The following is a 57,671-nucleotide window of genomic DNA, read 5'->3' as shown; positions in this document are numbered from 1 at the left end:
CTCCTTCACTCCCGCATCCATTTTTCTCGCGATAAAGTACGAGACGACAGCCGAAACCAGAAAGCCCGCGCCCATGCAAATGGAAAGCATCCCGAGAATGTCCACAAACCAGAGCCGATTGCGCAGGGCGGCCCCCAGCAATCCCACACCGGCAAACGCCAGCACCATCCCGATCTGCACGGTTTTCAAGATCGCCTGCCGCGGACTGGTGACGGCATCAGTAAAGCTCATCACATATTTCTGCCCCGCCGGCGACTGCATGAACTCGGCAAAGTCATGCGCCGACGCAAACTTTTCCAGCAACGCCTTCTGCATGGACGTTTGCTGCCTGCGTCGCAAGCCCGTGGTGACAATGTAGGCGATCCAAACCCACATGGCAATGAACGTCAGCAATAGGGCCCATTCTTTCAATTGGCTGCTCACGAATGCATCCATAATGTTCGACCTCCAGCACTAGAACGAATGGGGCGAACCTGAGGTTAACAGGAATGTTCTGAATAAAATGGATGGATTGCGGCCAAAAAACTGGCCTGCCGAGACCGCCTTACCCCTGGCGATGGCCCCGCGACGTACTCTCCCCGCGCTTCTTCTTGGGCTTGGCCGGAGGCTCTTCGCCCGGCGCATAGGCTTTGCGCACCATCGGCGGGTTGAACTTGTACAGCTGCTGGCGGGCTTTGCCGTCATCGTCTTTCAGGCGCAGGGTAAAGGTCCGCAGCGTGCCTTCTTTGCCGCCAAAATCCTGGCGCCCCATCTCCACCGGGAGCGAACCGGACAAGTTCTTTTCGCGGTACGCCGTCTCGTAGCGATGTTTGCGTGTGTTCCAGGTGTACACCCGGACCTGGGTGAAGTCCGCCGCCAGTCCGTCCTTATTCTCGGTCAGCAGCGCCAGGTACTCGGGGACCTTCTTGTCGCCGTCCTGGACTTCATCCAGCGGGAACGCGCCGATCACGCGGCTGCCTTCCGCGTACTGCGCAATCTCAATTGGGATGTCCAGGTACAGCGTGCGTCCCAGCACCCAACCCACGCGTTTTTGCGTGTCGCGGACCAGCCACCAATCTTCCATCACCACGTCAGGCGTGCTGCTGTCCTTTTCGTCATCGCTGTCCGCATCGGCGTCCTTGTCTTTGTCTTTCTGCTGTTTCTCCATCTGTGCCGCGGTGGCGTTGCGCGCGGCCGCGCGCCGTTCCAGCAACTCCACTTTCTGCTTCTCGTTCAGCAAATAAAGGTAGCCGGCTTTCCTCCCCGGCAGCACGTGGACTTTCACCTGCAACTCCACCGTCGCCGTGCCCTGCGGCAGCGACGTCTTGTACTGCTCGGCCAGCCGCTGGAACTGGTCGAAAGTCTGCTGGTCGGCCAGAAGGCGCTCTTGCACCCAGCCTTCTTCTCCGCGCGGCGTGCGCACGCGAACAAAGCGCCGGTTCTGCATCCGCTCCAGCACTAGCAACCGCTCACCGTTGTGCGCCAGTCCGGTCTTGTTGTAGATGGTGGAAACGTGGTCGCGCAGTGACGCCTCCGGCACGGCGACGTAGAGATACTCCGTCTTGCCCGACGTGCCGCCCCCGCATCCCGGCAAACTGAGCACGCTCGCCAGCGCGGCAACCGCGCAGACAGCCATGCGCGCGCGCCTGGCGACTCGCCTTATACTCTGGAATTTCATTGGAATCCTGAACACAAATATAGCAGCCCTTGCGCCCCGGAAACAGATGACGCGGAATTGTCCGGCTGGACATGCGCGTCCCATAATCAGGACAGGTGGACGCCGAGCCTGTTGGGCGATGACCGCATCTTCCCGCGCTCCTTAGGACTCAGCAACGTTCGTTCAATCCTGGCAATTTTGGCATTTTCGGCGATTCTGGCAATCTTCTGCTAGTTCGGCTTTTCTTTCTTCTTCCCGCTCCTGATCCGCTCATCAATCAGCTTGCGTCCGCGGAAGCCTTCTTCCACGCCGTGCCAGTATTCGATCTCGTCTTCGCCGTACTTCCAGCACAGCAGGACGATCTCGCCCTCCACCACGCAGGGAAAATCCAGCAGGCCGATATCAATGTCCTTGACCTGCACGCCGATGGAATCAATCTCCGCCAGAGCGTCTTTGGTCTCTTGCAGGGCTTTGTCGCGCACCGCAACCCGCCGCGCCCGCTTCACGATGTCCACGTGGAACCCGCCGCTCTCTATGATGCGGCGATGCAGTTCCAGCGACTCGCGCTCCACCTGCTCAATAGTCCGCTTGCCCTCCATGGCCGTCTTGAGCAACGACTTGAGCACGGGCACCAGCGTCTGGGCTTCTTCCAGCGTGAATGTTTTGGGTTTGTCCATTTATTTCTCTTTGCGCCCTTTGCGTCCTTTGCGGTGAACGGTCTTTACTTCACTTCCAGCATCCTATCCAGCGCTACCCGCGCCCAGTGCTTCACGTCGTCGGCCACTTGTATGCGGTTCACCACCTGGCCGTCCACCAGGTTCTCCAGCGACCAGCACAGATGCTGCGGTGAAATTCGGAACATTGTCGTGCACAGGCAACCGGAATCATCCAAGGTGATGACCATCTTGTTGTCCTTGGCAAACTCTTTGCTCGCGCGGTTGACCAGATGGATCTCCGTGCCCACGGCAAACTTGCTGCCCGCCGGGGACTCTTTGATCATCTTGATCAGCCCCTCGGTGGAGCCCACGCCGTCAGCCTTTTGGCAAACTTCCCAGCGGCACTCCGGATGCACGATGACCTTGATGTCGGGATGCTTTGCGCGGACCTTGTCCACGTGTTCGGGCAAAAAGCGCTGGTGGACGGAGCAATGGCCCTTCCACAGAATTACTTTCGCCGCGCGCAGTTGCTGCGGCGTAAGCCCGCCCAGGACTTTGAACGGGTCCCACACCACGCAATCTTCCAGGGGGATTCCCATGGCGTAGGCGGTGTTGCGGCCCAGATGCTGGTCAGGCAGGAAGAAGATCTTCTCGTTGCGGGCAAACGCCCACTGGAACGCCGCACCGGCATTCGACGACGTGCACACCAGCCCGCCGCGCTCGCCGCAAAATGCCTTGATCGCCGCCGTGGAGTTCATGTACGTAAGCGGCGTAATGCCGTGGCCCAGTTCGTCGGTGAGGCCCTGTTTGACCAGCTGTTTCCAGGCGGCTTCTACCTGGCCAATCTCCGCCATGTCGGCCATGGAACACCCGGCATTCATGTCCGGCAGAATCACCTGCTGGCCGCCGTGGCCGAGCACGTCCGCGCTTTCCGCCATAAAGTGCACGCCGCAGAAGACAACGTATTCTGCCTGGGTGCGCGCAGCCTCCTGGGAGAGCTTGTAGGAGTCGCCGCGAAAATCGGCAAAGCGGATCACTTCATCGCGCTGGTAGTGGTGACCGAGAACAACCACGCGCTCGCCCAGCGCGGCCTTGGCCGCAGCGATGCGCGCGTCCATGCTTTGGTCGGGGAGTACGAGATAGTTGTCGAGGGAACAGATTTCCGCCCGCTCGGACAATGGAGCAACAAAGGTCGTCATTTTCTTTTCCGCCTTCAGTCCCAGGAGCTTGACGCCCCGGAACGGGGATGTTGAAAGCATCCGCAGGCTCCAGCAGATCCACTGCGCCGTTTTGCACTCAGGCGCCCGATCTGCGGGGTTGTTGAAGCCCGCAGTCTTACTATTACTTTGATGCCCTTGGGCCGGGTCAGGACACTAAATAAACCGAGCCTCCCAGCCGCTCAAAAGCACAGGCTTATTCTCCCATTGGGACGCGCTTTCAGGCAAACTTCGGCAAGCAAGTGATTGGGCAAAAAGCGTCGGAAATTGCATCCTTCATTCGTAGCGCAGCGCCACCAGGGGATCCACTTTGGTGGCGCGTCTCGCGGACAAGAAGGCTGCTACTGCGGTGACCATCAGCAATCCCAGGCACACTGCCACTACAGGTCGAAGATCGAAAGCTCCCAACTGGAACAGCAAGCTGCGGATGGAACTGGACACTGTCCTGGTTCCGGCAGCGCCGCCAAGCAGTCTATCGACCGCCACCAGCATGCTCCTTCTCAGGAAGAGCGACAGAACGTCGATCCGTTGCGCGCCCAGGGGCGATTCGCTTGTAGCTTCCAAAAACTGGAGAAACGCATGCAACTGCACATTGAAAGGTGCAAATTTTGCCGGAAGGAAGAGTAAGACGGCTGAAATCACCAATTTTCCAACAAAAATTGCTGCAACAATGATGCAATCCCTGGGCGAATCGTCTAAGATGAGTGCCCTTCGTCTGGAGCAGTTCGTCGCTCCGCTTTGATTTTGTGACGGGGCTTGTCCTGGCCGGCAAGCTTGTGGAAAATCCGCGCCACTTGCCAGGAGACCCTTATGCTGAAGATCAGCAAGGCGGACTACGATTTGATCCGCTGGGAAGCCGAACGCAGCTATCCCAACGAATGTTGCGGCATCCTACTGGGCAACTTTCTGGAAGGCCATCGCCTGGTGACCATGACCGTCACCTGCGAAAACGCGCGGTCGGACTCGCCCGCGAACCGCTACAGCATCAAGCCGCAGCAAGTTATTAACGCCCAAAAGCTGGCCAAGAGCCGCGGCGAAGACATCATCGGCTTTTATCACTCGCATCCTGACCATCCGCCCCACCCCTCGCCCACCGACCTGGAGGAAGCTTACTGGTTCAATTGCTCTTACGTGATCACCAGCGTGGAGCGCGGGAGCTCTCGCGCCACACAGTCTTTCGAGTTGCTGGGCCAGGAGGAGCGTAAGGAGCTGCAGCCGGAAGAAATTGAGATTGTCGCCAACCAGCAGCCGCTCAAAATAGCTCTGTAACGTTATAATGTTGTCATGCTTTGGTTTTGTCGAATGTGCCGCCTGCCTCGCTAGCCCCGCGCGTCTGCGCTTTCCCTGAGGACCATTTCCAAGCTAAGCTCCTTGAGCAATGAAAGGAAATCTGTATGGCCACCACTTTGGCGCCTGAATCCCTTCCCGCATTGAACAACCAGGAGGTCCTGCGTTACTCCCGGCACCTGATCATGCCGGAAGTGGGCATGGAGGGCCAGCAAAAGCTCAAGGCTGCGCGCGTGCTCTGCATCGGCACCGGAGGGCTGGGCTCGCCGCTGGCTCTGTATCTTTCCGCCGCCGGCGTGGGCACGCTGGGGCTGGTGGACTTCGACGTCGTGGATTTCACCAACCTGCAGCGCCAGGTGATCCACTTCACCAGTGACGTGGGGCGTCCCAAGCTGGAGTCAGCGCGGGAAAAGATTGCGGCCATCAATCCTTTCGTCAACGTGCAGACGTTTAACGCCAAGCTCACCAGCGACAACGCGCTGGAGATCTTCGCCGGCTTTGACATCATTGTGGACGGCACGGACAACTTCCCCACGCGCTTCCTGGTCAATGACGCTTGCGTCTTCACCGGCAAGCCCAACGTGTACGGCTCCATTTTCCGCTTTGAGGGCCAGGCCAGCGTGTTCGCCGCCAAAGACGGGCCCTGCTACCGCTGCCTTTATCCCGAGCCGCCTCCGCCCGGGCTGGTCCCTTCCTGCGCGGAAGGCGGAGTGCTCGGCATTTTGCCCGGACTGGTCGGCTTGATCCAGGCCACGGAAGTCATCAAACTCATTCTGGGCAGCGGGCAGCCGCTGATCGGACGCCTGCTGCTGGTGGACGCCCTCGGCATGAAGTTCCGCGAACTCAAGCTGCGCAAAAATCCTGACTGTGTGGTTTGCGGCGACCACCCCACCGTCACTAAACTTATTGATTACGAAGAATTCTGCGGATTGCGCGGACAGGAGACACCTGTGAACCAGACCGGCATACCTGAAATCAGTGTGGAAGAACTGAAGCAGCGGCTTGACGCCAAGGACGACATCTTCATCCTGGACGTGCGCGAGGCCCACGAATACCAGATCTGCAACCTCAACGGCCACCTCATCCCGCTCAACGATCTGTCCAAGCGCGTCAGCGAACTAGATCCGGCCAAGGAGATGGTGGTCCATTGCCGTTCCGGCGTCCGCAGCGCGCGCGCCGTGGCTTTTTTGCGCCAGGCCGGTTTCACCAAAGCGAAGAACCTGGCGGGTGGAATCCTGGCCTGGGCGGACAGGGTAGACCCGAAGGTGCCGAAGTACTGAAGAAGCAATTAGCAAACGGAAGTATGTATTTTACGCAATCGCGGGACGCGGCGGGATATCGCGGCTCCCAACCGCGCTCAAATGTTGGTGACGTGATGAACGGAATCCAAATTGCCAATCTTGAATGGGTGGCCTTTGTCGCAGCAGACAGCTTCTATTGAACCTAGGACAAAATTCGGTGCGTCATCTATCTGAGATTGTCCACAGTTCGTATATACGTTCCGCTTTGGTGCAGAACAGTTTTGATAAGCACATTGAAACGTTACGCACCATAGAACATCGATTTGGAGGCTTTGGGCGGGAATAGGGATTTCTTCATAGAGGATGTCCTGTATCGAATAAGATGCCAGCCGCCCACAGTTACGGCAGACGATTGTTATCGGCCATGCGTCGGTTGCCTTTTGTTGTGGGCTTTGATGTGGAAGCTCAATCGGCTGCGAGCAGCCAAAACACCGCAATCTCCGTCGTTGCTCAGTCATGTATTCATCCTTTTGGCCAACCTTCGGGCGGCTTCTTTTTCGTCAGGGATTGCTTTACCGCATCTCGCCAGTCGCCCTCAATTTTGAGCGTGTCTGGCTTGGGGCCGGGAGTGGCCCGTTGTTTCTTGGGCTTTTTGCGCTTGGCTGTTTTGGGCATGGGAGACTATGCCTTTGCTGGTTCAGCATACATGAGGCGTTTGCCTTCTGCTGACTGAATTGCAAGAACGGTGCGCTCTCCATCGTTCAACTTTCGATTGTTCCAAAGGAAATCGTACTGCCAAAGATAACGATGCAGATATTCGCGGCTGACATTATGGTAAATGCCCACAATTCCGCGTTTCACAAGAGCATGGCTGCTTTCTGCCGTGTTCGTGTGAACGTCTCCCCGCGCATATTCCTTGGTGGAATGACACACAGTGCTGTGCTTCGCGTACTCTGGGCCGACGCGGGTATAAGCCGTAAATTCGTCCGTCATCAAGTGGGCGCGCCTGTCAACTTCCTCACGAATTGCGTTTCCTATCGTTGCCATCGTCACGTCTGCGATGACGCGACGGCGAAGCTGTCCATCCCGTTCCACGGCCACGAAAACCGGAGTCTTGCTGGTGCCGCGTCCGCGTCTGCTGGTTCCTTTGTGACGGGGCCGACGGGGGCCGATATAAGTTTCGTCGCATTCGACAATGCCGGTCAGTTTAGGCGCGTTGGCGTCTGGGGCCATCGCGAAGCGGATTCGATTCATAAGGAACAGGGCAGACTTGTAACTGATCTGGCATTGCCGTTTGATTTCCAGAGCAGAGACACCCTTTTTGGATGTGGCGGCTCTCCAAAACGCATAGCACCAGTGGCGAAGGGGAATTCGGGATTCCTCATAAACTGTCCCGATGCGGACTGTGTACTGCTCTTTGCAGTCATGGCAACGCCACAAGAAACGATTGTTGCGTTCGTTTGTCTTGGCATCCACCATCTTGTACACGTTCACACTCCCACAGCGAATGCAGCACGGCGAATTTCCCCAACGTTGCTGCTCAAGAAATTCCACGGCTGCAAGCTCGTTGCTGCAAGCTGCTGGTATCTCTTTGATTATCGGGGAGCTTGTGAGGCTGTGCTTTTTGTCTTTCATGGGACTAATTTTATACTTAGCGCAAGCCTTGTGTCAAGTAAAAAATTACCCTTGACATTCGTACACGAATGCCCTACGCTTAGAATTGTGGTGCGGGTGGAGGGCCTCGAACCCTCATGGCGATTTCTCGCCAGTAGCTTCCAAGGCTACTGCGTTTACCAATTTCGCCACACCCGCACTATTAATGGCCTCAGGGCCATAGTCCACTACTTGATAGTCCACGTGCCGTCAGGCAGCTTGCGTACATCTTTTCCTTTCCTGCGCGAGAGCACACTGTTTACACTGCTCCATCCATTCCGGTCAGATTTAAACGTCCATCCGTGTTGCTTCGCACGTTCCACGATTTCTGCCGGACTTAAGGGACATCCCGCTTTCCGAAGAATTTCTAGAGTTAAGTCCCGCAGCCGATTATATTTCGACTCAGGTGCGCTCAACCTCCGCAACCGAGCCTCAATGAGCGTAAGTGCTTCCCACTCGCGCTGTATCGCTTCCAGGTTATTTTGTGCAGCTTCCAGGTCGCGCTTGATCGCTGCCTTTAGTCGCGGGATGTCGGCCTGCGTTATTTCGGCTTCTTTTGCCATGCTGCCGACAATTGTACCTGAATTGAGGATTTGCAAGCAACATCGTTTGCATGACGCAAACGATCTGGTATTTTCACCCTTGCGTTAAGTACATACTTCCGTTAGCAAATGGCAATTAGCAGTCTTCTGAAATCCCGAGGCCGCCGAAGGGAATCGGCCGAGGGATCCCTATGAACTCAATATCGTTTCAGGAACACAAAGGCAGGCCCTCGGGAGCACTGGAATCGATAGGTATCCCTCGCTTCGCTCGGGATTTCAGAAAAGACCAACCGCTGCTTTTCATTTTTCCTGCTGAAACAAATAACTCCCTCCGGCATTCGTGCTCACCGATTCCGCCACCTGCAAGAACGCCCGCGCGGCGTGCGAGAGTTGTCCGCCTTTGCGATAGATGATCCGCAGTTTGCGCTCCAGCTTCAGTTCCTTCACCGGAACAGCGATCAGGTCACCGCGCGCCAGCTCCGGTTCCACCGCGATTCGCGGCACCAAGGCCACGCCGTTGCCCGCGGCCACAAAGCGCTTGATGGCTTCGAGCGTTGGCATTTCCACGTCCATGTTGAGCGGGGTTTTGTGGCGCGCGAACGCCTCCAGCACCTTCAACCGGTAGGGCGACACCACGGCGTGCGCCACGAACGACTCCGCTCCCAACTGCCGTATGCTCACGCTCCTGGCCTTGGCCAACGGATGTTTGGGCGGCACCACGAAGACCAGTTCGTCGCGGAACACCACCACCGATTGCAGGTTGCCGTCGTCGGGACGAAACGAAAGCACGCCCAGTTCCACCGTGTGGTCGGCCACTTGCGCGGCGATGGAGCTTGCCAGTGACCGCTGCACCGCAACTTTGATCATGGGACAAAACCGCCGGTATTCCTCCAGCACGCGCAGCAGGTATAGTGACGTAAATTCGTTGGCGGCGATGGTCAGCATGCCGCGCTGAAACTGGCGCAGCTCTTCCAGTGACGCCCGCGCTTCGCGCCGCAGGTTGAGCATTTTCTGCGCGTACTCCTGCAGCACGCGGCCAGCGTCGGTGACCGTGCCGCCCCCCAAAGACCGGTCAAACAGCGCTTCGCCGATCTCCTCTTCCAACTTGCGCACCACCTGGCTCACTGCGGGCTGGGTGCGGTGGACCACTTTGGCCGCGCCGGAGAAGCTGCCCGTCTGCGCTACCGCAAGAAACGTTTCCAGTTGAAAGAAATCCATGATTGTGTTCCCTGATATTGGCGCCGGCCAGCTTTCGTGTCCCCAAGGCGCGGCTTATAACATAAGCATTTCTTATGCTAAGTGCAACAAATATAAATTTGACTTATTGTAGACCGGGGCTTGACCATGGCTAGTTCCAACCAGGGGAGGGCTTTGCTATGCAGCGGTCTCGTATCTCGATCTTTGACACCACGTTGCGCGATGGTGAGCAGGCGCCGGGTTGCAGCATGGGCATCCGGGAAAAGCTGCGCATGGCGTGCCAGCTGGAAGGGCTGGGCGTGGACGTGATTGAAGCCGGCTTTCCCATCGCCTCTGACGACGATTTTCACGCGGTCCGCATGATCTCCTCGCAGCTTCGCCAGCCGATCATCGCCGGGCTGGCCCGCGCCGCGGAGCCGGACATCCGCCGCGCCTGGGCCGCGCTGGAGCACGCCCGCCGCCCGCGCATTCACGTATTCCTGGCCAGCTCTGATCTGCATTTGCAATGCAAGTTGCGGATCACCCGCGAGCAGGCGCTCGATCAGGTTTACAAAGCAGTGGCTTACGCGCGGTCGCTGTGCGATGACGTGGAGTTCTCTCCTGAAGACGCTTCGCGCTCCGACGTGGACTTCCTCTGCCGCTTCGTGCAGGCCGCGGTGGACGCCGGCGCCACCGTAATCAACATTCCGGACACGGTAGGTTACACGCTGCCGCAGGAATTCGGACGCCTCATTGAAACCATCCGCGAAACCGTACACGGAATCCAGAGAGTAACTATCTCCGCGCATTGCCACAATGACCTCGGCCTCGCTGTCGCGAACACGCTGGCCGCCATCCAGGCCGGCGCCCGCCAGGTGGAATGCACCATCAACGGGATCGGCGAGCGCGCGGGCAACGCGTCGCTGGAAGAAATTGTCATGGCGTTGAACGTCCGCCAGGAGCAGTTGCCGTATGAGACCGGCATCAACACGCGCGAGATCTACTCCACCAGCCGGCTGTTGGCCGAACTGATCGGCTTTGAGCCGCAGCCCAACAAGGCCATCGTCGGGCGCAATGCCTTCGCCCATGAAGCCGGCATTCACCAGCACGGCGTGATCAGCAATCCGCTGTGTTATGAGATCATGACGCCGGAGTCCGTGGGCGTTCCCGGCAACAACCTGGTCCTGGGCAAGCACTCCGGGCGGCACGCGCTGGGCAAGCGCCTGGCTGAGTTGGGCCACCCCGTGGCGCAGCATGATCTGGATTCGGTGTACATGCGCTTCATGAAGCTGGCGGAGAGCAAAAAGAACATCTATGACCAGGACTTGATTTCCTTGCTGCCGGCGGCGCCACGGCCGGCCTCAGTTCTTCAACCAGCGGCCAACTAATCTTCCGAGAATCAGGTATTACAGGGCCATGCGTATCAAGATCAAGATCACAATGCTTCCGGGCGACGGTGTTGGCCCGGAAGTTTGCCGTGAAGCAGTGCGCGCGCTGAAGACGCTGACTCACTATTACGATTGCGACTTTCAGTTCGACGAAAAGCCCGTCGGCGGCGCGGCCATTCGCGCCCACCAGACGCCCTTGCCCGACGCCACTCTGCAATCCTGCCTGCTGAGCGACGCTGTCTTCCTGGGCGCCGTGGGCACGCCGGAGTTTGATCATCTTTCCAGCGAGCAGCGTCCTGAAGCCGGGCTGCTGCGCCTGCGCACTGCGCTGGGCGGATTCGCCAACCTGCGTCCCGCGGTTTCTTATCCGGCCATTGCCGACTGCTCGCCGCTACGCGCCTCGCGGGTGAAGGGCGCGGACGTGCTCATTGTCCGCGAACTGCTGGGCGGAATTTATTTTGCCCATCCCCGCGGCTTTGCGGCTGACGGCAACTCGGCGCACAACACCATGCGCTATTCCGTGGAAGAAATTGAGCGCGTGGCCCGCGTGGCGTTTGAGCAGTCGCGCACGCGGCGCAAGAAAGTTACGTCCGTGGACAAAGCCAACGTGCTGGAAACTTCGCAGCTGTGGCGGCGCACCGTCATCGGCGTGGCCCGCGACTATCCTGACGTCCAGCTGGACCACATGTACGTGGACGCCTGCGCCATGCACCTGATCACCACGCCGACTCGTTTTGACGTGATTTTGACTGAAAATCTTTTTGGCGACATTCTTTCCGACGAAGCCGCGGCCATCACCGGTTCGCTGGGCATGCTGGGGTCGGCGACCATCGGCGGCGAAGTCAACTTATACGAGCCGGTGCACGGCTCGGCGCCGGACATCGCCGGAAAAGGCATCGCCAACCCGCTGGGCGCGATTGCTTCCGCAGCCATGTTGCTGCGCCACTCCGCCGGCATGGCCCAGGAAGCCGCCGACCTGGAAGAAGCCATTGGCCACGTGCTGCAAGCGGGACATCGCACCGCCGATCTGGTTGTGCCGCAACAAGCCCCACCGCAGGAATCCGCGCCAGGACTATCGGAACAGCGCCAGCAGCATTTGGTCAGCACCAGTGAGATGGGCAAACTGGTGGAGCGCGCCTTTGCCGCCCGGCTGGACCGGCGCTTCGCCTATCATGCGGTTTGATCGAGGACTTTGATGCCGGCTCGCACGCTGTTCGAAAAAATCTGGGACCGCCACACCGTCTGCGCCGGGCCGGAAGGCTCCACCATCCTTTATATAGACTTGCATCTGGTCCATGAAGTCACCTCGCCGCAAGCGTTTGAAGGCCTGCGCGTCGCTGGACGCAAGCTGCGCCGCCCCGACCTCACCTTTGCCACCGTGGACCACAACATCCCCACTACCGGCAACCGCATGGTGATTGAAGATCCGCTGGCGCGCACGCAGGTGGAAGCGCTGCGGCAGAACTGCCGCGAGTTCGGCGTGCCGCTGTTTGATCTGGAAGCGCCGGAGCAAGGCATTGTCCACGTGATCGGTCCGGAACTGGGACTGACCCAGCCGGGGATGACCATTGTCTGCGGTGACAGCCACACCAGCACGCACGGCGCATTCGGCGCACTGGCCTTCGGCATCGGCACGTCGGAAGTCGAGCACGTGATGGCCACGCAATGCCTGGTGCAGAAGAAACCGAAGACCATGCTGGTGAATTTCGCGGGCAGGGTTGGACCCGGGGTCACGTCAAAAGACTTGATCCTGGCGCTCATCGCGCAAATTGGCACCGACGGCGGCGCCGGCCACGTGATCGAATACGCGGGCGAAGCCGTCCGCGGGCTGTCCATGGAAGCCCGCATGACCATCTGCAACATGAGCATTGAAGCCGGAGCGCGCGCCGGGATGATCGCGCCCGACCAGACCACGTTTGACTATCTCCGCGGACGCCGCTTCGCCCCCAAAGATTTCCAGCAAGCTCAAGCCGATTGGGCAACGCTGAAGACTGATCCCGGAGCAACGTTTGACGCCACCGTGGAAATCAACGCCGCGCGCATTGCACCGTTCGTCACCTGGGGGACCAATCCCGGCATGGCCGCGCCGGTCACCGGTGAAGTCCCCGACCCGGACCGCGCCGCCAACGATTCCGAGCGCAACGGCATGCTGCGCGCTCTCGAATACATGGACCTGCGTCCGGGAACGCGCATTCAAGAAATCCCCGTGGACCGCGTATTCATCGGCTCGTGCACCAACGCGCGTCTGGAAGACATTCGCGCCGCGGCCAGAGTCATCAAGGGCTACAAAGTTTTTCAAGGGATCCAGGCCATGGTGGTGCCCGGCTCGCAGCAAGTCAAACGCGCCGCGGAGTTGGAGGGTTTGCACACGATCTTTCGCGACGCGGGCTTTGAGTGGCGCGAAGCAGGGTGCTCCATGTGCCTGGGTATGAATGCTGACCGCTTGCAGCCGGGGGAGCGTTGCGCTTCCACCAGCAACCGCAATTTTGAAGGACGCCAGGGCGCCGGTGGTCGCACCCACTTGGTCAGTCCCGCGATGGCCGCCGCGGCCGCTGTTGCGGGACATTTTGTGGACATCAGGAACTGGCGATACAAGGCGTAGAGGCTGCCCTGAGCAAAATCAAAACGCAAGGTCCCTCCGGCCTACTCACGCGCTGAAGAAATCGCGCGTTCGATAAACGGCCGTCGGGATGACGAGTGTTTGGCGTGGGTGGCTGTTGGGTCCCCTGAACGCTCTCTATTAGGATTGGAGCGAAAACGGAAATGCAAAGCTTCACCATAAATACCGGGCTGGCCGCGCCGCTGGAACGCGAGAACGTGGACACCGACCAGATCATCCCCAAGCAGTTTCTCAAACGCACGGGGCGCACCGGCTACGGAGAATGCCTTTTCTATGACTGGCGCTTTGATGCCGCAGGCAAACCCAACCCGGCGTTCCCGCTCAACGCCCTGCAGTACGCGGGCGCGAGCATTCTTCTTGCCGGGAAGAACTTTGGCTGCGGATCGTCGCGCGAGCACGCGGTGTGGGCGCTGCGCGACTACGGCTTCCGCGCGGTGATCGCACCGTCGTTTGCTGACATCTTCGCCAACAACTGCGCCAAAAACGGCGTGCTGGCCGTGGCCCTGAAGCCTGATGAGATCGCATCGCTCATGGTCCGCGCGTCCGCCGACCGGCTCATGGTGAAAGTTGATCTGGAACGATGCGAAGTATCCACGACTGACGGCTTTCTCGCCAAATTTACCGTGGAACCCTTCCGCCGCATGTGCCTGCTGGAAGGCATGGATGAAATCGGCATGACGCTGAAGCATGAAGCCGAAATCTCGGCGTATGAACGGCGCCGCTCACAAACCTAGGGACCTAACCACAAAGGACACAAAGGTTCACGAAGGTGGTTGCGTCAAATTAAGGCCACCTTCGTGTTCCTTCGTGTCCTTTGTGGTTTAAAGGTTTTGTTACTGCGGAATCACCGGCGTGACCACTCCGGTGCTGGTGTTGCCCAGCATTCCCAGGGCCTGGATCGCCGGGCCCGGACTCACAGTCATCCTCACGTTGGCAGCGCCAGCGGGTACCGAGCCGCCGAACCAGTCCGCAATCACGTCGCGGGTAATCCTCTTTCCCGCGGTTGCTGCGCCGGACAGGCCGGGCAAGATGAACGAGAACGTTGCCGGCGGCGCCAGCGAGGCGTTGCTCGAGTTCAGCAGCTCAATCTTGATGGTGGCATCGGTGGCCGCCGTGTTCTGCAGTGACATCCCGGTAAACTGCGTTCCCGTGTTCACCAGCGGTATGGTGGCCGTGGTGTACGTCACGCGGGAGTACATAGGATGGACCTGGGTGACCAGCGTGTTCGAGCTGGTTCCGGCCACGTCGTCCGAACGCAAATAGGTGTAGTAATCAATCTGGCTGGTTGGCGTGAAGCTGGTGTCGCGCACGCGCACGCGCTCGCCGTCCAACTGCAGCGCCGGGCCGCCGCCGGGGCAGGACGTCGCAGCCGGCGGGATGGTGCCGTTGCAGATCTTCACGTCAATTTCCGATGAACTGATCAGAGTTGTGTCAGCGGGGAAGATGGTGGTGTCTTCAATCGCCACGCGGGTGTTGGCGGTAAAGTTGGCGCCAAAAATCTTGACCACCGTGCGGTCAGGCAACAGACCGCCTGAAGGAACCAGGTCACTCACGTAGGGCCGCCCGGCCTGATCAATGGTCAGCGAGCCGTTGGCCGGCTGAAGAATGGTGGTGTAGGCCGCATTGCTGGCGTCAAAGAAGGAAGAGTTCGCAACGTCAAAGCTGGTGACAAAGGTGCTCCCCGGCGTGGCGGTATTCAGCACCGGCATGGAGATGGTCAGCAGCGGATAGGCGATGTTAGTGCCCAAAGTGGAATTCAGGTTTGCTCCCACCAGTTGAACGGAGATGCCGGAGCTGTTGATCACCGCGATGCCCGCGGCCACTCCGCTGGGATCATTGATGGCCGTGCCGCGCACCGGCCCTACCGGTCCGGTAGGCACCTGCGGACGCGTGCTGCCATGCCCGATGGGCTTGGGTTCAGTGGTGCCCAACTGGTATTGATAAATGCCGCCCGGAGAAACCGTGGTGTCCAGGACTTTTAGTTCAATGGTGCCGGCGGGCAATGGCGTGGGGGTTGGCGTGGGCGGAGTTGGAGTAGGGGTTGGCGTGGGCGTATTTCCACCGCCGGTGGCGCCACCTCCACCGCATCCAGCCATGGCAAAAGCAGCTAGTAAGATGACAATGACAACAATGAACGCGAACCTCTTCCGCGCAAGCTGGCGTTGGCCTGCTCGACTAACCATGGGAAACTCCTATCGCCCGCTACTAAATCTATTTGTAAATTTTTGGGTGGCCGCCCTAGGGGGACTGTGCTTTCCTTGAAAAGATATAGATGTTCCTACTCTAACAAGTGGTTCGGCAATGTCCCAAAAATATACAAAAACTCGCTTGCCCAGGCTTTCCGAGTGCAATCCTGGAGCGGCCGTCCGTGGACGGCTTACGCGCATAAAGCTCTTCCCTTCATCTACTTGCAACCGGCAAATCGCAGCTTGCCATTGCTCAATGACAATGGCCGGTACCTGCCAGGGAGCGCGCATACCTCCTGCCCGCTTCTGTTAACCTTTCATAGCGATGGTCAGAGTGATGGACGAGCGCCCCAACCTGCTATCCCTGCCCGGATACCAGCCCGGCAAAAAGGCCCTGCTGGTGTTTTTTGAGACCGACTGCCCCACCTGCCAGCTCGCGCTGCCTTACCTGAATTCCCTGGCGTCCGGCCCGGTACAGGTGCTTGGCCTCTCTCAAGATGATGAGACACGCACGCGGGCCTTCACGGAACAACTAAATATCAGCTACCCGGTGACCGTGGACCGCGGCCTGAAACTAACGCGGGCCTATGATCCTCAGTCCGTGCCGACCATGTTTCTGCTGGACGAAAACGGCAACGTGCAGAGCACTCTGGTGGGCCTGGACAAAGCGGGTCTGAATGCCCTGGCGGCGTCCCTGGGCCAAAAATCCATTGCCCCCATGGATGACGGCGTGCCCGCCTGGAAGCCGGGATGCGGTTCGCGGCACCTTGAACCAGGCGGGGAACCAGGTGGCGGCGAACCAGCGGCGGACGAACCGGCGGAGCCAGTGGGCGGAACGCCGGAAGTCACCGGCGCAACTGCGGCCCCGCTCTTGCGTCGGATCGGCGAGCCAGCCAGCCGAATCAGCTTGGCCGACACCGACGATCCCTACGAATACTGCTTTCAGAAATTCGGCGACGCGCTGCCCGTGGTCCCGCCGACGGAAGCCAAAGTCGCTGCCCTGGTGCAGGCGTCCGGGCTGGCGGCGGAGAGCGTGGTCGCCCGCGTGCCTCCCGTGTACGGCGAAGCCACGGTCGAAAAAATTGCCGCCAACGCGGTGATGGCCGGATGCCGTCCGGAGCTGATGCGCGTCCTGCTGCCCCTGGTCCGCGCCGTGTGCGACGAAAACTTCAACGCCCACGGCGTGCAGGCCACTACGCATTTTGCCGCGCCGCTCATCGTCATCAACGGCCCGGTGCGGCAGGAACTGGGTTTCTGGTCCAGGCAAAACGTCTTCAGCAACGTGGCCCGCGCCAACAGCACGCTGGGCCGCGCTCTGCAACTGATTCTGCTGAATATCGGCGGCGCGCGCCCGGACGGGATTGACATGTCCGCGCTGGGCAACCCGGGAAAGTTTTCATCGTGCATCGCGGAAAATGAAGAAGAAAATCCCTGGGAACCCTTCCACGTGGACCGCGGCTTCGAGCGTACCCAGAGCGCGTTGAGCCTGTTCGCCGCTGAGCCTCCCCGCGGCGTGAGCGAGCACACGGCGCAAAAAGGCAGCGTGGTGCTGTTCGCGATCTGCCAGGCGCTGGCCACGGTGTGGAGCTACCGCGCCTGCATGAACCATGAAGCTGTGGTGGTACTGTGTCCGGAACATGCAAAGACTCTGTTCCGCGACGGCTTCACCAAGAATCAAGTCCGCCAATTTCTTTTTGAGAACACCGGAATTCCCAAACGCTACTACGCCACGCCGGACCACGGCGAAGGCACGCAGTTGGTTGCGCACTATCGTGAGATCATGGTGCAGGGCGAACCGTGCTACCAGAAGTTTCGCGCTCCGGAGTCCATTCACATTGTGGTGTCCGGCGGGACGGCGGGAAAATTTTCCGCCGTGCTGGGCAGTTGGACCACCGGACCCACGGGAAGCCAGTTGGTCACGTATCCGATTCCACCCAAGTAGAGGTTGATGCTAATGCCCATAACCATTGTTCATCCGGGAAATGAAAACGTGGCCACCGCGGCCGCGCCGCCGCCGCGCCTGGCTTCGCTCAAAGGCAAAAAGATCGGACTGCTGGACATCAGCAAGCCGGGCGGAAGCCTGTTCCTTGACCGCCTGGAAGAACTGCTGCGCTCGCGTTACGAAGCTGCGGAAATCGTACGCCTGAAAAAGCCCACCTACACCAAGAACGCTCCGGCGCAGATCATCGAACAACTGCGCGCCATGGACGCGGTGGTGGAAGGCCTGGCCGATTGAGGGTCGTGCACCACGTGCAGTTTGCACGATACCGTAAGGCTGGAAAATCTGGGAGTGCCCGCGGTGGCCGTGGCCACCACGGAGTTCATGTCGCCGGCGCGGATTCAGGCCGGCGCGCTGGGACGTCCGGGGTTAGACGCGGTTTACGTCCAGCATCCCATCCAGGACCAGACGCCGCAGCAAATCGCCGCGCGCGCGGACGCGGTGATTGGCGAGATCGTGAAGCGGCTTACCGTCGCACCTAAGTGACCATTGACTGAAGCCAGTTATGGCCGATGTTCCGCGCTTGCCCCTGCGCGCCCAACTGGGCTATTTTGTGAGCGCTACGCGAAAGGAAACCAACACAGATGACTTCATCGGCAACCAAGACCCAGACCCAGACTGCCGCCACGGCTGCAAAAAAGAAGATCGCTGTGCTGGGCTGCGGCAAGATGGGCACCATCCTGCTCCAGGGATTTCTGCAGCACGGCCTGATCACCAAGGGCGAAGCCGTGGCCACGGTGCAGCATGAAGAGCATCGCCGGGAACTCTCGCGCGAACTGGGCGGCGTTTCCGTGACCACGGACAACCGTGCAGCCGCGCAGGGCGCGCCCACCATCGTGCTGGCGGTGAAGCCCCAGGCCTTGGCGCAGTTGCTGGAAGAGATCATGCCGGTGCTGGGCCCGGACACGCTCCTCATCTCCATTGCCGCGTCCACCACCACGGGCTTCATTGAGCAGAAGGTGGGAAAAGACGCGCACGTGATCCGCGCCATGCCCAACACGCCGGCCATGGTGGGAGCGGCCATGACGGCCCTGTGCGCAGGGAAGTCCGTCCGCAAAGACCACCTGGAAAACGCCAAGCGCCTGTTTGAAAGCGTGGGCCGCGCGGTGATCGTGGACGAAAAACATTTTGACGCCATCACGGCGCTCTCCGCCAGCGGCCCGGCATTCACGTTTGTGATTCTGGAGTCGCTCGCGGAAGCCGGCGTGAGCGTGGGCCTGCCACGCGAGCTGGCGACCATGCTGGCTGCGCAGACGCTGTTTGGTTCCGCCAAACTGGCGCTGGAAACCGGGCACCATCCGGCGCTGCTCAAGGACGCAGTCACCACTCCCGCCGGATGCACCATTGAAGGCTTGATCGAACTGGAAAAAGGCGGACTGCGCGTCACGCTGATGAACGCCGTGATCAAAACGACGATCAGAGCGAGGGAGTTGATGACCAGCTAGGCGGATCGGGTGATCCGGCGATCTGGTGATCGGGTGATCGGAAAAGCGAGAGCCTGCCGCGGATTCACGCGGATAGACGCTGATCAGCGCACGAGACTTCTTGCAATTATCAATTTTGGCAATCCCGGCGATTTTGGCAATTCCCCTTGCCTCCTCCCGCTCTCCTTATATATAGTAGTGACCTGATGTTCCAACCTGTCGCCAACATGGCCATGTGCTGTCACACCATGGCTATGCGTGTGTCCACACCAAGGCAGAAAGGTTCATAAAGCAAAGCTTCATTCAGCAATTTTTGAACCCGCTGCCTCAGGGCAAGCGGGTTTTGTGCTTTTTAGGGCCCGCAGACAAGAGCCCTGGGCGGCAAGATTGAGAGAAGAGCAACTATGAGCACCCAACGTCACGAACCGCAAACAGGCGGACAACGCTACGAACTGCGATGTCGCGAATGCCACACCCTGTGGGGCAACCAGCCGATTTCCTTCTGCCAGAAATGTTTCGCCCCGCTGGAGGTGGTCTACGACCTGGCGGCGATCAAGAAAGAGATCAGCCGCGACGTGATTGCCCGGCGCGCCACCACCCTGTGGCGCTACAAAGAACTGCTGCCGCTGCCGGAGCAGTACGACGCGTCGCTTCCCGTCGGCTTTACGCCTCTGGTCAAGGCTGCCAACCTGGGCGACGCGTTCCCCAGCGCAGCATCTTCCGGCACAAGCCTGCGCAGCAAGTCTCTCTACCTCAAGAATGACGCGTCCTGCTTCCCTACTCTCAGCTTCAAGGACCGCGTAGTCGCCGTGGCGCTCACCCAGGCCCGCCATTTCGGATTCGAGATCGTGAGTTGCTCTTCCACCGGCAACCTGGCCAACGCTGTTGCCGCGCAAGCCGCCCGCGGCGGGTTCAAGGCCTGCGTGTTTATTCCCGCCGACCTGGAGCCGGCAAAAATCCTGGGAACGGAAGTTTACGGCGCGCAGATCGTGCGCATTGCCGGGAACTACGATCACGTGAACCGCCTGTGCTCGCAGATTGCCGACAAGCACCGCTGGGGCTTCGTCAACGTGAACCTGCGTCCGTACTACGCGGAAGGATCGAAGACCGTGGGCTATGAAATCGCCGAGCAACTGGGCTGGCGGCTGCCGGACAACGTGGTCGTGCCCATGGCCGGCGGGTCGTTGATCACCAAAATCCATAAGGCTTTCAAGGAACTCATTGAACTTGGCCTGGTAGAGCCGAAGAACGTGAAGTTTTTTGGCGCGCAAGCCACGGGATGCAGCCCCATCAGCACCGCGGTGAAAGCTGGCAGCCATGAGATCACGCCGCAGAAGCCGGCGACCATCGCGCGCTCGCTGGCCATCGGCAACCCGGCGGACGGATTCTACGCGGCGCGCACCATCGCCGGCAGCGGCGGCTGGGCGGAAGACGCGAGCGACGCGGAGATTGTGGACGGCATCGCGCTGCTTGCCGAAAGCGAAGGCATATTCACCGAGACAGCAGGCGGAGTCACCGTGGCATCGGCGCGCAAGCTCTACGCGCAAGGGCGCATCAAGCCGGAGGAAACCACCGTCCTATGCATCACCGGCAACGGCCTCAAGACCACCGATGCTCTGGCCGGGCGCTACGAAGCCTCCGAGCCGATCGCACCCAAGCTGGCGGCGTTTGAAGAATACCTGGAGCAGAAGCTGGCGGGCGTCAACGTCCCGTCACGCGGAACTCGTGTTGGGGACCCCGACGTGGCGGCCGCGGGAGGTGGGCGATGAGCGTGACCGTTTCCATCCCATCGGCCTTTCGTCGCCACACCGAGGGACTCGACCACTTTGCGGCCAACGCCGCCAACCTCAGCGAATTGCTCGATGCCCTGGGCCAGCGCTTCCCGGAGCTTAAGCCTCACCTGCGGGACGAACAGGGCCAAGTCCGGCGCTTCCTGAACATTTACGTGAACGATGAAGACATCCGCTTCCTGGCCAAAGACTACAAGTTCGCCGATGGCGACGAAGTGACCCTGGTGCCATCCATCGCCGGCGGCTGATTTTAGAGGCACCTTAGTTCCCGATTCTAAGGCGACAGGCGCGCCGGACGTCCGGAACAGCCGGTTTTCGCGGGATTCGCAGCAGAATCTTGCAGCAAACTTATCAAATCTTTATTTACAAACAGTTGTAACATGTAGGATACTTTGCGCATATTGTGGAAGGCTGGGAGTTGTTTGTCCCCGCCTGCCTGGCTTCCGTTCATCTCAGGTAATGGATTCCGTGTGTTTCATCGGATGCGCAAGCTTGCCGCGACGCAAGTTTGCGGATGGGCATTCATGGATGCTGCCCAATCTCCTCAAAGCACGCGTAAAATCCTGGGCCCCGTTAGCGTGTAATCACGCCAAAAGACAAGTCCACCCCCAGAGCCGCTGGTGCGCAAGATTTTTCCGCGTGCGCGCTGATGGCGGTCGCGGTATGTCTTGTCAATGCAAACTTTAGTTTGGAGAGCAAATTACGCAATCGGTATATCCTAAATACGTCAAATTCCGGATGCAGCCCAGGAGGCCCGCATGCAATTGAAGCAGAGAATTTTTGGTGGTTGGCAGATTTGTCTTAGCGTCCTTCTACTTTTGGTTGCGGTCTCGTCCCCATCGTGGGGCGATGACAAGCACAAACCTTCGGCGCCTGCACCCAGGGCCCCCAGCAGACCAGCGGCGCAATCGCATCCCAGCACGTCCCGCCCCAGCAATGCGGGCAGGCCAGCCAACACCGGCCGGCCGAGTGGCAACGTTGGCAGACCAAGCGGCGGTTCCGTTGGCAGACCGAGTGGCGGCAGCGTCAACTCAGGACGACCGGGAACTGGCAACGCGAATATCGGTAAAGGCAAGAACACCGCGAACAACGGCCGCGGCAATACCGTCAACAATCGCGTTGGCAACACCAACAATCGCGTGGGCAACACCAATAATCGCGTTGGCAACACCAATAATCGCGTCGGCAACACCAATAATCGCGTCGGCAACACCAATAATCGCGTCGGCAACACCAACAATCGCGTTGGCAATAACAATCGTGTTGGCAACAACAATCGCGTGGGCAACAACAATCGCGTGGGCGCCAATGTTCGGCACGAGCCAGTCCGCAATTTCCACGAAGTCAGCGGCCGGCGCGTGGGCACGGACCGTGGTGGACGCGTACGCGAAATCCACGGACGCAATGGGATGGTGGTCCGTCGCGATGTGCGTGGCGGCAGGCGCTTTGAGGCCAACCACAATGGTCGCCGCGTAGTCGGCTACGGGCGAGGCCGGGGCTACTCTGAGCGCGCCTATCTGCGGCGCGGCGGACGCGTTTATGTCCAACGCACCTACGTCTATGGCGGACGGCGTTATGCCTACGCCTACCGCTCGTACTACTGGCACGGTCACCCCTACTACGGCTACGCTCCGGCGTTCTACTATCGTCCCGCATTTTATGGATGGGCCTACAACCCCTGGTACTCACCGGTGTACTACGGCTGGGGATGGGGCGGAAGCCCGTGGTACGGATATTACGGCTATTACTTCACTCCCTATCCGGTTTACGCCAGCGCGTCACTCTGGCTGACCGACTTTCTGCTGGCCGAGAATCTGAAGGCAGCGTATGAAGCGCGCGCTGAAGCAGCTGCTGGTGCACAAGCGGCCGCGGGTTCGGACGATGGTGGCGGCGGTGGCGGTGGCGGCCAGGTCGCCCTTACTCCGGAAGTCAAGCAGATGATCGCCGACGAGGTGAAACGCCAGCTTGACGCGGAGCGCGCAGCGGCACAGCAACCGCAAGCCGCAGCGTCGGCCCAAGCACAGTCGGCGCCTCAGGGAGGCGGAGGGAACGATCAGCCGCAGGAAGTCCCGGCCGCGCTTGATCCCAACCAGAAAGTGTTCATCGTGTCCACCAACCTTGACCTGGTGACCGATAGCGGCGACGAATGCGCGGTTACCGCCGGCGACGTCCTGCTGCGCACCGGGACTGACCCCGACGGCGACAATAAAGTCGGCGTAAGTGTAGTCAGCAGCAAAAAAGGCGATTGCCCCACAAGCACGAATTCGGCGGTGGAAGTGGGCGAACTGCAGGAAATGCACAATCAGTTCCGGCAGAAGCTGGATACCGGTCTGAAAACGCTGGCCGACAATTCCGGCAAGAACGGTCTGCCCAAGGCGCCGGACACCGGGACCATCGGAGGCGAGGTGCCGGCTCCCGCAGCGGACGCGGCAGCTGAAGCCGATTTGGAAAACGTGCAAAAGGACGCCGACTCGGAAGAGCAGGAAGTAATCAAAGGCAAGCCTGGACCGGGGTAATTGAAAACGCCGGGCAATAACGGGCCCATAGAGAACAAAACAACACCGATGACCAAGAACTTTTTTCGCTGCATTAAAGCCATCGCCCTGACGCTGGTTGGGGCGATGGCCATCACTCCGCTTCACGCCCAGGACGCGGCGGCCTCGCCTTCGCTGCTGGAACAACTGCAAGCGCAATATCCGGCCGGCAAATTCACCTCCCGGGGCGGCTGCACGGTGACCAACCCTGAGACGGGGATGACGCTGCAGAAGGCCGGCATCGGCGCGCTGCCCCAGCCTTCGTCGTCCACGCTGTGCGCGGCCCACTACAGAAACGGCGCCATCACCAGGACCGGCTTCAAATGCAGTTACTACCTCGCCGCCACCAAACAGGCCCAGGTCACGCTGGAAAAAGGTGACAAGGTGTATCCCACCAAGATTGAAGTAAACAAGGACGAGGTCAAGGTGGGGTTTGCCTATTGCGCCGGAGATCCCGGCCAGGCAGCTATTTACGTGGGACAAGTGGTGATTGAGTTCCCCAAGGACACGCTGAAAAGCACCGGCGTGCCCCAGGTGGAAGACAAGATTGCCGAAGTCTTCGCGCCGGACACCGCCAGCCAGCAGCCGGAGCAACAACAAGGGCAGGACGGCAACGCGACCGGGGGACAGCCAGGCAACAATCCGCCGCAAGGCGAAGATCAGCAGCCGCCTGACAATCAGACGCCGGCTTCCACCTGCAACGTTGAAGTCGGACAAACCGTGGAGCAGGTGGTAGCGGCTTGTGGACCGCCAGCGACCCAGTCTAGAGGGGCCACCAAGCTGCTTTATTTTTACAACCAGCCGAAACTCAAGATCACCATCGTGAACGGCAAGGTTGCGGACATCGAATAGAGTGGCCTCGCAGTTGGCCGGGCGGCTGGCTGCGCGGGTGGCTGTGAATCAGGAACTGGCGGAGGGTTGTGCGGTCCGGGCCGCGAACCCGCAGCAGTACGGCGGCGAAACGAACCCGCTGATTTGGGGACCCCAAAATAACTCGACGGCAACTCTTGTGATCTATAGGTGCCCGATGAACCAAAGGGCCGGCGTCCGCTGCGTACAAATCGCTGCTTTGGCTCTGTTCGCGTCGGGGAGGTGGCAGTTCCGAATGAACCAACGAAAATGAATCAAGACTGGCGACCGCAACCATTGCGGCGCGCGAAACAAAACTTCCGACGGCAACCTTAAGCCCGCAAAAGGAGTAGCCTGATGATGAGCAAGAATCTCTTCCGCTGCATTTGCACACTCACCCTGATCTTCGCCCTGGCCATCACCGTTTCCAAGCTTCAAGCGCAGACGGTGAAGGACCAACTGGAGGCAGTGTATAAGTATGCCCGGGGCACAGACGGCTGCCATGTCGGCAACCCAGACAGCGCTCTGGTGGCGCAAAGCAATGTGGGCGGCATGCGCATTCTTCCCGTCAGCTCGACCGGCACCACGATTGCCAAGTGCACCAACCACTACACGGACGGCAAGCTCAAGACGCCCAGCACCGCGTGCAATGGCGAAAAAATCGCCAAAGCGGGCGGGTGGTTGTCACACGTCCCCAAAGTTGGAGGAGTGATCGGGGCGGGCAGCTCGAAAGTCGGCGATCAAGCCGCGCAACAACCGATGGATGTGGTGACCACCGGAGACACCGTCTACCCCGTCAAGCTGGAAGTGGACGAGGGCAAGGGCGAGGTCAAGTTCTCCATCATCACCTGCAAGCAGGCCGGCGACCAGCAGAATCCGTACAAAGGCGAAATTGTCTTCCACTTCAAGGACCTCAAGCCGGAGAACGTGTCCCAGGTGGAAGATACCATCGCCACGGTGTTCAAACAGGGTGGCGGGGACCAACAAGGCGACGGCGGAAACAACCAAGGGCAACAAGGTAACGACAACCAGGGCAACGGCGGCGGCGGACAGGGCAACGGCGGCGGGCAGGCCCAGCAAGGTGGCGGCCAGGACCAGCAACCGGATGATCCGGCGTCGGCCTGCAACCCTGAGGTTGGGCAGACCGTTGACCAAGTAGAAGCCGCTTGCGGAAAGCCGACATCCCAGGCAAAGGGCGCAAACTTGAAGCTGATTTACAACTACAGCCAGCCAAAACTGAAAATCATTTTCATAAAAGGCAAGGTAGCCGATATCGAATAAGGGCAGCGGTCGCGGCTACGACTGCAATGGAACCAGGGTGCGATGGATCGCGGGGTCCCGGCGCTTGTTGAAAATCGTTGATGCAACGCCGAAGAGATCAGCAGCCTCTTGGCCCGTTTCATCGGAAACGCGTCGTGCCACTTCGCCCACAATCAACACTGCCGGCGCCGCCACGCCGGTTGCAAAAGGCAGGTCCAACAAAACCATGAAGCATTTTTGCTCGCCCGCGCGACCTGCGCTGGAGAGCAGCAGGCACGGGGTGTTGGCGTCCACGCCGGCCTCCATTAGCTCGCGGGCGGTCTTGTTGTAATCCGGGCCCGGCATGTACACGGCGAAGGTGGTCCGTGCAGGATCGAACCCGCCGGCACGCAGCTTTTCACCGCGGATGTTGTGCGCCGTGGTCACCACCAGCGACGACGCGGCGTTGCGGTCCGTCAGCGTGATGCCCGCAGCTGCGGCCGCAGCGGACGCCGCCGTTACGCCGGGAACAATCTCGACAGACACGCCGGCGCGGCGCAGCGCGTCCAGTTCTTCGCCCAGGCGTCCGAAGACCGCGGGGTCCCCGGACTTGAGGCGGACCACGGCCTTTCCCCGGCGCGCGTGCCAGATCATCAGAGCGTTGATCTGGTCTTGCGTCGTGCTCGCGCCCCGGCGGCCACAGCGCTTGCCCACGTTGATGATGCGCGCGGAATCCCCCGCCAAGCCGAGCACCTCGGGGGTGACCAGGTCGTCATGCAGCACAACGTCAGCGGCGCGCAGGGCAGCGACGGCCCGCCCGGTGAGCAGGTCAGCCGGGCCGGGCCCGGCGCCGACGAAATGTACTTTGCCGGTCATTTATTCTTCGCGCGGTTTCCCGCGCGCGCTTTCTCCGCGCAGTTCCCTGCGCGGTCTTCTCCGCGCGCTTCGCTGCGCGCAATTTCTCCGCGCGTTTTCTCCACGCGCGTTTTCTCCGCGCGCCTGCTTGAGCGCTAGGCGCTCTTGCGACCGGTGGTGCGCTCTTCTTCCAGCCAATCTTCCACGGCATTGACCAGGCGGTGCACCAGTTGGTCCACGCCGCCGATCATGTGCAGCCCTTCATGCTGGTGCTCTTTCAGGGCTTCTCTGATCTTGGCTTCCAGGTTCTTCTGATGTTGGGTCATTTTATTCACCTCCGAAATTCAGGTCCTGCTGCAAAGCGGACTTCGGTTTGCACAACGCTATAAGATGCAGCAATTGCTTGCGGCGTTCCCCCGGCGGCAGCACGCTGCGCAGGGTGGAACGCATGCGTCCCAGCCACTCCGTCCAGGGCCCGAACTCCGGGCCGTATTGCTGCTCCAGCTTTTTTCGCACTTGCTGGGCCAGCGCTGGGCTGTGTCCGCCGGTGGATATGGCAATCTGAAACGGGCCGCGGCTCACCACTGAGGGCGAGTAAAAATCGCAGTAAGCGGGATCGTCCACGGCGTTGCCCAGCGCGCCGGCTTGCTGCGCGTCTTCGTAGACTGCCCGGTTCACGGCTTCCACTTCCGTGGCGGCGATCACCAGAAAATAGTCCGCAGCCATGCCTCGATGGTATTCCTGCATTACGAGTTTGAGCAGTCCCTGTCGGGCCCAGCGCTGTATGCGCGAAGAAACGCGCGGCGAAACCACGGTGACGTCCGTCGCCGAGCGCAGCACGCCTTCCAGCTTTTCTTCAGCGATGGCGCCGCCGCCCACGATCAGTACTTTGCGCCCTTCGAGTTTGAGAAAAATCGGATAGAGAGCCATGGTCTGCCTTACCCTTCCGCCCCGTGGGGCACGCGACCGGGCGCAGGATCGCGCGGCACCGGGGCCAACGCCTGTCCGGCAAGAAACGTGCGCAGCTGCTCTTCAGAATGGCGCGCGAAAAACTGCCGCAGGTTTTCGCCCGCACGGCGGCGCTCCAGATATTCGCGCAGCAGACGTTCAATCGCGTCGGGAACCTCGGCAGCCGGGCAGCGATAGCCCACCGGACGCCCGAACCCCGCGTACTCGCCCACCGCCCCGCCCAGGCAGAAATAGTAGGCGTCGGCCATGCGGCCGTTGACTTTGAGTTTCTTGCCCTCCAAACCAATGTCAGCGATGCGATGCTGCCCGCAACTGTTGGGGCAGCCGGTCACGTTGAGCTTTAACGGCTGGTCGAAGACCGGCAGGCGGTCTTCCATCTCTTCCACCAGCCAGCGGGTGAAAGACTTGGTTTCCGTAATGGCCAGTTTGCAAAACTCAGTGCCGGTGCACGCCACCGCGCCGCGCCAGAAGGGCGACGCCGTCACATGTAAGCCGGCGGACTCCAGTCCCACCACCACCGCCGCCGTCTGCGCTTTGGGGATGTTCACGATCACCAGGTTCTGGGTGATGGTGGTGCGCAGATCGCCGGTGCCGTATTTCTCGGCGAGAGCGGCTGCCGCGCGCATTTGTTCCGGCGAAATCCGGCCGCGCAGCACAGCCGCGCCCACGTAGAACAACCCCGGCTGCTTCTGCGGATGAACGCCCGCGTGGTCGCGGAAAATGTCCGCGGGAATTTCCTCCGGCACGGCAGGAGCAAGATTGAACCCCAGACGCCGCTCCACTTCCGCCAGGAAGCTTTCCGCCGTCCAGCCATGATTCAGGAACAAGAACTTGAGGCGCGCGCGTTCGCGATTCTCGCGCAGCGGCGCGGCGTCGCGGAAAAGCCCGCTTACCGCCTGGGCGACGGGAACCACCTGGTCCCAGGCGACGAAGGCGTTCAACCGCACGGCCAGGTGCGGGTCCGTGGAAAGTCCGCCGGCAACGCGCACCGAGAATCCCACTTCGCGCTGGCCGTTCACTTCACGCACGGCGGGCGTGAACGCCAGATCGTTGATCTCGGGATAGGCGCACCAGTCGCGGCAGCCGCTGATGCTGATTTTGTATTTGCGCGGCAGGTTGTAGTAATCCGCGTTGCCGACGAGCAGTTTCTCGGCTTGCGCCACCAGCGGCGAAGCGTCGCACAGTTCGTGCGCGTCCAGTCCGGCCAGCGGGCAGCCGGTAATGTTGCGCGTGACGTCGCCGCAAGTCGCCAAGGAAGTGATGCCGGCTTCAAAGAGCCCCTGCAGGACGTCCGGCAGGTCCTGGATGGTGATCCAGTGGAGCTGTATGTTCTGGCGGACGGTGATGTCAGCGGAACCGCGCGCGTACTTTTCTGACAGGCCTGCAATCGCGCGAAGTTGGCGCGCGCTTATGATTCCGCTGCCCAGCCGGATACGCAGCATGAAATATGGCAGAGCCTTGCCTTCGCCGCCCGCGCCGCCGAGCACGCCGGCGCCGTCGCCCTGCGTGTACACGCCCCACCAGCGGAAGTAAGTCTTGATCCAGCTTTCAGGGATGTCCGTGTACCCGCCGCGAGCGAAGCTGCGGATTTCCTCCAGGCACTCCCAGGGATTCTTCTCCTGCTTGAGACGCTCGGCGCGCTGCGCCTTGCTTTCTTTTGCGCTCTCGTTCACCGCTGCGATCTGTGTACCCATGGCTCCCACTTTCCAGCCCTGCTAGCGTTGCGATCTAAGCCTTGCAACTTCACCGCAAAAAGCAAAAGGCCCATCGCTTTTTCTGGCGATAGGCCCTTCCTAAACTTGAATGATTGCTTTTTAGGTAGCGGCTTCATTGGCCAGAGAAATGGATGTCGCCTGACAGCGGCAACACATACACATCTCCTGGCAAAGAATTCGCATAGGTAGAAATTATAGATGAATGGGGAGACTGTCAAGACTCATCTTTCTCATCTCCTGGATCTTGAGGGACAGGCTCCTACCGGACCGCGCGGGCGTTCGCGATGCCCAGTTGTCTGGCTTGCGCATTGTCCTTGGCCCGGATCATGGCCATGATCGGTTCGAGGAAGCGGCTGTACTTTCCCAGCGTCACCTCATCATGCTTGGCCAGAGCGGTACGCACGGCTTTTTCGGTTGCGGGACTCACAACTTCCAGCCGCCCGACGAAGAGGCGCACGGTCTGCGCCGGCGCGGGATGGATGGACAAAGGGAGAATGGAGTCCACGAACCCCGGCGGCACAATGTAGAACACGCGGCTGCCTTCTTCAAACCAGGAATTGCGCCAGGTTTCCAGCATGGCGTGGGCCTCGTCGCGGTAGAGGCCGCGGGCCACCAGGATTTCTTCCAGGTCGCCGTAGAGCGACTCCACGGTTGAGGTCAGCTCCGGCGGGGCCACCGCGACCTCATTGTGCAAGCTGCCGCTGATACGGTAGCCCACTTTTTCTCCGCGACGCTCAAAGAGAATCACGCCGGGGATCTCCGCTTTGGTCAGGTTCTTGACCAGCAATTTGCCGTCGGCGGCGAATGTGGCGGCCACGGGTACAGAAAAAACCGAGACACCGCGATAGAACAGAAACTTTTCATGCTGGTCACCGGCCGGAGTCTGCACGCGCAGCGGTGTTGCGCCGGTCTCGCGCGCCGCGTAGTAGTGATTGCCATTGTCGCGGGTTTCGCGCGGGAACACCACGTTGTTCCCCGGCTGCAGCCTCACGGAATCCCAGGAGATACTCCCGTCGCCACGCTTCTGAAGAAGGGACGCATCATAGATGGCTGCTTCCTGCTTGACCTGGCTGGCGTGCGGGTACCACTCCGTGATCAGGCCCTTGGCAAACGCCACCTGCACGGACACGGTCAAATCGCGGGGCGTGTAGAAATAGAGGACCGGCGTTTCCATGCGCACCGTTCCCCAAAGTCCCTGCTTGAATCCGGTATTGCGAAAGTGTTCGACGAACCCGGGGAGGTCAGTGGACCCGGTAAGCGGCAGCCACTCCACCGCCTGCCCGTCTGTGCCCGCGATGGAAGTAAAGGTACCCCATTCATGCACGGTAAGACTGGGGTCAGGCGCCGCACTTTGCGCGCGCAACGGCGGCTGGTGTGAACCAGCGAACGTCAGCAGACCCAACACAACAAGAAGAATGGACGACATGCGCAAAGAAACGGGTAGAGAGGATTTCATTGTCTTCACACTTCCCTTTCGAAGGCTGCACTTCTTGGGGCACAAGACGGTCTGCGAGAGAGAAGTGTTAACCAAATGAGATGGTCGCGGAGGTTCAAAAATTGCGTGGCATCGAGGCCGTCATGCCGGCCGCCGTCTAACGAGCGAGCGGATGTTATTAAAGATGCTTAATTTGAACAGGCAAACCGGCTAGCTAACCGAGCATGCAGTCGTCCCTGGCAGGCTCCACGCCAGGCGCGGAGCCGCCATCCAAGATCATGAAAAGAAAAGGGATTGCGCCATGGTGCTGCGGATTCGCCGGGTCGCCGACGTCAAGCTTTCCCTTGACTCCCACCGCCCAGCAACGCTATAGTCGTGCCTGATGTACCGCACCCAGAACATCGCGATGGCTATGCCCACGTGCACAACAGGCACAAGCACAGGGACAACTACATGCATGCGATATTCTGGCGAGCCGGTGAAATAAGAACTGAAGCAATCATAAGTTCCTGACCCACTCGCCCCCAGAGCGAGTGGGTTTTTCGCTTTATTGGGGAGGCAAAAAATCATCGCCGGGGATGAATGGCGTAAGTCCTTTAGATTTGGGGATGAAGTGGGGAGCAGGGGGCCGCGCGGAGCGCGCCCATCGCCGAGATCGCCGTGATCGCACGTGATCGCCGTGATCGGGAAGCACGCGGAAGGAAAAAGCAATTCGCGAGCCCGGAAAGAAGGATCGGAAATCAGTAAGACGAGAAAAATGACCTTAAGAAACCAACTCGGTCCTGAAGGTGGTTACGGCTGGCGCGCTGTGGTACCGGCGACGTCAGCCAACCTGGGGTGCGCCTTCGATTGCGGCGGGCTGGCGCTGAAGCTGTACCTAAACGCCCTGTTTGCGCCCGGCCAGGGCGACCAGCTCACCTTGAAATATCGCGGGCAAACTCCTGACCGCTTCCCCGTTGACGACTCCAATTTGATTCTGCATGCGCTGCGCTTTGCCGCGGCCGAGCTGGACGCGCCGCCTCCCGCCGGACACGTACTGGTGGAGAGCGAGATTCCCATCAGCGTGGGTCTGGGCAGCAGCGCCGCCGCGGTGATTGCCGGCCTGTTGCTGGGCGCGCGTTACTCCGGCAAGGACGCCGCCGCGGAAGACATCTTGCGCTGGGCGAACGAGATTGAAGGACACATTGACAACGCGGCCGCAGCTTACCATGGCGGCCTGGTGCTGGCTTTGTCAAACAACGTGGAGAAAGCGGTCGCGTTGAAGACTGATTTTCCTGAAAGCATACGCCTGGTGGTGGTGACGCCATCGGCAACCGTGCCGACGCACGAGGCGCGCCAGGCGCTGCCGCAGGCGTACGTCCGCGAAGATGTGCTGCATACGTTGCAGCGCACTGCTCTGCTGGCCGCGACCTGCTTCTCCGGAAATTTTGATCTCTTCCCGGAACTCTTTCATGACAAGCTGCACCAGCCCTACCGGCAGAAGCTGGTCCCTGGAATTGAGCGATGCTTGCAATTCCGGTATGAAGGACTGCTGGGCGTGGCCATCAGCGGCTCCGGTTCATCAGTGATTGGTTTTGTGACTCGCAACGAAAATGAAATCGCGGAAGGGTTGCAGGAACTTTTTGCGGAAGAAGGAATGCAGACCGAGGCGCGCTCGACCTCCGCCGACAACCACGGCGCCTGGGTCACGCGCGAGCCGGTGCCGGTGGGCAAGACCGCTGGCATTGCGCGAGAGAAGTCAGGGAGCAGGGAATGAGCAGCAAGCGTTTGATCGTGATGAAGTTTGGCGGCACGTCCGTGGGCAACGCGGCGCGCGTCCGCCAGTGCGCGCAGATCGTGAGCAAGGCGGCGCAGCAGGACCGCATCGTCGTGGTGGTTTCCGCCATGTCCGGCGTCACCGACCTGATCTTTAAGACCATTGACGCCGCCCGCCAGGGCGACACTGCGGCCACGGATGCCAACTTGAAGAAATTTGAAGCCGTGCACCGCGAACTGATCGCGGACCTGTTCAACGGCTCCGCGCCGGCCGCCGCTGAGTTTCTCGCCCAGGTGGTTGAGCAGTTGCAAAACTCCAGCCGCGCTCTGCTGGCTTTGCGCACGGACATCTCCGCACAGACGGCAGACTCGCTGGTAGCGCTGGGCGAGCGCATCACCGCGTGGGCCCTAGCCAACTATTTGCAGCAGACCGGGAGCCCGGCGGAGTTTGTTGCGGCGGAGCGCGTGATCGCCACCGATAGCAACTTTGGCAACGCAGCGCCGGACATGGAAGCCACGCGTAGCAATTGCAAGTCCGCACTGCTGCCGATCCTTGATCGCGGAGCGTCACCGGTGGTTGCCGGATACAGCGGCGCCAACCGCGAGGGCCGCACGACTACGCTGGGACGCGGCGGCTCAGACTATTCCGCCACCATCATCGGCGCGGCCGCGGGCGCCGACGAAGTCTGGATTTGGACGGACGTTGACGGCGTGCTCACCGCCGATCCGCGCATCTGCCCGGACGCCTCTACATTGCCCGAGATCAGCTTTGCCGAGGCCATTGAACTGGCCTACTACGGCGCCAAGGTCATTCATCCCAAAGCGGCGTACCCCGCCGCCGACGCGGGCATTCCAGTGTGGATCAAAAACTCTTTTCGCCCGGAGGCGCCGGGCACCAAGATCACCAACACGGTTTCGCCGGTGACTTCACCGGTGAAGTCGGTGACCTGCGTCAAGAACGCAACGCTGATCACCCTGGTCACGCGGCGCGACGTGCATCCGGTGGAGCTGTGGGGACGCCTCTTCCTGCGGGTTGGCCAGGAACAGATTGAAGTGCTTTTTGCCACGCAGTCGTCGCCCGAACACGCGCTGGGGCTGGTGCTGCGTCCGGAAGACGGCGCGCGCGTGCTCAAGCTGATCAAAACCATCTTCCGCATCGAGCTGGAGCAAGGCGTGCTGCTTCCGGTGGAGGTCAACACTGACGCGGCGGTCGTCGCCGTGCTGGGCGAATCCATGAAAGGCACGTGCGGAATTTTGGGGCGCGTCTTCTCCGCTGTGGCCAAGCGCGAGGTCAGCGTGATCGCCGTGGCCCAGGGCGCCAGCGAACTCAGCATTTGTTTTGCCGTGGGAGCTCCGGCCGCCGCGGACGTGGTCCGCGCGGTGCACGAGGAGTTCTGCTCCAAAGTGGACTTCGCCGTGCCGGTCTGCCTGCGGCCCAACGCGGCAGTCTTGGGAAAACAATGATTTCAGGAGCCCGATGAATATTTCTGCTGCCAACCCGGCCGCTGTGAATTCGCAAGCTGCAACGCACGCTCTGCGCTGTGTGCATTGCGGCGTGGTGCAAACCAGCGCTGACCGAATGTTCCGCTGCCGCCAATGCTCAGAACTGCTGGAAGTGATCTATCCCGAATGGGAAGGCGCGTCACGCGAGTTTGGATTGCGGCTGCGCGAGATCTGGCGTGAGCGCCGCGCCTCCCCGCTTCCTGAAGACCGCAGCGGCGTCTGGCGCTTCCGCGAGCTGCTGCCGCAGGTGGACGGCAGGCACATTGTCACCATGTGTGAAGGCAACACGCCGCTGCTGCGGCTGACAAAATGCGCGAGCGACCTGCACCTTCCCAACCTGATGGTGAAGCATCAAGGCATGAATCCCACGGGCTCATTCAAGGACACGGGAATTTCAGCGGCGATCAGCATGGCGCGGGCGGAAGGCTTCTCCGTGGTGTGCTGCGCATCCACGGGAAACACGTCGGCGTCGGTTGCGGCCTACGCGGCGCGGGCAGGGATGAAGAGCATCGTGCTGCTGCCCGCGGGCCAGGTTACTTCCGGCAAGCTGGCGCAGGCCCTTGAATACGGCGCGCATGTGCTGCAACTGCACACAGATTTTGACGGCTGCCTCAAGGTGCTGCATGACGTGGTTGCGAACTTCCCCGCGTATCTTTTGAATTCGATGAACCCGTACCGGCTGGAAGGACAAAAGACCGTGGCCTTTGAAATGATGGAGCAACTGGATTGGCGGGTCCCCGATCACGTGATCGTCCCCGGCGGCAACCTGGCCAACAGCTCAGCCCTGGGCAAAGGCTTCCTGGAGCTGCACCAGTTGGGCTTGGTCAGCACGTTGCCGAAGATTTCCATCATCCAGGCCGCAGGCGCGAACCCGCTGGTGCGTTCGATGCGCGAAAACGGCGGCACGGCGCTGGTCCGCGTGAACGCCGAGACGCGCGCCACGGCGATCCGCATCGGCAACCCGGCGTCCTGGCGCAAAGCCGTTGCCGTGCTCAAGACCACCGGCGGCGCGTGCGAAGACGTGACGGAAAAGGAAATCGCGCAAGCCAAAGCCGACTTGGGCGCGGAAGGCGTGGGCTGCGAGCCGGCGTCGGCCGCGACGCTGGCCGGGTTGAAGAAGCTGCTGAAGTCAGGATTTGTGAAGCCAAATGAAACGGTCGTGCTGGTGCTGACCGGACACATGCTGAAAGACGTGGAGTACATGCTGAGCGACCGGGTGAAGAGCATTTACGGCCCCATGGACGCGACGTCGGCTGCGGTGATCAGGACATTGGAGCAGATCTATGCGGGGAACTGAAACGTCAACAGCGGAAGCCAAGCCGGCCAACGCAGCCTTGCCGCGCGGAGAGCAAGTGCGCGTGGGCATTGTCGGCTACGGCACGGTGGGCAAGGCGACAGCGGAAATCCTGGCCAGCCACGCCGAGGAGATTCGTCGCCGCACCAACGGCGTTTCCGTGGTGGTGACCCGCATCAGCCGCAAAACGCCGCGCGGCGCCGAGACCGGCGCGAACGGCGTGGCCATCGTCGCCGACTGGCGGCAGGTGGTCACCGCTGACGATGTTGATATCGTCGTCGAAGCCGTGGGCGGAACCACCACGGCCTATGACGTTGTGCGGGCGGCGTTGGAGAACGGCAAAGCCGTGGTCACCGCGAACAAAGCGCTGATCGCGCTGCATGGCGAAGAATTGTTTGCGCTGGCGCGGCGGAAGAATTTGCCCATCGGCATTGAAGCCAGCGTGGCCGGCGGCGTTCCGGTCATCCGCGCCGTCTCAGAAGCGCTGGCAGCGGACCGCATCACGGCGATCTACGGCATCGTCAACGGCACGTGTAATTACATCCTGACGCAGATGGAGCTGCGCGGCATGGATTTTGCCGCGGCCCTGGAACAAGCGCAAGCCGCAGGCTACGCGGAAGCCGAAGCCGGCCTGGACATTGATGGCTGGGACGCGCGCGATAAGATCGCGATTCTGGCGCGCATCGCCTTTGGCCACAGCATCAATCTCGCGGAGATTCCGGTGACCGGCATCCGGCAGATCACCGCGACGGACTTGCACTACGCGCACCGGTTGAATTCGACCATCCGCCTGGTGGCGTCCGCGGAGCTTACAAAAGACGGGCTGCACATCGCCGTGCAGCCGTGGCTGGAACCGCGCGACTCCATGCTGGCCAAAGTTGACGGCGCCAACAACGCCATCTTCATTGCGGGCGAACGCGTGGGAACGCAAATGCTCTACGGGCGCGGCGCAGGCGGCGATGCCACCGGGACCGCCGTGCTGTCTGACGTGCTGCAAATCGCCCAGCAGATCGCAAAGGGCCAGACCGCGCCCAGCGCGCTGCTGGGATTCAACGACGCCAAGCCGCTGCGTCCGTCAGCGCGGTTGCATCCCATGCGCTGGTTTCTGCGGCTGGCGGTGAATGACGCTCCGGGCATTCTGGCGCGCGTAGCCCAGGCCATCGCCGACCAAGGAATTAATATTGACTCCGTCATCCAGGAACCGCACATGCGCAAAGACCGGCTGTCGTTCGTCATCACGCTGGAACCGACGGACGAAACCACGGTGAACCGCGCGGTGGCGGCCATCAACCGTTTTGAGTTTATGCGCGAGCCGGTGCTCTTGCTGCCGATGATCTCCTCCATTGAAGAACACGTGTGATCAAGGCAACGGCTCAGGCTCGGCGACGCCGTCAGAACGAGGATCAGAGCCAGCAGAGTTCATCCCGGTCTTTGCGTTGTGCATGACCGCCTGGCCGCGTCCCATCAACGAAGTGTATTCCTTGCGGACGATCAAGTTATGGCCCTTGGCGCGAAGGGCGTCGAGCACCTCGGGTTTCACGCGGGACTCGATCACGATGTCGCAAGTCACGTTGTTGCCGGCCACCGTGAAGCGCGGAGCTTCCAGCGCGCCCTGCAGGTTCATGCCGTAGTCCACCAAGTTGGAAACAAATTGCGCGTGGGCCAGCGGCTGGTTGGCGCCGCCCATGATGCCAAAGCCGATGCGCTCGTCGCCGCGCTGCATGAACGCGGGAATAATGGTGTGGAACGGCCGCTTGCGCGGCTGGAGAACGTTGGGATGATTGGGGTCCAGCACAAACAACGCCCCGCGGTTCTGCAGAGCAAACCCCATTCCCTTTACCACCACGCCGGAACCAAACGCCGAATAGTTGCTCTGGATCAGCGAAGCGATGTTGCCTTCTTTGTCCACGGCAGCAAGATAGATGGTGTCGCTGGTGGCGGGACTTCCCGTCCCTGGATTGCAGTCGGCGTTGTCCGGGTTGATCTGCGACGCCCGCTGCGCCGCGTATTCCTTGGACAGCAAGCCTTTGACGGGGACTTTGGCGAAACGCGGATCAGCGTTGTAGCGATAGAGGTCCGCGTAGGCCAGCTTCATGGCTTCAATCTTCTTGTGGAGCTCCGCTGTGCTTTGCGGCCCGGCGCTGTCGGGCGCGAACGTGCCCATGATGTTCAGCATCTCCAGCGCGGCCATGCCCTGGCCGTTGGGAGGAAGTTCGTAGACGGTCCAGCCACGGTAATCAATGGAAATAGGTTCCACCCACTCGGCGGAAAACTCGCTCAGGTCTTCCAGGCGCATGGTCCCGCCAAACGCAGTAGACGTAATGACGATGGCGTTAGCAATCTCGCCTTTGTAAAATGCGTCGCGACCCTGCTGGGCGATCAAGCGCAGCGCTTTCCCCAGATCAGGATTGGAAAACCTGGCGCCGAGCTGCGGAGCTTTCCCGCCGGAAAGAAACACGCGCCGCGCTTCTTCCGTCTTCTGCATCTTGGCTTCGCCGTCAACCCAATAGTCGTGGATGATCTCCGGCACGGCGTAGCCATGATCGGCGTAATAGATAGCCGCAGTGAAAAGGTCTTTCCAGGGCAAGCGTCCAAAACGCTTGTGGGCCTGGCTCCAACCTTCCACAGTGCCCGGAACGGTCACGCTGTGGATTCCTTCGCGCGGCATGGCCTTGAAACCTTCGCGCGCCAGGTACTGCGGCGTGAGCTTGGCCGGCGCCCAGCCGCTGGCGTTCAGCCCGTAGAGTTTTCCCGCTTTTGCGTCCCAGTAAATCAGGAACAGGTCGCCGCCGATTCCGTTCATCATCGGTTCGGTGACGCCCAGCAGCGCATTGGCGGCGATGGCGGCGTCCATGGCCGAACCGCCTTTCGCCAGCACCTGCGCACCGGCCTGCGAGGCAAGATAATGGCTGGTGGCGACGATGCCCCGGTCCGTCATCACAACGGAGCGTCCGTAAGCGCGGTCCTGGCAGTAAACGTCCACAGTCATTCCTAAGGCAAGGCAGAGCAGAAGGATTGTGCGAAGCATCTGCACCTCGGTTCGATATCAACCAGCGCAGATTATAGTTCGCCGCATCCGGTTATCGCGAAGAATCCGCTTTCTTCTTCCAGTTGAACCGCCGTCCGACGATGGCTTTGACGATGAGATGATCGGTGGAACGGGTCACGCCCCAGCCCACCCCGAAGTTGAGTTCCCAGTCGGGGGAGACATTGAGGTCCACCGACGGGAAAAACTGCTGTTGCTGTTCCGCCAGCGGATCAACACTGCTGACCGGGCCCATGGCGCCGTAATATTCCAGGCCGCCGCTCACGCGCTTGGAGAAATCGTAAGAGACCTTGGCGTTGGGTGAGAATTCAAAGCCTTTGCCGGAATTGTCGCCGTGCAAAGACTTGTCAAAGGTGGGATTGAACGAGAAGTACCACCGTCCCAGCTTCTTGTCCACGATGGGACGCATCTCCCACGTCCACGTGTCTTGCGAGAACTTCCGCCGCTGATAGCCGATCTCATTGGACAGGCTCAGCCCTACCGGCCACTTCCATTTCTCGGGGATGCGGAAGCGCGGACGAACGTGATCGCCCACCCAGTCCCAGCCGTCGCCGGAGCGAGCGCTGGTAAAGATGTAGAACCCGGTTTCAAACCAGTCATTGAACCCCTGGGTGATTTCAATAGTTTCATGAATGGCGTGGTTGGTGGGCGCAACACCGTTTGCGGCCGTCTTGCTGCCTTGCGCGGCAAAGTTGGTGTGAAACTCAACCATGGTGGAACGGGGCTCAACCGTGTCGGCGCCATAGACTTGTATTTCGTAGTTGTCCTGGCCTTGAGCGGCCGTGCAGATGAGCGCTGCAGTGAACAGCAGAAAGAGACACCGGACCATGCGGGTATTCAATCACACCTGGGCAGAATCGCAAACCCGGCAGGAATGCAGCCCCGGGAAATAAAGAGGGCCGCTGCTTTCAGCGGCCCCCTTTATACCTTTGATCTTGCTGTTGCTTTACGCTGCTTTCATCGCACGCTTGCGTTCCGCCCAGCGCTTTTTCATCATTTCCGAAATGCGCCGTTTTGCTGCTGCACTCAAGCGGCGACGGCCGCGCCTGCCCCGGCCCGCGGGTCCCGCTCCGCGACGGCCACTCAGGGATCCCTTTAGGGCAGTAATTGCTTGCTCCAAACGGTCCCGTTCTGCTTCTAACTCTGACAGTATCTGTTGCGTATCCATATAGCTCCTTCCGCGTGCAATGCTATCAGCGGAATGCGCAGCCTGGCAAGATGAATTGAAGTTGCTGGTGATTTTCTTTAATTACCCTCGCGGTTAAACTAGCCCACTACCAAATATCTATCCGGGGACATGGTCCACGCTCATGTATCCTGCAACATAGATAGTATTACGTTGGGAAGATGCTTTTTTTATTCTTATTAACCAATAGGGTTGTTTGAACTAAAGAAGTGTTCCATCCTGTCTTTTCGGGCTGGCGCATGAAGCTCGGCTATGCACCTTAACCGCATATTTCATGCATAGATCCTGTGCTCCTGCCAACGCCTAATGTTAGAAACATTAGGACGTTTCAGCTCTTGTAAGTGCAGGACGTGGATGCTTTTCCACAAGGCAATCGCCGATTCAGCGGGCAGGAATGCTCTTGCACGGAAGGCTACAGAGGTTAAAGCTTCGCCCCATCCTAACTAGGGTGCCTGTGTTCAATTGAGAACAGGCGCGAAGCGGAACAATATCGCACAGCGATGGTCATTTCCTGGTGCAGAGATCTAATCTAGCTGCTTAGCCGTGCCTTGAGGTTCGCGCAGTAGACAAACCTAGATTGGCCGCAAGGCGCGCAAACTATGCCTAGTAGTGGAATATCCTATTGGAGTTTGGCTTTTTATTCGCCTGGCGATAGAAGCGGTTTCAAAGCTACTCATCGCGCCTGATTCAACCTTGTTAACTGGGGAAGTGGTAAAGGACGTCATGCTTGGACGGAATGGGCACCCCGTTTCGGGTGGCTGGACGGAATCTCCAGCCGCGCACGGCGGCAATGACTCGTTCATCAATTCCGTAGCCAATTCCCTTCAGCAGTCTCTCTTCCACCACGTTGCCCTGGGCATCAATAGTGATCTCCACCACCACGTCTCCCTGCACTCCGCTGGGAATTTCACTGCGCTGGATTTTGGGATCGGGAAATGTCTGCACCAGGGCAGGAATCACTTCGTCGCCAAAGGCCGGGCCATCCAGTTCCGAGCCTTGTTTGGAGCCGGCTTCGTCCGCGTTGGCCGCTCGTTGTTCTTCCAGAAGATTGGTTCGTTTCTTGGCGCGCAACTTGGCCAATTGCTGTTGCCGGGTCATCACCGGCAGAGACAGCAGCGGCGGCTGCGACTGCGAAACAATTTGCGTGTCCGCCGGCAGGTACAGCGCGATAGAGACCGGCGTGGACGTGCCACCCTCTCCGCGGGCGATGACGTTAGGCTTGACGAAGACCGGCGCAACCGGCCAGCAGAGGACCAACAGGGCTGCGATGTGCGCGGCTGCTGAGCCCAGCACGGAGAGACTCCAGCGTTTGCGCAAGGGCTGGTCCATGGCCACCAGTTGCGTTTCTTCGGGCTTCACGCTGACAACAGTCCACACGGCAAAAATCTGCTTTCTTACGGTTAGACGCTGGTCCTTATATTAAGGTCATCCGGCGGCAGCGGAAACAAGAAAAGTGCCTTCCTGGTTACGCCTGTTACCAACGTTTTTCGCGCCAACTTTGCTTCCCTTCTCCGCATCCACCAAGGATAGCCATTTAAGACAGCCTTTCGATGATGGTAGCGTTGGCCATGCCGCCGCCTTCACACATCGTCTGGAGTCCGTAACGCCCGCCGCTGCGGACCAACTCGTGGACCAGCGTGGACATCAGCCGCGCGCCGCTCGCGCCCAGGGGATGCCCCAGGGCGATGGCGCCGCCGTTCGCGTTCACTCGCGATAAGTCAGCCTGAGTTTCCTTTTGCCAGGCCAGCACCACGCTGGCGAACGCTTCATTGATTTCAATTCGGTCCATGGCTTCCAGCTTCAAGCCTGACTTCTCCAATATGCGGCGCGTAGCGGGAATCGGGGCGCTAAGCATCAGTACCGGATCTTCGCCCGCCAGAGCAAAGGCCACAAAGCGGGCCAGCGGCTTCAAGCCCATGCGTTCCGCCATAGCGCGTTCCATGACCAGCACGGCGGCCGCGCCATCGGTGATCTGGGAAGAGTTGGCCGCGGTGATCACGCCGTCAGGTTTGAAGACGGTCTTGAGGGTCGCCATCTTTTCCAGCGTGGCCTCAGCGCGGATGCCTTCGTCGCGAGTAACGTTCTTGGGGCCACTTTCAGTCTGGACGGGCGTGGGGAGAATCTCGCGACAGAAAAACCCTTCGTCGCTGGCGCGGGCTGCTCGCCGATGGCTCTCCAGGCTGTAGCGGTCCAGACTCTCGCGGTCGAGCTTCCAGCGCTCAGCCATCATCTCCGCGCTGATGCCCTGGTTGAATGGCGCGTTGTTGTAGCGCCGCCGCATAACATCGCCAAACGGTTTGCCCGGGCCCGACGCCGCGGACGATCCCATGGGCACGCGGGTCATACTCTCCACGCCACAGGCGATGGCCACGTCATAGCTGCCGGCGATGACTCCTTGCGCCGCGAAGTGGACGGCTTGCTGGCTGGAGCCGCATTGGCGGTCCACCGTGGTGGCGGGTACCGATTCGGGAAAACCGGCGGCCAGGACCGCGTTGCGCGCGATGTTCGCCGCCTGCTCGCCCACCTGCATCACGCAGCCGGCGATCACATCGTCAACCAGTGCGGGATCAAGCTTGTTGCGCTGCACCAAACCACTCAGCGTGTGCGCCAGAAGGTCCACCGGGTGCCAGCCTTTTAGCATGCCATCTCGCCGCCCCAGCGGGGTGCGCACGGCGTCAACGATTACCGCTTCACGGACCATAAGAACCTCAGGGAAATACTACCAAATGGTTACCATCGTCACTTCTTCCGGGCCGGCAGTCGTAGTACAGTAGCGCTACAAGTACAGTGCACTTCCGGGGTAAGGCATGAACGAGAACGGAATTAAAGAGGCCGACAAGGCCTTTAGCGATCAGGTATCCAGACAGGTGGCCCGGGTCACGGGCGAACTTAACCGGCTGGAAAGTCTCTTAAGCGCAGGCATGGTGGACCGCCAAGTCCTTACGGATTTTCGCGATGCCGTCAATCGCGTGCGCCAAACGGGCTGGCAGGTCCAGACCTGGCTGGAAGGCGATTCCCGCGCTTTGCGGGCGCTGCTGGTGGAAGACCGCATTCGAGTTACGATCAAGTTGGCCAATCAGCTGGCGGCCGAGCTAGGACCTTCCGCCAAAGGCTTCGAAGGGCTCGCCTCCCTCAAAGAAGCCGTGGAGAAATTGGACGCGGTCCTGCCCGGCCCGGAATTAGTGAGGGCTTCGTAACTTTATGTCGCTTCGCTCCAAACCGCTTATGAGCCGTTCTGTGAGCAACATGCCTTCTGCTCCTGATGCAAGCCGCTCGGCGCCACACGGGCCTCGCGGCGTTGGGTGCTCAGGAGGATCTTTGTCGCTTCGCTCCAAACCGCTTGTAAGCTTGATGGACTTCCTGCGCAGGATTCTTGTCGGAAAGCAGGGGCGTCCGTCGTTAAACTTGCTTGGCAGCCCTTCCAATTCGTCGGGACTGTCTCAGCGACACAGACTGCTGACTACCGTCAGATTCGCGCCGGCGGTATCAGCTTCGGAAGCCGACTGCCCGGCCACTCGCGCCAGTTGCTCGTCGGGACTGTCGTTGCGATCCAAGCCGCTAGCGGCCGTCGGATTCGCCTCAATGGAGTCTGCTCAAGGGGCGGGCCGTTCGGCGACGCACGTCCCTCGCGGCGGCTGTTCATCGGGACTGTCGTTGCGCTCCAAGTGCCCCGGAAGGTGGTAAATTGCGTGCGAATTGACCCCTTCATTTTCTGCACGATATAATGACATCTGGCATTTGAGCGGGAGTAACTCAGTGGTAGAGTGCGACCTTGCCAAGGTCGAAGTCGCGGGTTCAACTCCCGTCTCCCGCTCCAAAACCTAAACTTTTTGGTTGCCCCCTCGCCCCTGCGAGGGGTTATGCTGTCAGGCCTGTTCCATGCAGGTTGTAGATTAGGCGCGGTACCCAAGTGGTAAGGGAGAGGTCTGCAAAACCTTTATGCGTCGGTTCGATTCCGACCCGCGCCTCCAAAATCAAAGCTGTAAAACCCCAATAAATGCGCGTTTAGCAAAGGGCGGCTCCAAAACAGTCTAGCCTTTGTGTTAATTTTGTGCTAGGGTCATCCTGAAAGCGGGAGATGCCATGCACGCCACACCACTAATTACCATCTTCGTCCGTCACGCCGCCGATTGTAAGTACGTGGGGGACGAGTTTGAAAAGCGGTGCCGGTGCCGCAAACATCTCCGCTGGAGCCAAGGCGGGAAGCAACACCGCCGCATGGCCGGCACCCGTTCTTGGGGCGAGGCCGAACAGATCAAGCGGGATCTTGAGGACCAACTAACCGGACGCGCGCCGGCCACGGCACCGGACGGGTCCAAGCCGATAGCCGAGGCGGTGGAGATATTCAAAGCCGACAAGAAAAACCAAGGCATCACGCCGGACGTGCTCAACAAGTACGCCCGCGAGCTGGACAGGCTCCGGGCCTTCGCGGAGCGCCGGGGTGTCTTCACACTTTCCGGGCTGACGCGCGAATTGGTCATTGACTATCAAGCGGAATGGGAAGAGCTGTACCCGTCATCCAATACCCGGCAGATGGTCCAGGCCCGGCTAAAGAATTTCCTCCGCTTCTGCTTTGACTCAAAATGGTTGGACCGCGTGCCCCGCCTCTCGCCAATCAAAGCGGATGAGTCCCCTACCCTCCCGCTCACGGACAAGGAATACAAAAAGTTGCTTGATACCGTGCCGGTCAGTTTCCCCGATAGCACCAAGACGCGGCGCGTCCGTGCCCTTATCCGCTTGATGAGAAATTCCGGCCTTGCCATCCGTGACGCCTGTACTCTCCGCCGGGATGAGCTAATCCAGGACAAGAAATTTTACCGGGTGGTCACCTCCAGGCAAAAGACGGGGACACACGTTTCCGTACCAGTCCCGCCGGAGGTTGCACGGGAGTTGCTTGCAGTGCTTAACGGGAACACAACTTATATTTTCTGGACGGGTAACGGGGAAGAGCGGACGGCGGTGAGCCATTGGCAAGATGACTTTCGCAAGCTGTTTCGGGACGCGGGCATTGCGTCGGCGGGAAACATGGTAAGCCACCGGCTCCGGGACACGTTCGCCGTGGACATGCTGCAAAACGGCGTTCCCCTGGAGGAAGTCTCTAAGTTGCTCGGGCATGAAAGCATCAAGACCACCGAGCGCCATTACGCAAAATGGGTGAAAGGGCGGCAAGACCGGCTAGACTCGCTTGTCTCCGCCACGTGGAAAAGCAAATCCTAGACGGAAATTCTGGGGCGTCCGCTCCAATTGAATATGCGATTGGGACTATAAGCGTGAACCTCCACTTCAAAGCCGAGTTTCAACAGCTTTTCGCTAAAGCTAAATACGTGGCAAAGGCCCACGATTAGCAGGCCTGAATTGAGCTTTGTATCCGATATGATTTTCTCTACCCACGCCTTCTCGCGTAATGTGTGTAACGATAAATCTTGAAACGTATCGCAATATACGCTTTTCAAAGCCGCATCGGGTATCAGTTTCCGCTCTTCGGCCGTAAGATCCATGTTCGCCCAACGAATACTAAGGCCATCGGCCAGCAACTCCACGCAAGATTTCGGCGGCAAGCCGGACGCCTCTTCAAGTATGGTATCTACCTTATGATCTGCGATTAGTGCACGGAGAAACTGATTGAATCTAGCGTCCATCGGTGAGTCCACTTGGAATTCGTGGTGAGTGCCGAAAATGCAAAGCCGTTTGCTCATAACTCCTGCTTGGACTCCCGCCTCAATGCCTCAATGCCCAAACGAATTTAACCGCCGCCCGCACTCGGGCAAAACTTCCAGAAATCTTCCGCTGACGAGAAACGGCAAGACCGGCTTGACGCGCTTGTTTCCGCAACGTGGAAAAACAGGCACTAGTACCCCACTGCCAAAAATTGCGGGCCGCTCTAATCGCATCCTACTGCGCGGAACGGGTGCTTACGCGGGACGAGAATGTCTAAAGCCACGGTTTTAGGATCTCATACAAGGTTGCATCGGAAAGCGTCATCTCCGGCTGAAGCCATCCAATGAATTCTTGGCGGGGCATTTTGGCCGGGCGCTCTACACGTTTTCGGTGCTGTCTGTTCGGTGACTCTATGACGATTCCGTTTCCCGAGTTCTCCGCCACTGTCCACCGCATTGAGACAAACTCTCGGCACGAACAATCAGGCATTGGCGGGTACGGCTGGCCCTCGGGAACCGACGGCAAGACCTCTCCCTCATCGTATCCGTCGCACCTCTGGAAACTAGGGTCATGGTCTTCACGAAGGTGCCCGCACTGGCAGAACTGCTTAAATTGCTTTGTAGACTTATTCATTCGTTCGATTGTGAGCGCGAAGGAAGCGTGGTGACTATTGCCTTGGATGGTTCCGCCCACGCCTGCTTTTCCCTTTTTGCCGGGCGGGGACGGGGCACTCTAAGCCGCATACCGTACTCCCCGCTATCCGAAAATTGCAACCCTTCTGTAGTCGAAAAGGGCATTTTAGACAACTCACATCTCCAGTTTGCACTTCTCGCCGGGGCGAACGAGTCAAGGAAACCTCACAAACAAAAATAATTGAACCCACGTCACTCCCGCGCAACGCTCGCCGTCATAAGGCTTTGCAACCGCGCCATTTTGTGAATTAGCACAAATCCGGAATGTGTCGGAAATTAGGTGTTGACGCGGGCGCGCTTGTGATCCATATTGCTCATGTCTTAGTAGTTCCACTTAAAGGTAAGTAGGACTAATACGATACTAGTTGACAATCGGAGCCGCTTAGGGATATGCTGCTTTTGCCTATGAGACTGAGCAGAAGAAAATCCGCAAACCCACTGGACGCCACAATGACGAAGACTCAGGTCGTGCGCCGGAAATTTAAATCAGCACTCCCGCGCACTATTCAAAATCGGTTGCTGTCCAAGATGGAAGCAATGGCGCGGACTATGGAGCTGTTTGACCGGCTGAGAAACGAGATGGAAGGTGCGGGCCTAAACAAGAATCATGCCTCCGCCGGTCTTGTGTTCTGTCAGCCGGAGACGAAAGGCAAGGCGCATGTGCTCGCGGAAACAATCGCGCTACCTAAACCAGAGGAAATCGGCGTTTTTGTCGAAAGGGTTATGGCTCTGGATAAGCCCCTCTTTTTGGGCGTGCTGTTTATCCAGGAAGATCCAGACGCGGATAAGTCAGAACAGAAGCGAGTAGCTTTTGTGTGGCCGTTCATGGCCGGACCCGAGGCCGAGGGGCGCTTGTTGGCGGCACGTAATCAGCAAGCTAGAGGCGGATTCAAGAAAGTAGCGAATTAGAAACCGAGACAATAGGGGAGTGATATGAACCGAGACGAACTTACAAAGGAAGAATGCAGGGCAACGTGGCGTGAGGAAGCGAAGGCACGCGCAAACCAAGAGGCTAAAGAGTCCGGGCTTACGGGCGAAGAGGCGCTTCAGTTTGTCAGGAAGCGTATGCCAAACATTTATGACGAGTTGAGAGAAATCGGAGAGGGCGGAATTAGTTAAACCGAAAAAGGGCGTCGAAGGGATTGCGGCCCAACGACGCCGGGTAGCCAAGATGGACACGAGCGAACGTATCACACTAGGGCTGTTTTTATTCTAGCCCAATTTGAGCGCGGAAGAGCCAAGGGGGAAAAGTTATGTATTTGAACAATGAAATAGCGCGGAAGGAATTAGCCGGGATTGCACGGGGCAAAAAATCGCGCGTCCCCGTCCCGATTCTCGCGCGGTTTGTCCTGGAGTATTGCATCACGCCCGAGGTGCACGCATACGACGATTCCGCGCCGTTCCTGGAGCGCCTCTACTCGCTGGAGGACACGCGCCCAAGATTTTGAGTTTGCCCGGCCTTCACCGGCCCGGCATGGGGGCAGACAACACATGACACTGCCCCTCACCAAGTTTAAATGAGCTGCCTGTAGGGAAGGCTACAGGCCACTCGCGTTAGCAAACCGCATTGCCGGAAAACGAGACGCGAAACATCTCAAAAAACGAAAAGGATCTTTATGAACTTGTTTGAAATGCGAAAAGAGCGGCATCAAGCATTGCAAGCGGCGGACGCTATCCTTGCGCGTGCCGAAGGTGCAAAGCGCGAAATGACCGCACAAGAAACTGTCATCTTCGATCAGCACATGACGGAAGTCAAAAAGTTGAATGAGAAGATTGACCCAATCGAAGCAAAAAACACGCTCGCCCGTCAGTTCCCGAAAGGGATGGTCCTCAGCGGCGGGGCAGCAAACAATGACAACGGGGCTTTTGAGTGTTGGCGTGATGAGCGCGGGCACGCGGTCCCGGTGCTCAAAAATAACCAGAGCTTTGCATCGGCGGTGCCGCCCGGAGCCGCGCTCGGCTTTGGCTTTGGCGACTTCGTTAAAAGCATGGTCTCGCCAAGCGGCAACCCCGAGATTCAGGCGGCCTTGTCAGAGGCGGGCGGCGTTGGTGCGGGGGATGTGACCGTGCCGGTCAATTTGCTCCCCGGACTCATTGACTTGATGCGTTCCAAAACGGTTTGCATTCAAGCCGGTGCGTTGACTGTCCCAATCGAATCAGAAACCACAAACATTGCCCGCATTTCAGCGGACCCAACCCCGGCATGGCGGAGTGAGGCCGGCGCTGTAGCACTCGCGGACCCAACTTTTGAGCGGGTGCAATTCAAGCCGCAATCGCTCGCCGTATTGGTGAAGGTGTCTCAGGAATTGCTTGACGATTCTGTCAACATCAATGAGGCCATCTTGTCCTGTTTCGCCGGCGCTTTCGCGGTTGAGCTGGACCGTGTTGGACTCTTTGGCACCGGCACCGCACCGCAACCTCGCGGGATCAGCGGGACAAGCAATGTGGGTAGCGTTGACATGGGGACCAATGGCGCGGCCTTGACGAACTTTGACCCGTTCGTGGATGCCGTCCAAGCGCTGCTTGCGGCTAACGCACAGATGCCAACGGCGGCAATCATGGCACCCCGGACACTCACCAAGGCGGCGAAACTCAAAGACACGTTGGGACAGCCGATGCGTAAGCCGGACTTGCTCCAGAACATCCCATTCCTGTCCACCACGTCCGTTCCCGTCAACCAAACTCACGGCTCGTCAAGCGTTGCGAGTGAGTCCATTGTGGGCGACTTCACCCAACTCATGTTCGGCATTCGGACCCGCTTACGGATTCGCATTTTGCAGGAAAGATTCATCGGTGACAACCTGCAATTCGGATTCCTTGCGGACTTGAGGGCCGATGTTGCGCTCCGTCACCCGCAGAGCTTTGCCGAGGTGGTTGGCATTCTGTAAACGATTTTGGCGAGGGAGATTTTACCCCGAGTCAGCGGGACGCTCACGGTCCTCGCAACCCTTTGTTCGGGTCCTCAGCCGTGGGCGTGATCTGACATTTTCCTCTAGGACCCGGCTCCCATGTTTCTTTTTAGGGAGTATGAGAGCCGGGGATTTTTGAAGGAAGGTCTAATGCGGCAAATCACTATCACTTTGCCCGATGAGCTGTACACGGAATTAGAGCGGGCCTCTCACGGTGTCCGAGAAATGGGATTCAGCCCGGAAACATGGGCGCAAGAGGCGGTGGAATCCGCGTTAGCTACGCGGAGATTGCCGGGAGTACCGCGCGGCCTTACAGTGGAAGAGGTGTTAGGGCGAAAGCCCAAAGACCTGGAGGATTTCTAAACCGGCTTTAAAGGCAATCCCACCAAGATAACCGGCAGAAAGGTGTTGACTATGTGGCTAAGACTAAGATGGGCGCGTTTCTTCACTCTCGCGGGCTGGAATTGGACGCTCGCATCACAGCACACAGGTTTTGATTTCTTCGTCACAATCCCCTGTGGTCATAGCGAGTGCCACGGCTCACACAAAATAGCCGTGCGGGTTTGCGAAAGGAATCTTGAGGCGCTGATAGCCAAGCACCAGGACCTATATGACGCACAAAGAATGTATGAATCACCACACCCCGCGCTTTTTGGTGATGGTCCGCGTAATACACATTGGCAAATGGCACACGGCGCGGGCGGGGGTACGGAGAGTGTGAGTCAGTGGTTGGGCAATGCCGATGAACTTTGGGAGCGCGCGGCCCGTGAGTAGTTTTTTACAAATTGCCCTCTCGTGTATCGCTCGCGGTTGGCACGTCTTTCCGTGTCGCGGAAAGGTCCCGATGGAGACCGGAGGCTATAAGAACGCGTCCGAAGATGAGGTGAAGGTCCGCGAATGGTGGACGCGCTACCCGAATGCGAATGTAGGGATAGCGCCCGGACCTAGCGGCCTTACCGTGCTGGACATTGACCACGGCGTCCGCGATGAAGCGCACCTCCGCGAGTTTCTAAGCGCCCATGACATCCCGGAAACTTTCGCGGTACGCACGGGCCGCCGCCCGGAGTTTGCCGTCCAGCTCTATTACGGCGAGCCTATCCCGTCCGTGGGCGGGTGGGAGTTGGGCGGGTGTAAGGGGGACGTGCGCGGAATCAAGGGGCACGTTATGGCGGCGGGAAGCGTTCACCCGGACAGCGGAGAGCCGTATGCCGTGTTGTGGGACAAGCCCATAGCGCCGGTCCCTACTCGGGTGCGGGCGCTCCGCGCTAAACCCGATGACGAGCACACTGTCCGGGATGACAATGCGCCTATAACCGAGTGGCGCAACGAGAACATGATAAGGCTACTCGGCAAGGCACGCGCCGCCGGGCTTACGGACGAAGAAATCCGTACCCGCGCTCTTAATATTAACGAGCGGATGCAACCGCCATTGGACGATGAAGAGCTAGAGAGGCTCATCACAAACGCCTGTAAGTTTACCCTGCCCGAGCCGGAGCCTATCGCGGTCATTGGCGGAAGCCGGCCCGAGGAAAAGAAGGTCACGGATTGGCGCGAACTGTTTCACAGCAAGGAAGACGCGCTCAACGCGCCGCCCATCACGTTCCTGATTAAAGATTTCTTGCAGCGCGAAGGCGTGACCGCGATTGCCGGGCCGGTACGCGAAAGAAAGAGCCTCATAGCCCTTAACGTGACTCACGCGCTTGTATCTGGAGAAAAGCTCTTTGACCACTTCGAGGTAGTAAGGAAGCCGGAGCGTGTCTTGTATTTGTGCCCGGAGGTTTCGCTTGGCCCGTTTACGGACCGGCTCAAGAAGATTGGCCTAATAGACTACGTGGGCGATACGCTGTTTTATCGCACACTCAGTGCGGACGGCACGCTTAAGCTGAATGACCCGGCGCTAGAGGAAGCGTTGCCCGGCTCCGTTGTCATCCTGGACACCGCCGTCAGATTTTTTGAGGGTGATGAGAGCAGCTCGCAAGATGCCCGGACCTTCGCGGACAGCATCTTCGCGCTACTACGTGCGGGCGCGGAGTCTGTTGTCATGCTGCACCACTCACCCAAGGACGCCGGGGAGGTGATGACCCTGGAGAATGCGATGCGCGGTAGTGGGGACTTAGGAGCGTTTCTCGCTTGCGCGTGGGGCACCAAGCTTCAAGATCCGAGCAAGCCGTATGAGTCCGCGTCATTCCTGTCCAACCTGAAACAACGTGACTTTGAGTCCAAAGACTTTGAGGTCACATGCACGCCGGATTGCCGGTTGCACATGGTAGGTGACCCCGAGACTCGCCCCGTCACGCTCCAAGGGCGCAAAGGCTTCAAGGGGAACAAGGACGGCAAGGACGATGCGGCGGAGGCGGTCATCCGGGCGAGTCCAGCTCTGCCAGTTAGGAAGCTACAGGAACAGTTAGCGGCGCTCAATATCAACCGGGGCACAACCTGGATAGCCAAGGCACGCGCTCGGCTCCAGGCAGACTCGGGACAGGCGGTTATTATGGCCGGGTGAGCGCGTACGCCACTATAAGAGAGCGTACAGCGTACAAACTGACCCATCACATCACACGGGGAGAGAAAACAAGTTTTCTTCTCTCCCGTTCGTTCTGTGATTTTGTGGTGCGTACAAAAGGACAGCGAGGAAGGGGCGGTTTATGGGTAGCTATGCCGTACAGGGTTCGCTCTTGGCGAACGAATCCAACTTGTTGATGAAGACCTGTCGAATGTCGACAGGGAGCGCCGCCTGGAACTCATTGATGAGCCTTTCAATCTCATCAAAATATTTTGCGTAAAACCCCATTGTCGGGGCGGGTGTTCTCTCCCATCGCGTTCGTGTGAAGTGGGCGAGGCGTTTGTGCAGTTCAACGACCATAGCCTTTGCTGAAGCAGAAGGAGTTAGCTTTTTCCGAATGTTGTTGTCTGTTATGAAATCTCCCATCCAACAATCGTCTGTTTTCCGGGTGGGCAACGGCTCGCTGAAAAAGCCAAGCAGCACGCGCTCGTGCAGGAGAAGAGAGTAGATAACTGCTTGTCGGGCGACCGGGGTCAACCGGCTGTTGCCGTATAAGCGGCGGTAGCAACGGAAGTGATACACCTCGAAGGCGAGGTGGATCACGGCTTTCTTTTGGTTCGCAATATCCACTCGCAATCAAGTTTAATACGGGGCGGGAAGAGGTGGAAAAAAACGCCGCTGGTACTCCAGCGTGACTTTTGCGCGGCTCGCTAGATGGGCCGCAAACGTGATGGCGCGGGCATTGTGTAGCAAGCGAATGCGTGGATAGGTGGGGGCGGGGGCTGAATGTTGGCAGTGCTTTCTAAATAGCCCTCCGTAGCTCATTTCTTTACACAAACATTAATTCTCAGAAATGTGTCAAATTTGCCACACTCTACTAATTGGGGGTTTTTGCAACGGCTGAAAGAAACTCCTTTATGCGAAATTTTCCGTCGCCTCGCAATGGAGCAATTGCCACAGCCGCAATGAGAACGTCATCGAGCGTTCCATCGGGTAGAACCCATCTCTGGAGCAGTTTTGGCACGCCGTTTTTCATCATGTTGCGGAATGCGTGGCATCGCTTCTCATAAGCAAATTGTGTTAGCCAGTATTCCCCGCTCACCGCGCCGCGTGCCGCTTCGCCCGCCTTGGTTGACCACCCACGTTTGTACTTCTGTTTCTGTGCGGACGCATAGAAAGCCGTGAGCGCTTTGCGCATTAGATCGACACGAACCGTCGCAAAAGGTTCTTTCATGGGTCAAAAGGATAGGGCATCACCTTGTGCCCTACAACCGTGTCATAACCGTTGCCGAGAATTGTGCTAATTTGTGCTAGGAATCCGGACATCGTGGACATGTTGGCCATCTAGGACAGTTAATAATCAGCAACTTACAGATTCTAAAAGGCCGCCGCCGGTTCGATTCCGACCCGCGCCTCCATCCTTTTTGTCGCTTTCGCGACAAACCGCTTGAGATCTTGTCTCCGATGAACAATTTCTTCTGCGCCTAAGGCACGCCGCTCGGCGGCCACAAGGGTCTCGCGGCGGGATCTAGCGCGTCCTCTTCGGCAAGCTCAGGGTTTGGATTTCGCCCGGCGGCCCTATACGCCGCCGGAACAGCTCAACTTAGGTTGATGGATGCTCCAGAATCTCAGCCAAAGCACGCAGCCGTGTCGAATCTGCCTGGCTTTTCGCTGTACCGGCGTCTTTTGTCAACGACGGCGCCATGCTCTTTAACTTCGCCAGCGCAGCCTTGCTCATGTGCGAACTCTCTGCGCTTTGAATTGCTTTGTGCAGAGCTGCGATCTTCTCTGGCGGCAGGGCCTGCGACCGGGACAATTGGTCCACGTAGGCCTTGGCGACGACCAATTTTGCCGGCCACTCGATCTTTTGCTGGTTCTGCACATTCAACTCACTGACCCGGACGGTCTTGGCCGCGTCAATTTCGTTCTGGGTCAAGAACTTGGTTGGCGTCAGTTCAAAAACGTCCAGTCCGCGCGCAATCTCCGAAGCGTAAATGTGGCCGTTGTACCAATAGGCTGACCACTCGCCGCCCAGCACCAGCGCCTTCGCATCGATCGGCCCGCGGTCAAAGTAGGCAATTTCCATGGGGTGTGCTGCGTCCGTAAAGTCCACGATGGAGATGCCGCCCTGGTACCAGGCCTGCGCTTCAATGTCGCGGCCTGGGACGGGAACCAGCGAGCCGTTGTGCGCCACGCAGTTCTCCGTATCACCCTGCGCAGCCGGCATCTTGTAATAGCTCTGAAAACTCAGCTTGCCGTCCTTCACGGTAAAGAGGGCGTCCGCGCCCCACTTGTTGGGGTCGTTGGCACGGCACCGCGGCCCCAAGCCGCCGCCCCATTCGTCGGTAAACACCACCTTGGTTCCATCGTTCGAGAACGAAGCTGAATGCCAGTAGGAATAGTTAGGATCGTTTACGGCATCCACACGCTTGGGATTTACAGGGTCCTTAATGTCGAGCAAAATTCCATTTCCCGAGCAGGCGCCCGCCGCCAACCCCACCGCCGAATACACCGTGATGTCGTGGCACTGGTCCGTGTCCTTCGGCTTCTCCGGGCCCTTTGGGCCATGCGTGCCACCGCTGCTCAGCGCGTTGATCACTCCCGTCCGGGCGTCCATAAAGACCCGCGGGCTGGACACCACTTTGGCGTTCTGCGGCGCGGCCACCGGAACCTTGATCACTTCGATTCGGAACAGCGCCGTGTTCGGGTCTTTGTCCGGCTGTTCACCGGAGCATCCGGCCAGTTCCTCCGGCTGACGCACAAACGAGGTGCCCGACACGTAGATATAGACATTGTCTTTGTCGTGCGGATCAACGACCAGGGTATGTGTGTGGGACCCGCCGCAGGTCTGCACCGCCGCGACCTGCTTCGGATTGCTGATGTCAGAAATGTCGAAGATTCTTACTCCGCGGAAACGGTCCTTTTGCGCTGAGGGCACGGGGCGCTTGTTTTCTTTTTCGTCTTCAGTGGATGCGGACGGCGGAGGAGGCGGGTCTGGCGGAAAGCCTGCCGTTCCGCAATCCAGGCGTCCATTTGGCATTTCTACCGACATGAACAACAGGTTCTTATAAACCGATACATCTCCCTGCCCGCCAGGACACACCAGTGAAGTGAGTAGCGTTGCTCCGGCCGGCTTGGAAATGTCATAGATGTTCACGCCATAAAAATTGCCTTGAAACAGGTGGTTGCCCTGGAAGGCCAAATCAGAGTTCGCGAAAGCCAGCTGGGCGCGCAACATCTGCATCCGCTTCGGGACCTTCGCGGTGTTGCTCATGCCAAGCTGACCCAGCGTCTTCTGCACCTTGGGATCATCAGGGTCGCCGGTCCCGAGTTGAAATGCGTCTGGCTTCCTGACCAGCTTAAGATGCTTCATGCCCATGGATGCTTCGCCTGCGTCATAGAGGCCGGGCGCGAGCTTCGCGCGCGGATCGTTTACGTCAGACCCCGTCATGCCCGGCGGCAGCACAGGAGCGGCCTCGGCAGCATCTGGATTCTGTCCCTCAGCCGCCGGCGGCGGGGAGGAAGGCTTCTGCTCCTGGGCCTGCAGCCGGCTCATGCCGAACAATAAACAAATCGCGGCGATCATCACGCAAAAAGCAATCCTGGGCATTCGGTTCATTGTTTCTCCTCTGGAGTTTTTTTCTCTAACATCGCCTGCATAATCCTGATCTCGGCTCGTTGACCAGTGTCCACATCGGTCGCGAAGTTGAAGAGCTCGGCATCCTGCCCCGCGCCTGCGGTGTCGAACAAATCCTTCACCATGGTCAAGGCTCCTTGGTGGTGCTGAATCATTCCTGTCAAGAACAATTGGTCGAACTCTGCGTCCTTCGCCTTCCGTAGCGCTTCCATCTGTTCCGGTGTGAGCATGCCGGGCATCAGGGCCATCGCATGGTGCGGCATGTGCATGTCGTGCATTTCCGGCATCGCCCTCGTCATCGCAACTGTTTCTCCCCGGGCTACCAACCAGCGCCGCATAAACTTGATCTCGTCTGACTGCGAGCTACTGATGCGCGCCCCCAGCAAACGCAGGTCCTTGTTCTCCGAATGCGACGAAATCAGCGCCGTCATCTCCACCGCTTGCGAATGATGCATGATCATGCCTTGCATGAACTCCACTTCGGCTGGCGACCGCGGCGGCAGCTTTGCCGTTGTGGACGGAGGCAGCCTCTTGCTCGGCTTACCGGGCGCACCCGGCTGAACCACTACAGGCGGCGCCGGACTAGTCTGCTGTGCGCGCGCAGCAGACCCGAAGAAACCTATTGGAGCGCTCGCTGCCAGGAACATGCCAAGGCCACACAATGCTGTAAATGCTGGCACAGCCCGGAGCCTGCGCCTGCGGGGAAAACGATACATCCACAAGTTCGGAACATTGCGAAACAGTTTCATTTGGATTCGGATGAAAGCTGGTCACGAAATACTAACATTTTAATAGGTTCTCGCCAGGCAGACGGGACGCGCGGTACTGGGCCAAAAGTGGAAATTAGCCTACTAAAACCCTAATGCCTGGACCATTGCGGATCTTGGTCAGGCGTGACGATGTGGCCGTCGCGCATGTGGATGATGCGATCGCCCACTTCAGCGGCTTCCGGATTGTGGGTGATCATCAGCACAGTCTGGCCAAACTTCTGGTTGGCTTCACGCAGCATGTTCAGGACGATGGCGGAATTTTCCGAATCCAGGTTGCCGGTCGGCTCGTCCGCCAGAACAATCGCCGGGCGATTGATGAGCGCGCGGGCCAGTGCTACGCGCTGCTGTTCGCCGCCGGACAACTCCGAAGGACGATGATCGAGCCTGCCGGCGACGCCCAGCATCTCCGTCACCTTGGCAAAAAATTCCGGGTCCTTGCCGTTGCGGCCGGAAATTTCGCGCGCAATCTGTATGTTGTCGCGCGCGCTGAGCGTGGGCAACAGATTGAACTTTTGAAACACAAAACCGATCTTGCGCTTGCGCAACGCCGTCCGCTGCGCGTCAGAGAGCTGGGAAAAATCTTCGCCGTCAATCACCACGCGACCCTGGGAGGCGCGGGTGAGTCCGCCCAGAATATAGAACAGCGTGGATTTTCCGCTCCCGGAAGGGCCTACAATGCTGACGAACTCGCCTTTCTCCACGGCAAGGCTCACGCCGCGCAAGGCAGGTACGTCCACCTTGCCGATGCGGTAGACTTTGAATACGTTCTCAGCTTGGATGATAGGCGCCACGGACTCTTTGATCTTACCAGAGCGGCGAGTTTCCGGGCTCCGGTCAAAGAGCGGCAAAGCGCGACATTGTCCGCGACGCGGCTAAGCGGCTGGAATCCTTTGCGGCGCAACCTCCACCGTCCGCTTCGGCCCGCGCTTCTTCACCAGCAACAAACGAATGCGCTCCAGCAGCTCCATGGGCGCGTACATTCCCTTGGGGAGGAACAGGTCCGCCCGGGTTTCTTTCTCGTAAGCCTTGATCTTGCCGGAAAAAAGTATGGCCGGGGTTTCCGGCGAGGAGTCTTTGATCCTGGCCACCAGCGTTGCGCCGTCCAGCCCGGGCATCAAGAGGTCGCTCAGGACCAGGTCCACGCCGCCGCGGCGGAAAACTTCCAGTGCATGCGCGCTGTTGGTGCAGGCCACCACGCGGTAACCGCGCGTCTCCAGCATGAGCTTTCGGATGGAAAGTGATTGTTCGTTGTCGTCAACACACAGAATAGTCTTCTTTGGCCGCATGATTCTCCCCACTGCTCGCTTGGTTCCATAGGACTTTGGCGCAGGCCGCTACGGATGATTATTTGTCTTGGCTGGACGACAGAACAATTTCTTGTTCGCAAAAACTCTTGGCATCATAGGCGCGCGATGAGGCCGTGTAAAGTACCCTGAACGCCAACAGTAGAAATTTTTTCCGCGCGCCGTTTCCGCACACGCAGCAACTGAAGACCGCGCAAAACCTACTACGGCGCGCTGGCGATCATAAGAACATTTCTCCGCGGACCACTTCCACCGCGTGACCGCCGACGCGGACGTTAACAACTTTGTCACCTTCCTTGCCGGCGCTGATGTAAATCCGGCTGCGCCGCTTCATCTCCACGCCCTGCTCCATAAGCGCCTGCTCCTCCGGACGCACCACGCCGTACTTCACCGCCCATGCGGCACACGGCCCAGCTGCCGAGCCCGTGGCGGGATCTTCGCCGTTGTAAAAAATCATGCGCGCTTGCAATTTGGCTTCGGGGTTGAGGGTTTCACGGGAAACAAAATAAAAAAACTTGACGTCAGTCTTCTGCAGATAGTCGTTCATCGCGCTCCACGCCGGCGCCAGCCTCTGCAACACCGCCAGGGACTTCACCGGCACCATCGCGAACGGATTGCCGGTGGTGACGGACTGGATAGGCAGGTCGTCGGCGATGTCAGCGACGCTAAGACCGCAGGCCCGGGCCACGGTTTCGCGATCATGCTTCTGCCCGAACTCAGGCGGGCGCTGCGTCATGGTCCCGAATGGTAGACCGTCGCGGGTGGAAAAGCGCACCGGAATTCTGCCGACGTTAAGGTCCAAAGCTATCTCGTCGGCGGCTTCACCCGCGCCGCGCGCGTTGAAGAGCGCCATTGCCGTGCCCAGTGTCGGATGTCCGGCGAACGGAAGCTCTTCCGTCACGGTAAAGACGCGCACGCGCACGCCGCGCTCGCGTTCAGTGGCGGCGTCGCGCGGCAGGATGAACGTGGTCTCTGATAAATTCGTTTCCTTCGCAATGGCCTG

General features: G+C 59.4%; 52 protein-coding genes and 3 tRNA genes (2 of these 55 cut by a window edge). 27 read left to right on the top strand and 28 right to left on the bottom strand.

Annotated features, from left to right (window positions below):
• From LAO20_15105 to LAO20_15085, 5 genes are all read right to left on the bottom strand, one after another.
• Positions 1-435, bottom strand: partial view of a hypothetical protein gene (locus LAO20_15105; GenBank protein ID MBZ5532756.1) — the 5' portion only. The gene continues 3 nt to the left of window position 1, outside the view; 435 of the gene's 438 nt are visible here — the first part of the coding sequence; its start codon is at positions 433-435; its stop codon lies off the left edge, out of view.
• Between the two features lie 109 nt (positions 436-544).
• Positions 545-1,615 (bottom strand): SH3 domain-containing protein, encoded by a 1,071-nt coding sequence (locus LAO20_15100; protein ID MBZ5532755.1) that lies wholly within the window; start codon positions 1,613-1,615, stop codon positions 545-547.
• A 251-nt stretch (positions 1,616-1,866) separates the two neighbouring features.
• Positions 1,867-2,313: a DUF2203 domain-containing protein gene (locus LAO20_15095; protein ID MBZ5532754.1), complete on the bottom strand. Its 447-nt coding sequence runs from the start codon at positions 2,311-2,313 to the stop codon at positions 1,867-1,869.
• 44 nt (positions 2,314-2,357) lie between these two features.
• Complete coding sequence (nadA, locus tag LAO20_15090; protein MBZ5532753.1) at positions 2,358-3,491, bottom strand: quinolinate synthase NadA; 1,134 nt, start codon at positions 3,489-3,491, stop codon at positions 2,358-2,360.
• A 294-nt stretch (positions 3,492-3,785) separates the two neighbouring features.
• The gene (locus LAO20_15085) at positions 3,786-4,151 is read right to left on the bottom strand and encodes a hypothetical protein (GenBank protein MBZ5532752.1); all 366 of its coding nucleotides are present in this window, start codon (positions 4,149-4,151) and stop codon (positions 3,786-3,788) included.
• Positions 4,152-4,319: 168 nt separating this feature from the next.
• Between LAO20_15085 and LAO20_15080 the strand changes: the two genes are divergently transcribed.
• Entirely contained in the window at positions 4,320-4,778 is a 459-nt protein-coding gene (locus LAO20_15080) for a M67 family metallopeptidase (protein MBZ5532751.1), read from the top strand.
• A gap of 125 nt (positions 4,779-4,903) precedes the next feature.
• Positions 4,904-6,076 carry a molybdopterin-synthase adenylyltransferase MoeB gene (moeB, locus tag LAO20_15075; protein MBZ5532750.1) on the top strand — a complete coding sequence of 391 codons (1,173 nt, stop codon included), beginning with the start codon at positions 4,904-4,906 and terminating at the stop codon, positions 6,074-6,076.
• Between the two features lie 642 nt (positions 6,077-6,718).
• On the opposite strand, the gene LAO20_15070 is transcribed toward moeB, so the two are convergent.
• From LAO20_15070 to LAO20_15055, 4 genes are all read right to left on the bottom strand, one after another.
• Positions 6,719-7,672 (bottom strand): IS1595 family transposase, encoded by a 954-nt coding sequence (locus LAO20_15070; protein MBZ5532749.1) that lies wholly within the window; start codon positions 7,670-7,672, stop codon positions 6,719-6,721.
• Positions 7,673-7,760: 88 nt separating this feature from the next.
• A tRNA-Pro gene (locus LAO20_15065) sits at positions 7,761-7,849 on the bottom strand.
• Between the two features lie 29 nt (positions 7,850-7,878).
• Positions 7,879-8,289: a winged helix-turn-helix domain-containing protein gene (locus LAO20_15060; GenBank protein MBZ5532748.1), complete on the bottom strand. Its 411-nt coding sequence runs from the start codon at positions 8,287-8,289 to the stop codon at positions 7,879-7,881.
• 243 nt (positions 8,290-8,532) lie between these two features.
• On the bottom strand, positions 8,533-9,450 hold the full coding sequence (locus LAO20_15055; GenBank protein ID MBZ5532747.1) for a LysR family transcriptional regulator: 918 nt from the start codon (positions 9,448-9,450) through the stop codon (positions 8,533-8,535).
• 158 nt (positions 9,451-9,608) lie between these two features.
• On the opposite strand from LAO20_15055, the gene LAO20_15050 reads away from it, so the two are divergent.
• The 4 genes from LAO20_15050 to leuD all read left to right on the top strand — a co-directional run bounded on the left by LAO20_15050 (position 9,609) and on the right by leuD (position 14,150).
• On the top strand, positions 9,609-10,796 hold the full coding sequence (locus tag LAO20_15050; GenBank protein ID MBZ5532746.1) for a 2-isopropylmalate synthase: 1,188 nt from the start codon (positions 9,609-9,611) through the stop codon (positions 10,794-10,796).
• Between the two features lie 34 nt (positions 10,797-10,830).
• Positions 10,831-11,979 carry a 3-isopropylmalate dehydrogenase gene (gene leuB, locus LAO20_15045; protein MBZ5532745.1) on the top strand — a complete coding sequence of 383 codons (1,149 nt, stop codon included), beginning with the start codon at positions 10,831-10,833 and terminating at the stop codon, positions 11,977-11,979.
• 12 nt (positions 11,980-11,991) lie between these two features.
• On the top strand, positions 11,992-13,398 hold the full coding sequence (gene leuC / locus LAO20_15040) for a 3-isopropylmalate dehydratase large subunit (protein ID MBZ5532744.1): 1,407 nt from the start codon (positions 11,992-11,994) through the stop codon (positions 13,396-13,398).
• Between the two features lie 161 nt (positions 13,399-13,559).
• Positions 13,560-14,150 carry a 3-isopropylmalate dehydratase small subunit gene (gene leuD / locus LAO20_15035; GenBank protein ID MBZ5532743.1) on the top strand — a complete coding sequence of 197 codons (591 nt, stop codon included), beginning with the start codon at positions 13,560-13,562 and terminating at the stop codon, positions 14,148-14,150.
• Between the two features lie 99 nt (positions 14,151-14,249).
• Here the strand turns inward: leuD and LAO20_15030 are convergent, their stop codons facing one another.
• Positions 14,250-15,599, bottom strand: a complete 1,350-nt coding sequence (locus LAO20_15030; protein MBZ5532742.1) for a hypothetical protein — start codon at positions 15,597-15,599, stop codon at positions 14,250-14,252.
• 337 nt (positions 15,600-15,936) lie between these two features.
• On the opposite strand from LAO20_15030, the gene LAO20_15025 reads away from it, so the two are divergent.
• The 6 genes from LAO20_15025 to LAO20_15000 all read left to right on the top strand — a co-directional run bounded on the left by LAO20_15025 (position 15,937) and on the right by LAO20_15000 (position 21,063).
• On the top strand, positions 15,937-17,544 hold the full coding sequence (locus LAO20_15025) for a TlpA family protein disulfide reductase (protein MBZ5532741.1): 1,608 nt from the start codon (positions 15,937-15,939) through the stop codon (positions 17,542-17,544).
• 12 nt (positions 17,545-17,556) lie between these two features.
• Positions 17,557-17,838 carry a hypothetical protein gene (locus LAO20_15020; protein ID MBZ5532740.1) on the top strand — a complete coding sequence of 94 codons (282 nt, stop codon included), beginning with the start codon at positions 17,557-17,559 and terminating at the stop codon, positions 17,836-17,838.
• Between the two features lie 21 nt (positions 17,839-17,859).
• On the top strand, positions 17,860-18,087 hold the full coding sequence (locus tag LAO20_15015; GenBank protein ID MBZ5532739.1) for a hypothetical protein: 228 nt from the start codon (positions 17,860-17,862) through the stop codon (positions 18,085-18,087).
• 98 nt (positions 18,088-18,185) lie between these two features.
• Positions 18,186-19,046 carry a pyrroline-5-carboxylate reductase gene (gene proC / locus LAO20_15010; protein ID MBZ5532738.1) on the top strand — a complete coding sequence of 287 codons (861 nt, stop codon included), beginning with the start codon at positions 18,186-18,188 and terminating at the stop codon, positions 19,044-19,046.
• A 383-nt stretch (positions 19,047-19,429) separates the two neighbouring features.
• Entirely contained in the window at positions 19,430-20,794 is a 1,365-nt protein-coding gene (gene thrC / locus LAO20_15005) for a threonine synthase (protein MBZ5532737.1), read from the top strand.
• Entirely contained in the window at positions 20,791-21,063 is a 273-nt protein-coding gene (locus tag LAO20_15000; protein ID MBZ5532736.1) for a MoaD/ThiS family protein, read from the top strand. Before thrC (LAO20_15005) ends, LAO20_15000 begins: the two co-directional genes overlap by 4 nt.
• 783 nt (positions 21,064-21,846) lie before the next feature.
• Here the strand turns inward: LAO20_15000 and LAO20_14995 are convergent.
• The gene (locus LAO20_14995; GenBank protein MBZ5532735.1) at positions 21,847-22,134 is read right to left on the bottom strand and encodes a hypothetical protein; all 288 of its coding nucleotides are present in this window, start codon (positions 22,132-22,134) and stop codon (positions 21,847-21,849) included.
• Between LAO20_14995 and LAO20_14990 the strand changes: the two genes are divergently transcribed.
• The 3 genes from LAO20_14990 (at position 22,114) to LAO20_14980 (ending at position 25,479) form a co-directional block, all read left to right on the top strand.
• The gene (locus LAO20_14990) at positions 22,114-23,331 is read left to right on the top strand and encodes a hypothetical protein (protein ID MBZ5532734.1); all 1,218 of its coding nucleotides are present in this window, start codon (positions 22,114-22,116) and stop codon (positions 23,329-23,331) included. The two genes, LAO20_14995 and LAO20_14990, sit on opposite strands and share 21 nt — an antisense overlap.
• 48 nt (positions 23,332-23,379) lie before the next feature.
• On the top strand, positions 23,380-24,201 hold the full coding sequence (locus tag LAO20_14985) for a hypothetical protein (protein ID MBZ5532733.1): 822 nt from the start codon (positions 23,380-23,382) through the stop codon (positions 24,199-24,201).
• 354 nt (positions 24,202-24,555) lie between these two features.
• The gene (locus LAO20_14980) at positions 24,556-25,479 is read left to right on the top strand and encodes a hypothetical protein (GenBank protein ID MBZ5532732.1); all 924 of its coding nucleotides are present in this window, start codon (positions 24,556-24,558) and stop codon (positions 25,477-25,479) included.
• Positions 25,480-25,494: 15 nt separating this feature from the next.
• Here the strand turns inward: LAO20_14980 and cobA are convergent, their stop codons facing one another.
• From cobA to LAO20_14955, 5 genes are all read right to left on the bottom strand, one after another.
• Positions 25,495-26,313: a uroporphyrinogen-III C-methyltransferase gene (gene cobA, locus LAO20_14975; protein ID MBZ5532731.1), complete on the bottom strand. Its 819-nt coding sequence runs from the start codon at positions 26,311-26,313 to the stop codon at positions 25,495-25,497.
• A 134-nt stretch (positions 26,314-26,447) separates the two neighbouring features.
• On the bottom strand, positions 26,448-26,618 hold the full coding sequence (locus LAO20_14970; protein ID MBZ5532730.1) for a hypothetical protein: 171 nt from the start codon (positions 26,616-26,618) through the stop codon (positions 26,448-26,450).
• Position 26,619: 1 nt separating this feature from the next.
• Entirely contained in the window at positions 26,620-27,222 is a 603-nt protein-coding gene (locus LAO20_14965) for a bifunctional precorrin-2 dehydrogenase/sirohydrochlorin ferrochelatase (GenBank protein ID MBZ5532729.1), read from the bottom strand.
• Positions 27,223-27,230: 8 nt separating this feature from the next.
• The gene (locus LAO20_14960; protein ID MBZ5532728.1) at positions 27,231-28,955 is read right to left on the bottom strand and encodes a nitrite/sulfite reductase; all 1,725 of its coding nucleotides are present in this window, start codon (positions 28,953-28,955) and stop codon (positions 27,231-27,233) included.
• A 280-nt stretch (positions 28,956-29,235) separates the two neighbouring features.
• A complete protein-coding gene (locus tag LAO20_14955; GenBank protein ID MBZ5532727.1) occupies positions 29,236-30,432 on the bottom strand; it encodes a hypothetical protein in 1,197 nt (398 codons plus the stop codon).
• 736 nt (positions 30,433-31,168) lie between these two features.
• Here LAO20_14955 and thrB point away from each other — a divergent pair.
• From thrB to LAO20_14935, 4 genes are all read left to right on the top strand, one after another.
• Positions 31,169-32,167 (top strand): homoserine kinase, encoded by a 999-nt coding sequence (thrB, locus tag LAO20_14950; protein ID MBZ5532726.1) that lies wholly within the window; start codon positions 31,169-31,171, stop codon positions 32,165-32,167.
• Positions 32,164-33,630 carry an aspartate kinase gene (locus tag LAO20_14945; GenBank protein MBZ5532725.1) on the top strand — a complete coding sequence of 489 codons (1,467 nt, stop codon included), beginning with the start codon at positions 32,164-32,166 and terminating at the stop codon, positions 33,628-33,630. Before thrB ends, LAO20_14945 begins: the two co-directional genes overlap by 4 nt.
• Before the next feature lie 115 nt (positions 33,631-33,745).
• Positions 33,746-34,966 carry a threonine synthase gene (gene thrC, locus LAO20_14940; protein MBZ5532724.1) on the top strand — a complete coding sequence of 407 codons (1,221 nt, stop codon included), beginning with the start codon at positions 33,746-33,748 and terminating at the stop codon, positions 34,964-34,966.
• Positions 34,953-36,323: a homoserine dehydrogenase gene (locus tag LAO20_14935; protein MBZ5532723.1), complete on the top strand. Its 1,371-nt coding sequence runs from the start codon at positions 34,953-34,955 to the stop codon at positions 36,321-36,323. The genes thrC (LAO20_14940) and LAO20_14935 overlap by 14 nt, the downstream gene beginning before the upstream one ends.
• Here LAO20_14935 and ggt read toward each other — a convergent pair whose 3' ends face one another.
• From ggt to LAO20_14915, 4 genes are all read right to left on the bottom strand, one after another.
• A complete protein-coding gene (gene ggt / locus LAO20_14930) occupies positions 36,324-37,991 on the bottom strand; it encodes a gamma-glutamyltransferase (GenBank protein MBZ5532722.1) in 1,668 nt (555 codons plus the stop codon).
• Positions 37,992-38,043: 52 nt separating this feature from the next.
• Positions 38,044-38,838, bottom strand: a complete 795-nt coding sequence (locus LAO20_14925; protein MBZ5532721.1) for a hypothetical protein — start codon at positions 38,836-38,838, stop codon at positions 38,044-38,046.
• Between the two features lie 1,053 nt (positions 38,839-39,891).
• Positions 39,892-40,572, bottom strand: coding sequence for an energy transducer TonB (locus LAO20_14920; GenBank protein ID MBZ5532720.1), 681 nt, complete (start codon positions 40,570-40,572; stop codon positions 39,892-39,894).
• A gap of 157 nt (positions 40,573-40,729) precedes the next feature.
• Entirely contained in the window at positions 40,730-41,896 is a 1,167-nt protein-coding gene (locus LAO20_14915; protein ID MBZ5532719.1) for a thiolase family protein, read from the bottom strand.
• Between the two features lie 106 nt (positions 41,897-42,002).
• Between LAO20_14915 and LAO20_14910 the strand changes: the two genes are divergently transcribed.
• From LAO20_14910 to LAO20_14895, 4 genes are all read left to right on the top strand, one after another.
• Entirely contained in the window at positions 42,003-42,392 is a 390-nt protein-coding gene (locus LAO20_14910; protein ID MBZ5532718.1) for a hypothetical protein, read from the top strand.
• A gap of 545 nt (positions 42,393-42,937) precedes the next feature.
• A tRNA-Gly gene (locus tag LAO20_14905) sits at positions 42,938-43,012 on the top strand.
• 79 nt (positions 43,013-43,091) lie between these two features.
• Positions 43,092-43,166: transfer RNA gene (locus LAO20_14900), tRNA-Cys, on the top strand.
• A 112-nt stretch (positions 43,167-43,278) separates the two neighbouring features.
• Positions 43,279-44,412, top strand: coding sequence for a site-specific integrase (locus LAO20_14895; GenBank protein MBZ5532717.1), 1,134 nt, complete (start codon positions 43,279-43,281; stop codon positions 44,410-44,412).
• Here the strand turns inward: LAO20_14895 and LAO20_14890 are convergent.
• Positions 44,409-44,891: a hypothetical protein gene (locus LAO20_14890; GenBank protein MBZ5532716.1), complete on the bottom strand. Its 483-nt coding sequence runs from the start codon at positions 44,889-44,891 to the stop codon at positions 44,409-44,411. The two genes, LAO20_14895 and LAO20_14890, sit on opposite strands and share 4 nt — an antisense overlap.
• A 1,104-nt stretch (positions 44,892-45,995) precedes the next feature.
• Between LAO20_14890 and LAO20_14885 the strand changes: the two genes are divergently transcribed.
• The 4 genes from LAO20_14885 to LAO20_14870 all read left to right on the top strand — a co-directional run bounded on the left by LAO20_14885 (position 45,996) and on the right by LAO20_14870 (position 50,957).
• Positions 45,996-46,454 carry a hypothetical protein gene (locus LAO20_14885; protein ID MBZ5532715.1) on the top strand — a complete coding sequence of 153 codons (459 nt, stop codon included), beginning with the start codon at positions 45,996-45,998 and terminating at the stop codon, positions 46,452-46,454.
• Between the two features lie 344 nt (positions 46,455-46,798).
• Positions 46,799-46,993: a hypothetical protein gene (locus LAO20_14880; protein ID MBZ5532714.1), complete on the top strand. Its 195-nt coding sequence runs from the start codon at positions 46,799-46,801 to the stop codon at positions 46,991-46,993.
• A 168-nt stretch (positions 46,994-47,161) separates the two neighbouring features.
• The gene (locus LAO20_14875) at positions 47,162-48,433 is read left to right on the top strand and encodes a phage major capsid protein (GenBank protein MBZ5532713.1); all 1,272 of its coding nucleotides are present in this window, start codon (positions 47,162-47,164) and stop codon (positions 48,431-48,433) included.
• A gap of 787 nt (positions 48,434-49,220) precedes the next feature.
• On the top strand, positions 49,221-50,957 hold the full coding sequence (locus LAO20_14870) for a bifunctional DNA primase/polymerase (protein MBZ5532712.1): 1,737 nt from the start codon (positions 49,221-49,223) through the stop codon (positions 50,955-50,957).
• Positions 50,958-51,107: 150 nt separating this feature from the next.
• On the opposite strand, the gene LAO20_14865 is transcribed toward LAO20_14870, so the two are convergent.
• The 7 genes from LAO20_14865 to LAO20_14835 all read right to left on the bottom strand — a co-directional run.
• Positions 51,108-51,587: a hypothetical protein gene (locus tag LAO20_14865; protein ID MBZ5532711.1), complete on the bottom strand. Its 480-nt coding sequence runs from the start codon at positions 51,585-51,587 to the stop codon at positions 51,108-51,110.
• Positions 51,588-51,834: 247 nt separating this feature from the next.
• Positions 51,835-52,191, bottom strand: a complete 357-nt coding sequence (locus tag LAO20_14860; GenBank protein ID MBZ5532710.1) for a hypothetical protein — start codon at positions 52,189-52,191, stop codon at positions 51,835-51,837.
• 369 nt (positions 52,192-52,560) lie between these two features.
• Positions 52,561-54,576, bottom strand: a complete 2,016-nt coding sequence (locus tag LAO20_14855; GenBank protein MBZ5532709.1) for a hypothetical protein — start codon at positions 54,574-54,576, stop codon at positions 52,561-52,563.
• Positions 54,573-55,241, bottom strand: a complete 669-nt coding sequence (locus LAO20_14850) for a DUF305 domain-containing protein (GenBank protein MBZ5532708.1) — start codon at positions 55,239-55,241, stop codon at positions 54,573-54,575. Before LAO20_14850 ends, LAO20_14855 begins: the two co-directional genes overlap by 4 nt.
• A 212-nt stretch (positions 55,242-55,453) precedes the next feature.
• On the bottom strand, positions 55,454-56,155 hold the full coding sequence (locus LAO20_14845) for an ABC transporter ATP-binding protein (protein ID MBZ5532707.1): 702 nt from the start codon (positions 56,153-56,155) through the stop codon (positions 55,454-55,456).
• An 81-nt stretch (positions 56,156-56,236) separates the two neighbouring features.
• Complete coding sequence (locus LAO20_14840; protein ID MBZ5532706.1) at positions 56,237-56,650, bottom strand: response regulator; 414 nt, start codon at positions 56,648-56,650, stop codon at positions 56,237-56,239.
• 238 nt (positions 56,651-56,888) lie between these two features.
• Positions 56,889-57,671: the 3' portion of a PhzF family phenazine biosynthesis protein gene (locus tag LAO20_14835; protein MBZ5532705.1), read on the bottom strand. It continues 120 nt past the right edge of the window; the window shows 783 of its 903 coding nt (coding positions 121-903); its start codon lies off the right edge, out of view; the stop codon is at positions 56,889-56,891.

The sequence above is a fragment of the Terriglobia bacterium genome (assembly GCA_020072815.1).
In the GTDB taxonomy this organism is placed as follows: Bacteria; Acidobacteriota; Terriglobia; order Terriglobales; family Acidobacteriaceae; genus Angelobacter.
This window is presented reverse-complemented; position numbering and strand designations above follow the sequence as displayed.

Coding starts and splice junctions, on each gene's coding strand:
- LAO20_15100 (MBZ5532755.1), bottom strand. CDS start 1,615: ATGGCTGTCTGCGCGGTTGCCGCGCTGGCGAGCGTGCTCAGTTTGCCG.
- LAO20_15095 (MBZ5532754.1), bottom strand. CDS start 2,313: ATGGACAAACCCAAAACATTCACGCTGGAAGAAGCCCAGACGCTGGTG.
- nadA (MBZ5532753.1), bottom strand. CDS start 3,491: ATGACGACCTTTGTTGCTCCATTGTCCGAGCGGGCGGAAATCTGTTCC.
- LAO20_15080 (MBZ5532751.1), top strand. CDS start 4,320: ATGCTGAAGATCAGCAAGGCGGACTACGATTTGATCCGCTGGGAAGCC.
- moeB (MBZ5532750.1), top strand. CDS start 4,904: ATGGCCACCACTTTGGCGCCTGAATCCCTTCCCGCATTGAACAACCAG.
- LAO20_15070 (MBZ5532749.1), bottom strand. CDS start 7,672: ATGAAAGACAAAAAGCACAGCCTCACAAGCTCCCCGATAATCAAAGAG.
- LAO20_15055 (MBZ5532747.1), bottom strand. CDS start 9,450: ATGGATTTCTTTCAACTGGAAACGTTTCTTGCGGTAGCGCAGACGGGC.
- LAO20_15050 (MBZ5532746.1), top strand. CDS start 9,609: ATGCAGCGGTCTCGTATCTCGATCTTTGACACCACGTTGCGCGATGGT.
- leuC (MBZ5532744.1), top strand. CDS start 11,992: ATGCCGGCTCGCACGCTGTTCGAAAAAATCTGGGACCGCCACACCGTC.
- leuD (MBZ5532743.1), top strand. CDS start 13,560: ATGCAAAGCTTCACCATAAATACCGGGCTGGCCGCGCCGCTGGAACGC.
- LAO20_15030 (MBZ5532742.1), bottom strand. CDS start 15,599: ATGGTTAGTCGAGCAGGCCAACGCCAGCTTGCGCGGAAGAGGTTCGCG.
- LAO20_15020 (MBZ5532740.1), top strand. CDS start 17,557: ATGCCCATAACCATTGTTCATCCGGGAAATGAAAACGTGGCCACCGCG.
- proC (MBZ5532738.1), top strand. CDS start 18,186: ATGACTTCATCGGCAACCAAGACCCAGACCCAGACTGCCGCCACGGCT.
- thrC (MBZ5532737.1), top strand. CDS start 19,430: ATGAGCACCCAACGTCACGAACCGCAAACAGGCGGACAACGCTACGAA.
- LAO20_15000 (MBZ5532736.1), top strand. CDS start 20,791: ATGAGCGTGACCGTTTCCATCCCATCGGCCTTTCGTCGCCACACCGAG.
- LAO20_14985 (MBZ5532733.1), top strand. CDS start 23,380: ATGACCAAGAACTTTTTTCGCTGCATTAAAGCCATCGCCCTGACGCTG.
- LAO20_14980 (MBZ5532732.1), top strand. CDS start 24,556: ATGATGAGCAAGAATCTCTTCCGCTGCATTTGCACACTCACCCTGATC.
- cobA (MBZ5532731.1), bottom strand. CDS start 26,313: ATGACCGGCAAAGTACATTTCGTCGGCGCCGGGCCCGGCCCGGCTGAC.
- LAO20_14970 (MBZ5532730.1), bottom strand. CDS start 26,618: ATGACCCAACATCAGAAGAACCTGGAAGCCAAGATCAGAGAAGCCCTG.
- LAO20_14965 (MBZ5532729.1), bottom strand. CDS start 27,222: ATGGCTCTCTATCCGATTTTTCTCAAACTCGAAGGGCGCAAAGTACTG.
- LAO20_14960 (MBZ5532728.1), bottom strand. CDS start 28,955: ATGGGTACACAGATCGCAGCGGTGAACGAGAGCGCAAAAGAAAGCAAG.
- LAO20_14955 (MBZ5532727.1), bottom strand. CDS start 30,432: ATGAAATCCTCTCTACCCGTTTCTTTGCGCATGTCGTCCATTCTTCTT.
- thrB (MBZ5532726.1), top strand. CDS start 31,169: ATGACCTTAAGAAACCAACTCGGTCCTGAAGGTGGTTACGGCTGGCGC.
- LAO20_14945 (MBZ5532725.1), top strand. CDS start 32,164: ATGAGCAGCAAGCGTTTGATCGTGATGAAGTTTGGCGGCACGTCCGTG.
- thrC (MBZ5532724.1), top strand. CDS start 33,746: ATGTTCCGCTGCCGCCAATGCTCAGAACTGCTGGAAGTGATCTATCCC.
- LAO20_14935 (MBZ5532723.1), top strand. CDS start 34,953: ATGCGGGGAACTGAAACGTCAACAGCGGAAGCCAAGCCGGCCAACGCA.
- ggt (MBZ5532722.1), bottom strand. CDS start 37,991: ATGCTTCGCACAATCCTTCTGCTCTGCCTTGCCTTAGGAATGACTGTG.
- LAO20_14925 (MBZ5532721.1), bottom strand. CDS start 38,838: ATGGTCCGGTGTCTCTTTCTGCTGTTCACTGCAGCGCTCATCTGCACG.
- LAO20_14915 (MBZ5532719.1), bottom strand. CDS start 41,896: ATGGTCCGTGAAGCGGTAATCGTTGACGCCGTGCGCACCCCGCTGGGG.
- LAO20_14910 (MBZ5532718.1), top strand. CDS start 42,003: ATGAACGAGAACGGAATTAAAGAGGCCGACAAGGCCTTTAGCGATCAG.
- LAO20_14895 (MBZ5532717.1), top strand. CDS start 43,279: ATGCACGCCACACCACTAATTACCATCTTCGTCCGTCACGCCGCCGAT.
- LAO20_14890 (MBZ5532716.1), bottom strand. CDS start 44,891: ATGAGCAAACGGCTTTGCATTTTCGGCACTCACCACGAATTCCAAGTG.
- LAO20_14885 (MBZ5532715.1), top strand. CDS start 45,996: ATGACGAAGACTCAGGTCGTGCGCCGGAAATTTAAATCAGCACTCCCG.
- LAO20_14880 (MBZ5532714.1), top strand. CDS start 46,799: ATGTATTTGAACAATGAAATAGCGCGGAAGGAATTAGCCGGGATTGCA.
- LAO20_14875 (MBZ5532713.1), top strand. CDS start 47,162: ATGAACTTGTTTGAAATGCGAAAAGAGCGGCATCAAGCATTGCAAGCG.
- LAO20_14860 (MBZ5532710.1), bottom strand. CDS start 52,191: ATGAAAGAACCTTTTGCGACGGTTCGTGTCGATCTAATGCGCAAAGCG.
- LAO20_14855 (MBZ5532709.1), bottom strand. CDS start 54,576: ATGAACCGAATGCCCAGGATTGCTTTTTGCGTGATGATCGCCGCGATT.
- LAO20_14850 (MBZ5532708.1), bottom strand. CDS start 55,241: ATGTTCCTGGCAGCGAGCGCTCCAATAGGTTTCTTCGGGTCTGCTGCG.
- LAO20_14840 (MBZ5532706.1), bottom strand. CDS start 56,650: ATGCGGCCAAAGAAGACTATTCTGTGTGTTGACGACAACGAACAATCA.